Below are 42,864 nucleotides of genomic sequence, written 5' to 3'. Positions count from 1 at the left end.
AGAAGTGAAGAAGTGAAGAAGTGAAGAAGTGAAGAAGTGAAGAAGTGAAGAAGTGAAGATAGATGAATCTGAAAACCAGCATTTTTCCAGAAAGAAGAATTTTCGCCACCCGCGACACCTAAGTTAACGGCAATCGGTGCAGGCCGGGTTCACGGACCGTCGGGCGCAGGGATGCGCCCGTCGAGGCTACATGGATGTATTCACGCCGAGTCCGTGAACCCGGCCTGCACCGATAAGCCAATAGCCTGAATTGAAGCGCCGCCTGCGCGATATCTTAGCGTTCACTGGAAAAGCTCAAAGTGAGCACGGCGAACTCACTGTGCTTTAAAATCCCGCTCAATGCTGTTCAACATATTGCTGGCACTGTAGTAATCCAGACGGAACGTATCCGGCCCCATCGAATACACCCGCTTCGCGCTCACCGGCTCCAGATGTACCAGGAACTGATTCGCCTCCACCTTCTGCACCGTCTCATCATCGGACGAGAACAGAATCATCGTCTTGCCCGTCAGCCCCGCCGCCATATTCTCGCCGGTCAGCTGGATAATGTCGTTGCGCTTGCCCATGCTGGTACCGCCGTGAACATCAGCAGGCGGCATCGCCAGGCTGAAGCCCAGCTCGGTCAGCAGCTTGCCCTGCGCCGATTCCGGCGTCCACAGATTCACGCCGCGCCCGTCTTCATAGTAAACCAGGGCTGACACCGGCTGCGGTGGCAGAGTAATCTCCTGCTTCACCTGCTGCACGCGCTGCTCAAAACGATCAATCACCGCTTTCGCATCGTTCTCGCGCCCGGTGATATCACCCAGCTGAAGCGCCAGCTGCTGCCAGCTTTTATTGCCGTAATCAATCACCAGCGTCGGCGCAATGGTCGACAGCTGATCGTACAGCTTGATCGCCGAATCCCCGCCGGTAGCGGCGATGATAATCAGATCGGGTGCCTCGGCCGCAATTGCTTCCGCATTCGGCTCGGTCACGTACAGCGGTTTCAGCTGGCGTTCTTTCGCGACCGCGCTCCACTGGGTAAAGAAGCCCTGCTCATCCGCCACCGTCGAGTTGCGCCCGGTGGCGCCGGAACCAATCACCGGCGCGTTAATCGCCAGCAGCGTACCGGTCAGGGTGACGCTGGTGGACACAATCCGCTTCGGTGCCTGTTGCAGGGTCAACGCGCCTTTCGGCGTTTGCAGGGTGCGCGGCCAGCTTTGCGGTTCACTTACCGCCGCGTTTTGCCGATCTGAACCAGACGTTTCACCTGGCGCGGAATTTTGCTGCTGTTCACCGTACGCCGCGTCATGATGTTCGGTGCCGTGGTGCTCACCTTCGGCGGCGTTCTGATGGGCAACAGCATCATGCTGCGCCGCTGGCTTAGCATCGTCGGAGGCCTGGTCACAGCCGCTGAGCATCACGCCCAGCGCCAGTGCACCGGCAACCAACATCAGGCGGGTAACGGAAGATTGAGGTTTCATGGTTAGGATTTGGTTGTAAATGAGTATTATTATCATACATGCAATACCCTTGAAGTTAAACGCTTTAGCCGCAGGCGGGCGGCAATCAGCATGGGGTATCATCCGCATAATTTATGGATACAGCGCATGCGAATTGGATTTATCGGGCTGGAATAAAAAAGGCTGCGTGACGATCGCGTCAGCAGCCTGTTTTACTTAGCGAAATCGCTCTGAATTACACTTTCATCCAGCGGCCTTCCGCAGCGGAAACGGCAATCGCTTCCAGCACTTTCGACACCTGCAGACCTTCCGCGAAGTCCGGCCACATGCGGTCATCGGCGGCGATGCCGTTAATCAGGTCGCGCACTTCAACGGTTTTCTGATCGTTAAAGCCGATACCGTGACCGGCAGAGATGCAGAATGCCGCATAGTCTGGGTGTGCAGGCCCGGTCAGGATGGTTTTGAAGCCCTGACGACCGGCCGGTTCGTCATGGATATACAGCTCAAGCTCGGCCATGCGCTCCTGGGTGTAGCGGATGGTACCTTTGGTGCCGGTGACCACGTAGGTCAGGCCCATTTTGCTGCCGCAGGCAATACGCGAGGTCTCAATCACGCCGTGCGCGCCGTTAGCAAAGCGCAGCAGCGCGCTGGCCTGGTCTTCGTTTTCCACATCGCGCAGCGTAGACGGATCTTTCGGGTCCGGACGCTGTTTGATGACCGTCATCATATCGCCGCTGACTTCGCTGATGTTGCCCACCAGGAAGTGCGCCATATTGACGATATGCGCAGCCAGATCGCCCAGCGCGCCCAGTCCGGCCAGCGCTTTCTGGCAGTGCCAGTCCAGCGGGGTGTTCGGGTTAGCCAGATAGTCTTCGTTGTGGGTGCCGTAGAAATGCACGACTTCACCGATTTCACCGCGAGCGATAATCTCTTTCGCCAGCTGGCTGGTCGGGTTTTTCATGTAGTTGAAGCCCACCAGGGTTTTTACCCCGGCTTTTTCCGCTGCGCGAACCATTTCTTCCGCATCTGCCACATCCAGCGCCAGCGGTTTTTCGGAATAAACGTGCTTTCCGTGGCGAATCGCTTCCAGCGCCATTTCCTTATGCAGGAAGTTTGGCGCGCAGATATCCACCACGTCAATATTCTCGTCCGCCACCAGCTCACGCCAGTCTCCGGTCGATCGGTTAAAGCCCAGCGCGGCGGCCTGAGCGCGCGCTACGTCCGGGTTAACCTCGGCAACCATCTCACGTACCAGTTCGCCTTTCAGCTTAAAGACTGTAGAAGCCTGAGAGTAAGCGATAGCGTGGCAGCGTCCGATGTAGCCGGTGCCGATCAGTCCGATTCTGACTTTTTGCATGACAAATCCTTGGGTGTAGGGGTGGCAAAATGGAACGAAATGAAAAACTAACTGGAATATATATTTCAAAAATACACAACTCAATATGAAAATGAAATAAACGTGATCGCGATTGCATAAAGAGATGTAACCGCCAGTGCAACGCAGATCCAACCTGCAAAGCGGTACGCAAAAGATAAAAAAATGCGGGTTACAGCACAAAATACGCATCAACTGCCGATTTAATCAGCAGTTAAACCAGAAACATCAAATCAGCCTTTGACATCCCCTCCCCCACTCGATACTATGCGCCCCGTTCAAACGATTCCTCTGTAGTTCAGTCGGTAGAACGGCGGACTGTTAATCCGTATGTCACTGGTTCGAGTCCAGTCAGAGGAGCCATATTTAGAGAAGCCCGCTTAAGGAAACTTAAGCGGGCTTTTTGCTTTTGCGTTAAACGGTCAGGCGATCGGCATTATGGCCCGCGCGAAATGCCCCTTTATGCGGCCGACAATCATCGATGAACGAGTGAGCTATCTGCCTCAGCGGCCGACTAGCCATCAGTTGAACAGGTTAGTTTCTCCCATTCGTCTATTTCCTGACCTAATGCCGCGAGCTTTTGCCGCACTAAACCCAGTGCATCACTGCCTAACAATAAATGCGTGGGTGGGTTCCGGCTCTCCATGATTGCCAGCATAGCGCGTGCGGCTTTAACGGGATCGCCGAGCTGCTTACCGCTTTTTTCCTCACGAGACTGACGGATGGGATCGAACAAAGCATCATAGTCCGGGATGCTACGCGCGCTGCGTACCATTGAGCGCCCGGCCCAGTCGGTGCGAAACGAACCGGGTGCCACGGCGGTCACGCAGATGTTGAACGGGTTAAGTTCTTTGCTTAACGTTTCTGATATCCCTTCCAGGGCAAATTTGCTGCCGCAGTAATAGCTGATGCCGGGCAAGGTAATGAAACTGCCCATCGAGGTGATATTGATAATATGGCCGCGACGGCGCTGACGCATGCCCGGCAGCACGGCTTTGATCATCGCCACGGCACCAAACACATTCACGTCAAACTGGCGGCGCATCTCAGCGAGTGAAGATTCTTCCATGATGCCTTCATGGCCGTAACCGGCATTGTTCACCAGCACATCAATCGGACCGAGGGTGGACTCAATTTCCGCAACGACTTCATCAATGCGCTCAAAGTCCGTTACATCAAGAAGGCGTCCAAAAGCCCGCTGCGCATCGAGCGCCTCGAAAGCGTTGAGTGCTTCGTGGTTACGCACCGTACCAAGGACACGATGGCCTGCGGCGAGGGCTTCCTGCGCCAGCGCGCGGCCAAAGCCGCTGCTGACGCCGGTGATTAAAATCGTTTTTGCCGATGTCATAACATAACTCCCATAAACAGTGAAGATTGCATGGTATTCTCCACACTGGCGCATTTTTAGGCCTTATTCTCTCTTTTTATTGCCTGATTTTATGAGGCTGATATGTCTGAATTGATTGCTCAGGTAAAAGCACTCGCGGCGCAGGAGGGGTACAACCTCACTGCGTTGCCCGATGTGCGAATTTTGCGTGCCGATCGCCCACTTGCCAGAACGCCTGTGCTTTATGACCCGGGTATGGTGATCGTCTGCCAGGGTAGCAAACGGGGCTATTTCGGTCAGCAGACCTATTTATATAATGAACAGCACTACCTGGCGGTTTCGGTGCCTGTGCCGTTTGTGATGGAAACCGACGCCTCGGCTGAACATCCGTTGCTGGCGATTTATATGCATCTGGATTTCCAGCTGGCCACTGAACTGATGTTGCAGATTGAACAGCACGGCACCCCGCATCCTCCCGCCGCGCCGCAAAGCATGATGTCGAGCCCGATGGACGACGCGGTAAAAACGTCCGTGCTGAATTTGCTTGAAGCCCTGAATAATCCGCTTGAGGCGCCCATCCTCGGTCCCGGGCGGGTACGTGAACTTTATTACCGCGTGTTGACGGGTGCACAGGGCAATGCAATGCGCGCCGCGCTGGCTTTGCAGGGGCAGTTCGGCAAAATCGGTAAAGTGCTGGAACGCATCCATGCCACCTATGCGGAGCCGTTAACGCTGCCGCAGCTGGCGCTGGAAGCCGGAATGAGCGTGCCGACGTTTCATCACCATTTCAAAGCGATAACCCGGATGCCGCCGATGCAGTATGTCAAATCGGTACGCCTGCACCAGGCGCGGATGTTGATGGTGCGGCAGCAGCTCACCGCCGCTGCCGCGAGCTACGCCGTCGGCTATGAAAGCCCATCGCAGTTTAATCGCGAGTTCAAGCGCCTGTTTGGTCTGCCACCGGCAGAGGAGATAAAACGCATGCAGCAGCACTTCGCCGTTCCGCCTGCGCAGCCCGCGTCAGTATTCGTTTCATCACATTAAGGTGGCATGGCCGAATCTGGTGGCATATTAAGTGAAAGGCCATCATGTCAGCTATGAGTGAAAAGAAGAAAACAACTTAGAAGAGTGAAGATTTTCGCGACTATAAAACTTGCGAAATACAGTCACCCTAATTAATATCCATCCGGATGGTTAAATATGAGGTGAGCATGGGACGTAAAAAAGAAATTAGTACTGACAGTATTCTGGATGCGGCTGAGCAAGTGATCGGGCAGATTGGAGTGGCAAAGCTAACAATCGATGCGGTCGCTGCACAGGCAAAAATCAGCAAAGCAAGTGTTCTGTATGTTCACAAAACTAAACAGGTACTGCTTGAAGCAGTAGTCACTCGCGCTATGGAACGTGACGATTTGATGCATCATGAGATGGAACTTACGTTAGACACAAATGACAGTGTTGCTTTGAGAGGCCGTATTGAAGTAGCCAAAACGCCACCGCCCGAAGAGTTTCGCCCTATTGCTCTTAGCCTCAGTTCCGCGCTCATTCTGAATGAAGATCTTCGTAAAACAATGCAACAACATCAGACTGAAGTGATTGAACGGATCACGACGACATCTTCAAACCCTCGTGGCGCCATGCTGGCATATCTGGCCTTAGAAGGATTCAAATTCCTGGACCATCTGGATTTTCACAAATGGACAGCTGACGAACGAGCGCAAATACTCGCTGAACTTAACTGGCTGGCAGATCAGGACGTTCCCGCAATGAAGGTTAAAGGTGATTAAAATGTCTAAAAGCCAGGAAGACCTGCAGAAATTAATGGCTAATCGTCGTGTTTTCATCACTGGTGGAAGTGGCTTTGTTGGGCGAAATCTGATCCGCTATTATCGTCGTTCCGGTGCGGAAGTGCGGGTTCTGACCAGAAGTGATATCGCAGACCGAAAGGTGTCAGAAGCGGGAGGCATTCCTGTTCGTGGTGATATGTTTGCTGCAGACTTGCATCTTTCTATGCTGGATTGTGATCTGTTGATACATGCAGCTGCGGATACGGCACATGCCTATCACTCTGCAGAACAATGGCATGTCAATGTGAATGGCACCGATCAGGTATTTGCAGCAGCACAGAGAGCAGGATTAAAAAAGGCAGTGTATATCAGTACTGAGTCAGTATTGCTCACCGGTGCTCCGCTCATCATGGCTGATGAGACATCACATATACCGGAAAAATCTGTCGGCGCTTATTCACGTTCAAAAGCGGCAGGTGAACATAGAGCTCTCGCATATCAAAACGAGGCTATGAGTGTCACTATTGTACGGCCCAGGTTTGTCTGGGGTAATGGGGATACCACTGCCTTGCCACAGCTTACTGAAGCAGTAAATAAGGGAAAATTCGCCTGGATTAGCAACGGAAACTATTTAACCTCAACAACTCATATTGAAAATCTATGCCAGGGAATAAGCCGTGCCGCTGAGTATGGACGTAATGGTGAGATTTATTTTATTACCGACGATACACCTAATGATTTCAGAGAGTTTGTCAGTGCGTTACTGGCGACTCAAGGAATAAATGCGCCCTCCAAAAGTGTTCCCCGTACGCTGATCCGTATACTTGCGCAGTTAGGTGACGGATTGAATCGATTAACCGCGGGAAGAATAAAAAGCCCATTAAATATGCAGGTTTTTGCCACATCGGCAGTGGAAGTATCACTGGATATCACCAAAGCCAGGAATGAGCTCGGCTATCAACCGCTGATATCTCTGGAGCGTGGCCTGGAATTGATGACAAGGTAAATCTTTTATCATAAAACCTGCGGTATTCGGCAGTGTCACCGTTTACAGCAGGTCCAGTTGAGTTGACGATCCTGGTGGGTAGACACCCTTGCACCCTGAGTATTCGTCAACAGATGTAGAGCACTGACTGATTCGAAAAGAAAAGCGGTGATCGTCCTGTGATTCTCGCTCAATATTTGTAACCAGTAAGTGCCTTGCCTGAATCACTGCAAAGTCTCATTCTGAGGGTGAACCCCGTTGGTAATACGCGTCTTCATACCTTTCCGGAAAAGGGTCTCTTACCCGGCTGCAGAATACAAACTAAATTGCGCTACCCTGAATCTGTTCCGCCAGTTCGTTTAGTTCTGCCATTTCATTAATTGACAAGGTCATTGACGCAGCAGCCAGATTTTCTGCCAACCGTTGTCTATTTCTTGTCCCTGGGATGGGGATCGCTGATATCTGCATCTCTCTGGCTTTGGTATAGAGCCACGCCAGAGCGACCTGTGCCGTGCTCATATTTTTCGCTTCCGCAATAGCGCTTACCTTTGCGACAATTAAAGCATTGGCGGCCAGATTCTCACGTGTAAAGCGTGGAAAATGGTGGCGAGCGTCATTTTCCGCAAGCACTGTGTTAATAGTGCTATTCGTCAACAGCCCACGGCCCAGGGGAGCATAGGGAACCAGCGTAATACCCAGCTCTGCAGCAACGGGAATAACATCCTGCTCAATGTCTCGGCTGAAGAGTGACCATTCTGACTGCAGTGCCGATATGGGATGAATCGCACTGGCTTCACGTAACTCATCGCCATTGACAGCAGAAAGACCTACTGCGCCGATTTTTCCTTCCGCGACTAAATCAGCAAGGGTTCCGACTGAGTCGCTCAGAGGCACTGCGGGATCGCGCCGGTGCATATAATAAAGATCAATACAGTCAATCTGCATCCTCTGCAAAGAGCGGTCTACCGCTGTCCGGATATATTCCGGGCGATTATCTATACTCCAGTCGTCCGGATTTTCAGGCGTACGCGTATAGCCGAATTTGGTGCAGATAAACATTTTATCTCTGTAGCGGCGCACCCAGGGGGAAAGAAATCGCTCATTTTCGCCCAAACCGTACATATCTGCGGTATCAAACATATTGACCCCCTGTTCAATAGCCGTTTCAATTACCGCCTCCACATTTTGTATGTCGGTGGGTCCATAAAATTCACTGATCCCCATACAGCCGAGCCCCTGGATACCTATTTCACGGCCATGGTTGCCCAATCTGAGGGTGGGAATTTTGTTTACAGGGCTGGTCATATTTATTACTCCGGTGGTTGGTATGGCTGTGTTATAACTATGGAGTTAACCCCATAGTCAAGGAGAAATCAGTGCTGATTTCAGAATTTGCCAAAGCAACCGGAATGACTGTCGATACAATACGTTTTTATATCGCGAAAGGTCTTCTCACTCCGCACGTCGGGCGCAAAGGAGGCTCACGACCCTATCAGATATTTTCACAGGGGGATGTCACAACGGCACTGATGATTAAACTACAAAAGTCGCTGGGCTATTCAATTCGCGAAATTGTTGATATCAATGCCGGTTATCACGTGCAGCCGGTTTCTCCACAAGCGACCATTAGGGCGTTAAAGCAACAGATAGATAAACTGGAAGAAAAGCAAAAAAACCTTCAGTCTGCATTGTTATTTCTGCGTGATAAATTGCAGTGGGTTGAGAGTGGCATGTCCGAGGATGCCCCGCATGCAGAAAAGTATCTTTGTCAGCAACGGTGATACCCGGCAGCGGTAAGAGATGACAGAGGACTCTTTTCTCTTATCACCTCACTGTTCTTTTTTTCGGGATTAACGGCTCCCAGCTTAATGTAAACTGACCACTACCGACATACCTGGCCTGAGGTTCTCAGCTGCAGAATGATCGGGAGTGATTGCCACTGCAAATTTTTGTGATATTTTGATGAAATTCCCCGCAGCATTACTGGCGTTCAGGGCGCGTGTTTCACCTAATGAAATGGGGGAAATTTGCTGTATCGTACCCGTAAATTTTTTACCAGGAAGTGCATCAACTTCATAAAATACTTTCTCACCAACTCTGAGCAGATCCAGTTTACTTTCTTTAAAGTTAGCGATTATCCAGGGGGTTCCGGTTGACAAAACGGTGAGTGAGTCGCCAATAGTAACTTTATCGCCGGGATTTACATAAACCTCCCCTACATTGCCATCGTCGAACGCCCTGATTTTAGTATAATTTAAATCCAACTGTGCACGCGCAATGCTGTTATCTGCAATTTCCAATTGTGCTCTCAGGGATTCTTTACTTTTTATGGTATAATCGAGGTTTGCTTCAGCACGGAATATCGCAGTAGTTGCGCTCTGAACTTTAATATTACTTACATTATATTCGCTTTTAATCGTGTCGAAATCGGCACGGCTAACAATCCCTTTTTCTGCCAAGGGTGAATAGCGTTGGTATTTGTTTTTTTCATTAACAAATTCAAATTCCGCTGACTTTTTATCGCCCTCTGCTTTTTTGATATCTGCTGTTGCGATGGCAATAGCGTTATCGCTGTTTTTTAACTCAGATAAAATACGTTTACGTTCAGCTACCGCTTTTGCCAGCACGATTTGATATTCACTATCATCAATATTAAATAATAAGTCCCCTTTCTTCACACGCTGAAAATCTTTGATATAAACTTCCCGTATCTGACCTTGTACCTGAGGTACGACATAAGTAATATTTCCGCGCACACTGGCATTGTCCGTGGTCGCCCTGTCACCTAAAAAAGATAACCAACCACCAGAATAGCAAATCAATAGTATTGCACTAACCAGTAGCAATAGTGACACCCTAAAAATTGCGCTGGGTTTTAGTCCCAATGTTTTCATATTAGCCTCGAGAAGTGACACATAGACGACGTACAAGAAAAAGTGTAACCAATGAAAAAAGTGACAACATCATCAACACTATCATGTTGTCATGCCAGGCTAAGCTATCTGCTAATTGTGTTAGTTTCTTTATGCCTTCATCAGCAGAGAACTGAGGCGAAAAATCTTCTGAACGCCTGACGGTACCGGGTGTTATTTTATCGCCTAATAATGCAAGATATTCCGCTGAAAATATTTTATGCATGGCGGTGATTACTGCATTTGATATCAGGGTTCCTATTGACTGTGCTCCCAGAAAAATAAGCAGGAAGCTCATAAACTGCGACTTTCCCAGTTTTAGCGCTCTTGTGTATCCGTAGTATATTGCCCCCGGAATATATAAGGCCGAAGCAACCCCCATAACAAACTGCCCCATAATGAATTCTTCCGGTGCCGGGGTATCACCTGACAGATAGTCAGAAATCAGGGCAAAAAGACATAACCACAAGGTTATATACTGAAACGCCACCACGTTCTTTTTATTTATAAAACGCAAAACAATTATTGTGCCAAAAACTAACCCTGCGCTAAAAGCCAGATAAATAGAGGGGAAATCTGCTTTACCTGCCGTGCCATTATTCATCAGTAGTGGAACAACAATGCTGTTTGTTTCACTCATGATGATCCTGAAGACAAAGAGCGAACAAAAAAACAAAAACATTTCCGGATTTGTGATCCATGAAAAAACAACAATTGGATTTTTACGATGTCGCTCATTGACAAAAAGAAGAGCAAAACTTAACCCACTGATAACAAGTAGAAACGAGAGCGAATCACCATCATCACCGAAATAAACCACAATCCTGATAAGGTATAATGACAGTGACGATGTAAAAATAAATAAACTGATATAACTCACTATATCTCTGTACTCAAACATATTCTCTTTTGCCGTCTGAGTTAGTGGTATAAAGATAATAACCACCAAACTTAATAGCGCCATAAAAATATCAATAACAAAAACACCGGTCCAATAGCGCTCATCGATAATCCAATTAGTCACTATGCTGGAGAATGAAACAGCCAGTTGACTTCCAAACATACCTAGCGTTAATCCAATGAGAATCTTCCTGTGAGATTTTATTTTTTCATTGACATAAAATACAGCAAGCGTGTTGAGAGGAGCACTGGATATCCCCATCAAAAAACGGGTAATAAAGGCCATTATCGAGTTATGACTATACAACTGCAGTACGGAGCAGATTAAAAACATCACCAGGCCCAGCTCAGCAAACAGCTTTAGGCCAACAAATGCACGAAATTTATATAAAAGCATTATCGCAGTCAGGTTAGACATATAAAATACTGAGTTAAGCAATAACATGTCATCCTGGGTAAGGCCGACATACCCCTGGATAGATGCAATATTAGATGCGAAAAGATTAATCGAAAATCCCTGGCTAAGGCCAAGAATCAGAGCCGCTGTGATATATAGAAAAACTTCACATTTCGGATGCTGTGACAAAAAATGGCCAAACTGTATGGCTAAAGATTCTTTATTATGAATTATTTTAAGTTTGGTTATCATGTTTTCACTGAATGCTCTTTTATTATTTTTCTGAACTCAGACCACATTTATGCGGTGAGTTCAGGCCGAACCCAGCTGACAGGCAACTAATACCGGACTGATCGTAATGTTGACCAAGTTTCGGGATAATTAATTAAGTACTAATGTTTTTAGGCGGTTTTATTTGCCTACAGATAGTGCCCTTTCAGCAACAGGGGAAAATTTACATCACGTGTTGAAACCGCTTTTGACCTGCCAACGATGATAAATGTATCGCTTACAGTCGATCATAGAGTTCGCCCAATTGGGTAAATATTGTCACGACCGCTGTCAGTTCCTTCTCTGAATAGCTGGCAAGCGAAGTCTGTAACCACTCGTGTATCATCGCTTCCCGTTGCCTGCTGCGCTGCTGGCCGATGCTGGTTAGCGTCACCTCAACTCGGCGACGGTCGTCATCGGCAACATGTTTTTCAACATATCCGGCAGTAACCAAGCCTTTCAAAAGCTGCGTTACTGCTCCGCTGGAGGTTTCCGTACCCTCAGCTAATTCCGTGACAGACAATGAACCACGTTCATCCAGCAGTTTCAGAATGCGCGCGTGGGTCATCGATAATGCGCCCAGTTCCCGGGTCGCACGGCCACGCAGACGCGCATCCGCAGCACTTAACTGATACGCAGCCCTGACGAGCATCGTGAACGTTGGTGTTTCCTGAGTCATAAGGGCTCTACCCGGTCTAAGTTTTGATTAAGATAGCGAAAGTCTAAACGTGCGTCAATTTAATTTAGTACTTAACTAAATGAATTACACATGCGGAAAATTTATGAAGACAAAGCATTTTGTTACTCTGTAAGACATTTCCATAATGGCATGATGTTTACTAAAACCATTCTCTCTAATGAAAATATGGAGGGGTATTCAATGCCCACATTTGGCACATAGCAAACTGAAGCCCGCTCTGAGCAAGTATCAGCTTTCTCCCCCCAAAACATCACCCAAGAATCGCCTCCAGCCGTGCCAGCACCTCATTGACAATAACCTCGGGTACACGCTCCAGGCGTTTACCGTTACGCACTTCCATATCAAGGGTTCTGGGCTGGTCGCAGCGGATCACGCCGGTGGTTTTCGTTCCCGCACCATCCAGAGAAACGGCGAAGCCTGCCGTGCGGGCGAAGTTGCCGCCGCTGGTGATTGGCACAACAACGGGGAGCCGGGTGAAAGCGTTAAACGAAGCGGGTGAAACAATCAGTACCGGCCGCGTTCCGCGTTGTTCATGCCCCGCAGTGGGATCGAGAGAGACGAGCCAGATTTCTCCCCTGTCCATTTACAGGACCTCCTTACCCAGGGCAGAGGCATTAGCCCATTCCCGATCCTCGTCACTGATTTCTGCGTGCGGATCGCACTGCGCCAGCAGCTCATCAAGGGAATAATGCGGTCGTTTCTGGGGTTCAATAATCAGGCGGCCATTATCAATGGTCATGCCGACTTCACTATCGGTAGTCAGCCCCAGCGTTTTAAGCACGGCAGGAGGAACCGCCAGCATGACGGAGCCTCCAACCTTTTTCAGGCGAGCAATATGCATAGAACACCTCCAAAAATTATATTTAAATATAACATTGTCGGCGATGCGTGCGCAATTATTAATCAATTCCATTGTGGTAATTTCCTTAGTTTAGCCTGTTATCAAGCAGGAGCTGAGTCCATGGCAAATAAAGCCGATGATAGAAAACTTCTCCACCGGCTCAAAGAGTTATGACGTTTCAGGAAGGGAAAATGCGGCGCGGCTTCCAAAGCTTTGCGCCGCCGAAGGCAAGGGGATTACACGAAAGACTAACTCAGTAAGCACAAAGGCCCGCCCTCCATGGCAGCCCTTCACTATCATGCAACGCTATTCTTCGCCGTTGCCGGCAGCAGCGTTTTACTGCCTTTAAGGGTGAAGACAGAAATCACCGTAAAACTCAGCGTAATACAGCCCAGGGTCAGATACGCCTGGTGGAAGCCGACGGTATCGTACATCCGCCCTACCCACGCCGAGAGCACCACGCCCGATAGCTGTTTCGATAAGTTAAAGCCGATCAGGAACAGAGTGGCGGAAAGCTTCGGGTTAAACGCCGAGGAGATGTACTTAAAGGTGCCGACCAGTAGAAACGGCAGCTCAAACATATGCAGCATCTTGAGGATCACCACTTCCACCGCCGAGCTGGCAAAGGACGATCCCAGAATACGCATGGACATAATCAGTCCGGCAATTAACAGGGCATTTTTGGCACCGATGCGGTTAATAATAAACGGCGCGCAGAACATGATCATCGCATTGAGCAGCTCCCCGCCGGTGGTGACAAAGCCAAACACTTCGGTGCCGCGCTGCGGGCTGGAGAAAAAGCCTTTAAAGAAGTTGGCGAACTGCTGGTCGAACACGTCATACACGCTGGCCACGCCCACCACGTAAACAATAAAACCCCAGAAGCGCGGCATCCGCAGCAGTTCGGCGGCGGTGCGCATTGAGAACGCCCGGCGGTTGGCGCCCAGCGCGTCGATGACTTCGGCGCTGTTGCTGCTCTCGGGTTTGGATACCCACAGCAGCACGCCGAGGATCAGCGCAAATCCGGAGGCGATCCAGAAGGTGATATTCGGGTCGATGCTGAACAGAATGCCGGTGATTGAGGCACACAGCGCCCAGCCGATGCAGCCGGAAACGCGGACCTTGCCGTATTCAAAGCGGTTAGCGCGGCTGACGCGTTCAATATACGCCTCCACCGCGCCGGAACCGCTGGAGAACACCATCCCCAGGTAGATCCCGCCCACCAGCGCACCGGCGATGATGTTCATCTGCAGCAGCGGTGAGAACACGAAGATAAAGAACGGCGCAAAGAGGATTAACAGCCCCGTAATGGTCCACAGCAGATGCTTGCGCAGCCCGAGCTTATCGGAAATCAGGCCGAACACCGGCTGGAAGACAATGGAAAACAGGGAAATCGAGGAGAAAACAATCCCGGTTTCGGTTTTGGTCAGGTGGTTAACTTCCGCCAGCCACACGGGGAAAAACGGGAAGTAGGCCGACATAATGAAGTAGTAGAAGAAAAAGAACAGCATGAAATAGATAAAGTTGTGCCGTTCACGTGGGGCAAGTTCAGAAAGTTTCATGGTGATGTCCCGTATTATTTCTGTAGGGTTGGGGGCTTCTGCCACCGATTATTATTGGAAGTACATCGTTAACCGTTATTGTCATCCCGTCTCAGTCAGCAGCCGCTTCTAAACTAAAATGTCGCCCGTCAGACATGAATGATTTCGTTATCAGATATTTTCGTTGATGCCGCAATAACGGCGAAAATGAAACCCGCCCGCCGTCACGAAACGCCGGGAAAACGGCTGCTTTTTGTCGTTCGTTAAACATAAAATGTTAGCGCACGACATTCACCTTTACCGCAATAAGGAGCGCCGCATGCAGCGCCATTTGGCAACGTTAGAAGATGTCGCCCGCGAGGCCGGCGTTTCCCAGCAGACGGTTTCCCGGGTACTGAATAATCCAGCGGTGGTGGCCGAACGCACGCGTGAGAAAGTGATCCGCGCGATGCAGGCGCTGCACTATGTCCCGAACCGCTCCGCACAGCTGCTGGCGGGGAAATCCGCGCCGTCGATTGGGTTGATTACCGCCTCGCTGACGCTGCACGCACCGTCGCAAATTGCCGCCGCGGTGAAAAGCTACGCCGGATCGCACCAGCTGGAAGTGTCGATTGCGATGCCGGTTCAGGCCGATTTTTCGTCGCTGCAGGACCGACTAAATGAGTTCCGCGCTCAGCATATTCGCGGGGCGATTATCAGCCTGCCGCTGGAAAGCAGCGTGGCGGAGCGGCTGGCGGCGGAAAACAGCGATATTGCCTGCCTGTTTCTGGATGTCTCGCCGGAGAGCGACGTCTGCTGCGTGCGTTTCGATCACCGCGACGGCTGCGGGGCCTGCGTGCAGCACCTGTGGGATGCCGGGCATCGGGAGTTCGGCCTGCTGGCCGGGCCGGAAAGTTCCGTCTCCGCCCGTATGCGCCTGAGCAGCTGGCGAGAAGCGCTGCACCGGCTGGGGATCGCCAACGCGGTGACGGTATTTGGCGACTGGAGCGCCGCCAGCGGCTGGCAGAAAACCTTTGAACTGCTGCACCAGCATCCGCGGATCAGCGCGATGGTGGTGGCCAACGATCAGATGGCGCTCGGCGTGCTTAGCGCACTGGCGCAGCTCAATCGCACCGGCAGCCGGGCCGTGTCGGTCACCGGCTATGACGATACGGCGGACAGCCTCTACTTCCAGCCGCCGTTAACCACCGTGGCTCAGGATTTCAATGTGTTGGGGAAACGCGCGGTGGAAAGGCTGATCCAGCTAATGGCCGCACCGCAGATCAAGATCCGCGAGCTGCTGCCGACGCGGTTGATCATCCGCCAGTCAACCCGCCCTTACAGCGGGGAAACTGACGATGAGAAAGAGAAGGTGATTACGCAGTTAAAAACGCTGGTGGAGAAGCTGTGAACATCGCAAACGGATCATCGCGCGATGTCGATCCCACAGAGGAACCGCTCCTCACACCAGCGACATCAGTTAAAAGCGGAACGCGCCGCCCACGGTGTACTGGGTCTGCGCACCGTCAGAATTGGCGAACCGGCTGCTGACGTCGGTATACAGCGACAGGTTATCGCCCATCAGCCACTGCACGCCCACGCCGCCCCGGCCAAAGCTCTTGTCCGGCGCTCCGATGCTCACGCTGCGCACGGCCCCTTCCGCCCGGTCGCGAACGTTGAACTGGTCATTCACGCCGTCGCTGAGTTCACGCACCCAGGACAGATGCGCGTACGGCAGTAAGGTCTGATGCTGCGCAACGCTGAATGATGAGGAAATTTTCCAGCCCAGCGAGGCTTCCAGCGAGTTGAAATCCTGCTTCTGGTAGTCCACGGCGGTGCGCAGATCTTCACGGTCGCTGAAACCGTCAACCGAATAGTGCGTGTAGTCCAGTCCGGCAAACGGCCCGGTGCGCAGCTGAGCGAAGGTAAAGTCATAGCCGCCGTTCACCCGGCCACCGTAGAAGTTGGCGTTGGTATGGCCGTTAAGCGTATGGTCCAGCAGCGCCAGGCCATCGCCTGATTCGATATACACCGAGCGGCGGGTATCGAGGCTGGCCCGCCCGGCAGACAGGTCACCGGTCAGCCAAAGCGGGTTATCGAAGGTCAGCTGGCCATAAACCCCCAGTTGCCAGGTGTCCCCTTTCACCGATCCGTCACGCTCCAGCTTATCTTTATTACGCTGATAGCTCAGGCTCGATCCCAGCACGGCGCGATCGTTGAACTGGTAGTCAACCAGGGCATAAGCCATGGTATTTTGCGCGCGCCCCTGCGGCACGGTATCAAAACCATCCGCCGGGGTAGACTGGCCTTCAATACCGACGGCACCTCCCCACGTGCCCGCTTCACGAGGCTGCAGGCTGAGCAGCTGACGGCGGCCGTCGTGCAGATCGTTCAGGCTCTGATGCTGACGGCGCAGGCTCTCTTCCACCACGCGCTGAAGCTGCCCTGCGGAAGATGCGGAGTACAGCAGGTCGGTATTGGACCACTCAAGCAGCAGCCGGGTGAGGATTAACGACACGTCGTGCAGGCGCTGGGTAATTCTTTCCTGACCAAACACGCTGGTCAGGAATTCTTCGTTATCCGTGGCCGGACTGTGCCAGGTTGCCCCGCCCGGTACTGCCGGATTGGTGGTCTGGGTATAGCCGTCTTTATCACCGATATCCCAGTTGGTCGCTTCCAGATACAGCACCGGAATGTCGAGAATGTTAAAGCTGTCGCCGTCGCTACAGCAGCCGGTCCCGGCAGGATACTGCGGATCGAGCCCCGGGTTGGTATACAGCTTCACGCCCAGTTCTTCGGAAATGCGGAACAGCTGGTCGCGCAGGCTGGTCAGCGCCGGGTTGCTGACGCTGTTATCCCCGGCGTGGGCATAGAGCATATCCCCGGTGATCATACTGTCCATGTTGATCATCCCTTTCAGGTTACCGGTCAGGTTGTTGGCCTCCAGCTCTTTAACCATCGCTGCCGATCCGCGCAGCCCCTCCTCTTCCGCACCGAATGCCGCAAAGACCAGCGTGCGCTCGGTCTGAATGCCGCTCAGATTATGCGCAATTTCGGTCAGCAGTGACGCGCCCGAGGCGTTATCGTCCAGCGCTTCCAGCGTCGGTCTGCCGTAGTAGGAATCGAAGTGCGCGCCGGTAACAATATAGTCATCCTGCAAACCTTTATTGTAAGCAATCACGTTCTGCGAGGCGCGAGTCTGGCCCCGCACGGTCCAGGTAAAATCCTGGCGGAGAACGTTATAACCCGGAGACATGCGGTCCTCCATCCACTGCGCCGCGCCGACAAAGTTATCGGTGTCGCGATATCGACCGGGATAATCGTGGATTAGTGTATCGAGGGTTTCTTTGGCGTAGTCGCCATATTCAACGGCAGCACCGGCCTGTTGAGCCGAGAGGAGAGCTAAAGCCACGGCGAGTTTCTTAAACATTCCTTTACCCTATGAGTTATTGTCATTAATAAAAGCAAGTATTTCAGCCAGCGAGATAAAGCACCGATCGTGCCAGGGAGTGCATAAAGGGAATGGACCGAGGTTTTTTTGCGAGAAATCAACAGATTGAAATGAATAACTATGCAATCCCTATGCAAACCGCGTCCAGCACAGCCACGTTGTAACGTTAGTGTAAAAAAAACCGGTGGGTGAATATTCATTTACTATTTTTACAATATTCTTACGAAAAGTGTGCTCAAACCTGCAATTTATCCTCTCCGATCCGCCGGATGCACCACTGACGAACAGCGTTGCACGGTGATGAATCAGTGAGATGCCGGGGTGATTAAGGAAGTCAGGAAGTCAGGAAGTCAGGAAGTCAGGAAGTCAGGAAGTCAGGAAGTGAAAACGTAGTCGGAGCGCAGTGCAAACAGGTAAGCCTGTCTTCAATAAAATTGCGCTAAATATAAGAAATACCCCCCGCGAATTTCGCGAGAGGCATCGTTTTTTGCTCTACGGCCTGAACACTGACGGCCCGAAGATCAGAACACCACTTCAGCCTGCACGCCGAAGCTAATCTGATAATCTTTACCGTCGTTAAAGGTGGTGCTGTCGATCTCGTTTTCCAGCGCCTTCAGGTAGGTGGTGTACAGGCGGATTTCCGGGCGCGAGTTCAGAATGCTGGTATCCACCTTAAAGACCTGCGCCAGCGTCACCTTATAGCCGGACTCATCAAAGCTGAGGTTGTTGGCGCGGTTCTGCTGGTTAAAGTAACCCAGCTCCAGCGCGGTCTGCATGGTGCGGCTCCAGATCCACGACGGGCGGATCACCGCGCGCGCGGTTTCGAAGTCGGTGTGTGCGCCGGTGTAAGTGGAGTAGAGATCGTGGCCGCGACCGTAGACCAGCGCGTGCGCCATGATGATCTTGTCGCTCAGGTAAAACTCGCCCTGGCTGACCAGACGCCAGCCGATGCCGTCACTGTGAATGCCGTAGTAGGAGCTGTTGTAGTCAAAATCCGGATTGGCGCTGGAGATATTCATAAACTGGCTGGCCAGCGAGTTATCGGCCACCTGTAGCGTCAGTTCGTTGGTGCCGTTGAGCAGCGGGTTGCGCAGAATCGCCTGGCCAAGCCAGGAGGATTTGACCTTATAGTAGTCGTTATCCGCCTGCGCCTCTTTCTGTTCATCGGTCTGATTGGCGAAGGCGTATTTAGCCCCCAGCTCCAGCGTCACGCTGTCGGTTATCGGCAGGTTTTTATAGCGAACTTCGGCGATATTGACGTTAACCTGGGTGGTATCGCTACAGGTTGAGGAACCCGCCGCACACACCGTGCTGTAGTTATCGATGTCGTTGCGGGTCAGCGCCATGCTCAGCGATCCCACCGGCATCGCCCAGTTCTCAATCCCGATGCCCGCGCCGGAAAGCGTGCGGTTGCTTTTCCAGTCCAGCAGTTGAATTTCATACTGCGGCAGCGTGTGTTTACCGATCCACACCGAGGCTTCCGGCGCGAACGGCAGCAGGCCGTTACCCTCTACGTACAGCTTGCTGAGCTTGCCCATACCGCCGCCGGACATGCCCTTTTCGAAGGATTCATTGCTCTGGGTTAAGCCTAAATCGCCCTCAAACTGCACGTTAGCCCAGATGGATTTATCGCCCTCGCGCCAGGCGCGTTTTTTCAGCGACAGGTTATACCAGCCGTCGTATTCGTTACCGAAGCGCCCCAGCGACCCCACGCCCCAGGACTTCGGCCCGCCGTTGGTGGTGCTGGCCCAGCCGGAGCGGAAATAGCCGGAGTATTTAAAGCCGGTGTCGTCCTGCACATATTTACTGATCTGCTTCAGCGTGTCCGGCGACAGCTCCAGCGGTGCGGCGGGTGCAGCGGAGGCGGTCCGGGCGACCGATGGCGCAGCGGTTGCCGGAACGCCAGCAGCCGATCTCCCTGATGAAGATGCCGCCGGAACGCCAGAAGCAACGCTGCCCGCAGACGAAGCCGAGGCAGCATAAGCAGCAGAACCCGCCGGAGAACCGGATGCCGCCGAATCAGCACGAGCCGAAGCCGTCGCCTGCTCCTTATCCTCGTAGGCCTGCAGTTTCTGCTGGGTAGCCAGCAACTGCGCCTCCAGCATTTCCATGCGCTGTTCCAGCGTCAGTTTTTGCGCCACGGCTTCACCGCTGACGGCGTAGCAAGAGAATAACGCCGCCGCGATCATCGTTTTTTTATAATTCAGTTGTTTCGCTTTCATTATTACCCCAGGGTATTGCATCCCCGCAAAAAAAAAGACCCGCCGCCAGCGGAGTGTATTTCCGCCGGTTGCAGGTCTCGCCTGAATTAAATCAGTCACGTCCTGAAGGGATAGTTTGAATTAACCATCAATGTTGTTTTATTAACGACGGCGACAGCCCAACGCCGCTACTGACTTTATTTCTACTGCGCGTTAATTCATTACAGCGACAGCGCCATCACCGGTTCGCCAGAGCGAGAATGCGGTTTATCGCTAATCTGCATTTCACGCCACGCTTCACTGTTTGTGACAATTACCGGCGTCACCGTGTCATAGCCCGCTTTCTTAATTTCATCGAGATCGAAGGTCAGCAGCAGCTGGCCTTTTTTCACCTCATCACCCTCTTTCACCTGCATCTGGAAATGCTGGCCTTCCAGCTGCACGGTATTGATACCCACGTGGATCAGGATCTCCGCGCCGCCGGTGGAGTTAATGCCGATGGCGTGGCCGCTGGCGAAGGTGCTGGCGATATGGCCATCCACCGGGGAGTACACCCGTCCTTCATCCGGCACAATGGCGAAGCCCTGGCCGACAATGCCGGAGGAGAAAACCTTGTCATCAACCGCAGTCAGCGGGATCACCGTGCCGGAGATCGGGGCGGCGATCTGCTCGTTGACCACCTGCGCCGCCGTTGCTGCCGTTGCTGCCGTTGCTGCCGCAGAAGTTTCCGTGCTCACGGTGCGTTTTTCCACTGCTGCGGGCGCAGAAGGTGCGGTTTGAGCCGTGGTCTTCAGCGCCGGGTCATCGAATCCGACCAGCAGCGTCAGCACCAGGCTGGCGGCAAAGGCCACCACGCAGCCGATAATAAAGCCGATAAAGCCTTCGCCGTAGAAGATAGGCAGGGTCAGCAGGCCCGGCATGCCCATGGAAATGGCTGAGCTTTTGGCATAGCCCGCAATGGCTCCGCCGAATCCGGCGGCGATCACCGCGCAGACAAACGGCTTTTTCAGCTTGAGGGTCACACCGTAAACACCCGGCTCGGTAATGCCGAACAGCGAGGCGATAAAGCTGCTTCCCGCCAGCGCCTTAAGCTTTTTATCTTTGGTACGCAGCATCACCGCCAGCAGCGCGCCGGACTGGGCAAACACCGACGGGCTGGAAGCCGCCTTCAGATAGCTGTGGCCCATCACCGAAATATCGTTGATAAAGACCGTTACAAAGCCCCAGTGCACGCCGAAGATCACCAAAATCTGCCACGATGCGGCCATCAGCGCGCTGGCAATAATTGGATTGATGCCGTAGATGCTGACAAACAGTGACGCCACCGCTTCGCTCGCCGAAACGCCCACCGGCCCGATGGTCATTAACGTCAGCGGCACCATCAGCGTCAGCAGGAAGAACGGCGTCAGGATATTACGCACGCTTTCGTGAATATGGCGGTTCAGGAAGCGTTCCAGAATCGACATCAGCCAGACGCTGAAAATAATCGGGATCACCGTGCCGGTATATTTCATCATCATCACCGGCAGGCCGAAGAAGGTCACCGGATTACCGGCGGTAAACAGCTGCTGGATGCTGGGATAAATCAGCGCACCGGCAATCGACACCGCAACAAATACGTTGGTTTCAAATTTACGCGCGGAGGTAATCGCCAGCAGCATCGGCAGGAAATAGAACAGGCTGTCCGAGGCCGCATGCAAAATAATGTAGGTGGTTTCTTTGCTGGTCATCCAGCCCGCCGCCAGCACAATCGCCAGCGCGCCTTTTAATACCCCGGCGGCGGCCATCGCGCCCAGCAGCGGAGTGAAAATTCCCGACACCAGATCGATCAGACGGCCGAGTACCGAGGCGCTGTTTTGCTGCTCCGGTGCCGCCTTTTTACTTTTGCTGTCGTCCAGCAGCCCGGAGATGGCACCGATTGCGCGGAACACATCCGGCACGCGGTTACCGATCACCACCTGCAGCTGACCGGAGCCTCTCACCACGGTGATCACGCCGTCCAGCGCTTCCAGCTCCGGCTGATTGACCTTGCTATTGTCGATAATTTTAAAGCGCAGCCGCGTGGCGCAATGCACCAGCGAGGCAACGTTGTTCTCCCCACCCACCAGCTTGAGTATATTTCCTGCCAGCACTTCAGTATTCATGATAATAATTCCCGTTTTATCGACGACAGTCATTGCAGTGCGTTTACGATCGTTGCCTGTATCCGCTGGCCAGCAGGAAAAAAAGCAAAAAAAAACCTGGATAAAATAGTGTGAAAAAACACACTGCTTTATCCAGGTTTCGCCCAGAGAATTCTGGTCACGTCCTGACGAACGCCCTTCTTTTAACAATACCGCTGAAGAAATTCCACTGATATATTCGGTTTTGTGAAAGTCATCACTAAATTTTCATTCCGCCCGCGGTGGAAAAGAATTAAATACGGCGGCTGCATCACATTTATCAGGAATAGTGATTGCCCCGGCCGTACCCTGTTCTTATAACTACGCCCTCAGGACGTTACTGATCATTCGGCGAAACCTGCTTTCTGTTGCTTACCCGGCAACGGAAAGCAGGTTTTTTTGTTTTTGGCGATCCCCAACGGAGAAAGATGATGGCCCGGTTAAACCCACTACTCGGCGCGATGCTCGCCTGTACCCTCACCAGCACCACCGCCCTCGCCGCAGCGGAACAGGCAGCGACGCAGCAACAGGAACAAACGCAGGCGCAGGCAGGACAGCAGAAAACGCGCATTCTGATTTTGTCCGATATCGGCAATGAGCCGGACGACTCGCAGTCGCTGGTGCGCTTCCTGGTGTACAGCAACGAATTTAACGTGGAGGGGCTGATAGCCACCACCTCAACCTGGCTGCGTGACCGGGTGAACCCGGAGATGATGCACAAGCGCATCGACGCCTATGCGCAGGCGCTACCGAATCTGCGCAGGCACGCGGAAGGCTACCCGAGCGCCGAAGAACTGCGTTCGGTCGTGCGGGCCGGTCGCGCTGGCTACGGTATGGATTACGTCGGCGCGGGGAAATCTACCGAGGCGTCGGCGCTGATTATCAAGTCGGTGGATAAATCTGACCCGCGCCCGCTGTGGATCGACGTCTGGGGCGGCGCGGTGGATCTGGCGCAGGCGCTGTACGACGTGCGCGCCACCCGCAGCGCGGAAGAGGTTGAGGCGTTCGTCAGTAAAATCCGCGTTTATGCGATATCCGATCAGGACAATACCGGCGAATGGATACGGGCGCAGTTCCCTGCACTGCGCTATATCACCAGCATTCACGCCTGGAATGACTACTTCATCGCCACCTGGAGCGGCATGTCGTCGCGCTTTGCCGAAGGCGGCGATATGAGCCAGGTCAACAACGACTGGCTGGCCCGCAACATCCGCAATCAGGGACCGTTGGGCGCGGCCTATCCGGCCATTGAATACACTATGGAAGGCGATACGCCCTCGTTCCTCTACCTGCTGCAAAACGGACTGAACGCGCCGGAACATCCGGAGTACGGCGGCTGGGGCGGGCGCTATGCGGCGGTCACGCCCGACAGCCGTAGCGGGCTGCGTACCAGCACCTCCGATACGGTCACCGGCGTCGATGGCAAAAGCCACCGCACCGCCAGTGCCACCATCTGGCGCTGGCGCGAGGCGTATCAAAATGATTTTGCCGCACGTATGCAGTGGAGCGTGACCCCGGACGTGAAAAAGGCCAACCACAATCCGCAGCTGGTGCTGAACGGGCAGCCGGGACAGGGGATCGTCGAGCTGAAAGTGAAATCGGGCGAAGTGGTAGAGCTGTCGGCGAAGGGGTCGCACGATGTGGATAATAACCGCCTCAGCTACCGCTGGTGGCAGTACAAAGAACCGACCGCCACCACGATGAATATCCACTTTGGCCCGGACCTCAAGCTGGAGGATACCGAGCGCGAGGCACTCCGCTTTACCGCGCCAGCGGTGAAAACAGCGACGCCGTTCCATATCATTCTGCAGGTGCAGGATGACGGTACGCCGTCACTGTTCGCCTACCGCCGCGCTATCGTCACCGTAACGCCATAACGGCAGCACGCCCGGGCACACAGGGTGCCCGGGCAACGCGATCTCTCACGGTCAGACGGGATCGTTCAGGCTGGCACCGTTGCTGCCGATCACATCGCGATACCAGTAAAAGCTTTTCTTACGGCGGCGCTCCAGCGTGCCGTTGCCTTCATCATCGCGGTCAACGTAGATAAAGCCATAGCGTTTAGACATCTGTGCAGTACCGGCGCTGACCAGATCGATCGGCCCCCAGCTGGTGTAGCCCATCAGCTCAACGCCGTCTTCAATCGCTTCCCTCACCTGCACCAGATGGGCTTGCAGATACTGGATGCGGTAATCGTCCTGGATCGAGCCGTCCGCAGCCGGAACGTCTTTCGCCCCCAGACCATTTTCCACAATAAACAGCGGCTTCAGGTAGCGATCGTGCAGTTCGTTGAGCAGGAAGCGCAGCCCCTGCGGGTCGATCTGCCAGCCCCATTCGGAGCTTTGCAGGTGCGGGTTGGGGATCATCTTCATGATATTGGTGCGCGAGCTTTGATACAGCTCCGGCTGCGCCGCCGCACAGCCGCTCATGTAGTAGCTGAAGGAGATAAAATCGACCGTCTCTTTCAGGTCGGCAGCGTCCTGCGCGGTGATATTCAGCGCAATGTCGTTTTCGCGGAAGAAGCGCTGTATCCACGCCGGATAAGCACCGCGCGCCTGCACGTCGCCAAAGAACAGCCAGTCGCGGTTCACGCTCTGCGCCTTCAGCACATCTTCCGGCTTACAGGTGATCGGGTAGCGGATCCCGCCCAGCAGCATGCTGCCGATTTTGGCATCCGGGATAATCTCGTGGCAGGCCTTCACCGCACGGGCGCTGGCTACCAGCTGATGATGGATTGCCTGATAGATTTCCTGCTTGCTTCTTTCCCCCGCCAGTCCGACGCCGGTAAACGGTGCGTGCAGCGCCATATTGATTTCGTTGAAGGTCAGCCAGTACTTCACCTTATCGCGGTAGCGGGTGAAAACCGTGCGCGCATAGCGTTCAAACATCGCAATCACTTCGCGGCCGCCCCAGCCGTCGTACTTTTTCACCAGCCCGTAAGGCATCTCATAGTGCGACAGCGTGATCAGCGGCTGGATACCGTAGCGCGCCATTTCATCAAACAGGCGGTCGTAAAACGCCAGCCCCTCTTCATTTGGCTGGGTTTCATCACCCTCGGGATAGATACGCGTCCAGGCGATGGAGGTGCGCAGCACTTTAAAGCCCATCTCGGCAAACAGCTTCACGTCTTCCGGGTAGCGGTGATAGAAATCGATGGCCTGATCTTTCACGCCGCGGCTGTCCGCGTCACGCTCAACGACCTTGCCGTGGATGCCCTGCGGTTGCAGATCGGAGGTGGAAACGCCCTTCCCACCCTCGTTCCATGCGCCTTCAACCTGGTTGGCTGCTACCGAACCGCCCCACAAAAATCCTTCCGGGAATGCCATATTCATCGTTACCTTCTCCTTTATGACTCATTTAACTGCGTGCCTGCTGTGCAGGCCTGAAAACAAAAAAACCTGCTCAGCACCGGCATCGTAAGATGTCGTTGCTGAAGCAGGTTTCGCCTGATTGGTTCAGTTACGCCCTGAAGTAAGACCTGTAAATCAGTTTAACCGCCGCTGAGGCGATTGATATGGATGGTCAGAAACATCACCTCATCGGTGGTGAGCTGGCAGCCATAGTTTTTATCCACGTAGTGACAGATTTTCTTTGCACAGGCCCAGGCCTTCGGCATCATTTCGGTAATGCCCTGATAGATACTGTCGTCGCCGTGCGCCACGGTTTTACGATTCAACAGCCGCAGAGCGAAGAATTTCAGATGGGTAACAAAGCGCTGGTAGTCCAGCGAGTTTTCATCCCAGGTCAGCTTGAAATCGTACTGCAAAATGCTCAGTACATCCCTGATAATGGTCGCACTGTCCATGGTGCTCTGCATATCGCTGTTATTTTTGGCATTGGCCAGATGCAGGGCGATAAATCCCGCCTCATCCTGCGGCAGCGTAATACCGAGCGCCTGCTCGATCAGCCCCAGCGCTTCAAGCCCGACGGCAAACTCTTCGGCGTAAAAACGTTTGATATCCCACAGCAGGAAGTTCTTAATCGCCAGGCCGTTGCTGTGGCGCTGAATGGCGAAATTAATATGGTCGCTGAGCGCCAGGAACAGCGTGTCCTGCACGGTGATCGCCAGCCGCTGCTGCGCCAGGTTGATAATCCGCTGGGTCACGGCCAGGTTCGCAGGCGGGATCTCCGCCAGCAGCTGCGCGAACACATCCGCCAGCCCCTCGGACTTTTTCACAAACTGGCTTTCAATCTCGCTGGCGTCCACCGCATCCCCGGGCTTTTTACCAAAACCAATACCGCGCCCGATCGCCACCACCTCTTCATGCCGGGCGTTGATCAGCAGGACCGCGTTATTGCTCAGAATCTTATCGACTATCATTGCAGCCATCTTTCACGTGACCTTTTTCATAAAAAAGACAAAAAAAAACCTGATTGCATTGAAGCCATTACGGTTTCAATGCGATCAGGTTTCGCTCAGAGTTATCTGATAACGTCCAGGGGGCTGTTATAACGAATCATCCCGCCAGTCTCAAGCACCCTCGCCAGGAACTGTGACGATAATCATGAACTGATGCCCGGACGGGTTCTGCTGATACGGATATCGCGAGGCCCTTCCCCGCCGGGATGCTGCCGAGGGGGAAGGCACAGCTCAATCACGGTTCACCGATTGCTACAGGCTCAGAATAAGCATAATCGCTTATCTTCCGTTATCCTTCACAGCTGACATTTCAACAAAGCCAGCCACGGTAAAAGATTATTACCATCCACTCTGTCTACTAGAAACCCTTTTTCATCGATAAGTATTTTCTTCTGTTTTACGGAATTACCGACATTTCCACCGATGGTAATAAGGTATCCTTGTTCCCGATTAACATAAATAACCACGTCACCGTGTGAAGGGTAGAAACTGTCCGTTTTATACGCCAGTTCGGCATTTTCAAAACTGTATTCGCTCGCATATTCGCGGCCCGAGCAAATAATATCACCCGGTGCGGGAATATCCGAATCAGGTGAAACAGCATAGTAAGCGCTTTTAGTGCCGTTTACCTTCGCCTTTCTTGCAGACTCGATATAATGACAGTGCGCCGAAGAATAGTTAAACAGATCGCCTGCGCCGGCATTTTTAACAACGAAAGAAACAAAGGCTGATGACCATGCCGGATTATAAAACTTCCCGTGTTTATCTTTTGACAGCGTTTTGCCATCTATATTATCTATATTGATGGCTTTCCAGTAGTCGCCAACGCGTTTATAAACAGCAGCATCATATTCTTTCAGCGTTCCCGACCGGAATTTGGAATATTCGCGATCGCATGCCGACAAAAGTTCTTTGATAAAAACAGTCATACATCCCCCACAGACTAGTGAAAAATGAAACCTCATCTGTTAAAAATTTAATTACTTTTTTAGTTTTTAATAACCAAAAATGAAACGCGTAAACTTTTCGCTTTCCAGAGACAGGCGTTATGAAAGGCGTTGGTATCGGTTTGCCGAAAGCGATAATAACCTGACCGGCCCCCCTTTTCCAACACGTTGCTTTCATTGAAGAAAAACATTAACCCAATGAAATTTATTATGTTTTTCATTGAGCGCAATATTTTAACCCGGCAAAAAAATTTTTACGGTAGATCGCCGATTCAATCAGGGGATATCGCGAATAACAGCCTGAGCCGGGAGCAGGCGTTGCAGGGTATCGCCCACTTCGCCTTTACGCCAACGGGCCAAAACCCTGTCTGCCCTGTTCGTCGCTGCGGTTTATTCGATCGGCTGCAGCGATGTTCTACGTCGCTGCAGCCGTTGAAGCGCGGAAGTCAGTTGCAGCGAGCTGAACGATTATCCGATCAGCTCCCGCGATAGGTGGACCAGCCGCCGGGAGCAATCAGAAACGGCAGATGATAGTGATCGTCCGCCGCAGCCGGAATAATGAAATCAATCTGCGCGCAGGGGAAAGGCGTCTCCAGCCCCTTTGCTGCAAACCAGTCGCCGGTTTCCGCCACCAGCCGATAGCGCCCGGGCGGCAGCGGCGCGGGGGCGAAATCGCCCAGCCGTCCGTTGGCGTTGGTCAGCCCGCTGGCGATAACCTGCTCGCCCTGCTCAAGCCGCAGCGCCACGCCCCCGGCGGGTTTACCGGTGGAAATATCCAGAATATGAGTGCTGAGGGTGGTCATTCGCTTATTGCTCCTTCCAGTCGTAACAGGGTAATTTCGCGCAGCGCTTCCAGCGCCGCCTGCACTTCTTCTGCGTGGCTGTTGTTCAAACGCTGTGCCAGCGCGGCCAGGATCTCCTCGCCGCTGCGGCCTTTGGCGCGGATCAGGAACACCCGGCCAAAGCGTGCCTCATAGCGGGCATTACCCGCCTTCAGTGCCAGCGCCAGCTGCGAGTCCTGGTCGTTAACGGCTCCCTGCTCCTGCCGCGACAGCGCGGCGTGCGCCTGGCTGCCGGTGGGCTTTTCGCCGATGCGCGGATGGGCGCTCAGCGCCTGATTCAGCTCCGCTTCCCCCCAGCCCTGCGACGCCTGCTGTGCAGCGCCGAGCAGCGATTCACGGCTGGCATACGGGCGTGCCGCTACCACGGCTTCGCTCCACGCCGGGATTGCCACGCAAGGCGCAATCAGGGCCAGCGCCTGCGGCGGTGAAAGATGATTAAAGTGACTCAGCGCTGTCATTACTGCTCCTTGCTGCCGCGACCGGCGCGGTGGTTTTCTCTTCGGGGATAATCAGGTTAAGGACAATCGCCACCAGCCCGCCGCTGGTCGCCGCCGAGCCAAACAGGTTGCCGATAATCGGCGGGAAGTGGGCGAGAAACGCCGGAACCGCCTCCACGCCCAGGCCAAAGCCAAATGCCAGGCCGACGATCAGCATATCGCGGCGGTTTAACGGCACCTGAGTAATAATGCGGATACCTGCCGCCACCACGCAGCCAAACATCACCATCGTCGCGCCGCCCAGCACCGGTGTAGGGATCTGCCGCAGGATCTCACCAAACGGCGGGAACAGCCCCAGCAGGATCAGAATCACCCCAATATAGCGGCCAACGTAGCGGCTGGCGACGCCGGTCATCTGGATCACACCGTTGTTCTGCGCAAAGGTGGTGTTGGGAAACGCACACAGCATAGCGGCAATCATGCAGCTGATGCCGTCGGCCAGAATGCCGCCCTTCAGGCGAGAGCAGAATGCGCCGTCTTCAATCGACTGTTTCGAGATCAGGCAGTTAGCCGTCAGATCGCCCACCGCTTCAAGAATACACACCAGCGACACTAAGGCGATCGGCAGGAAAATGGCGCTGTTAAACTGAAAGCCAAACGGGAACAGCGACGGCAGACGGAACCAGGTGTCGCCGATGCCGGTCAGGTGAAAATTCCCGCTCAGCGCGGCGGCAACGCAGCCGACGGCAATGCCCACCACCACCGAAGAGAGGCGCAGCCAGCGGTTCTTCGCGCAGCTCAGCAGCACGATCGCGCCCAGCGTAACGGCCCCGAGGGCGATATTGCTCATGCTGCCGAACGCCTGCGACTGCTCGCCGCCGCACCAGTTGATCACGCTGACTTTAATCAGGCTGATGCCGATCAGCGCAATCACGCTGCCGGTAATAATCGGGGTGAAGATTTTTTTCAGCGGTTCGATAAAGCGGCTGACGATCACCGGCACCAGCGCGGCAACGAAGTTCACGCCAAACAGCATGGCCATAATATCCTGCGGGCCGCCGCCCTGGCCTTTGACCCAGATGCCACCGGCAATCGCCACGCCGAGAAAGGCAAAGCTGGTGCCCTGCATGCAGATCATCCCCGCCCCGATGCCCCAGACGCGGTTGGACTGGAGAAACGTACCAATGCCGGAGGCCAGCAGCGACATGCTGATCAGATACGGCATCCAGTCGCCCAGCCCGAGCGTAGCACCAATAATCAGCGGCGGAGTGATAATCCCCACCAGCCCGGCCAGCACGTGCTGTAGCGCGCTGAAAAACGCCGGAAGCGGTGGGATCTTCTGCTCAAGTCCGTAAATCAGCGTGTCGTTCTTTTCATCAGCCATGGTTGTTGCATCCCGTTGCGAATAAGCGATATCTGCACATTGCATAAACCAGACCAGAGTCGCCAAAACGGCGCGGATAATTTGTTTTACGGCCGATTACCAACGCAATTTCAATAAGATAAATTCACCAATAACGTCGTTTTGTCCGCCTGTAAATCACCGCATCTGAATGAAACGTTAGATTCCTGATGACCAGGTAAGAAATTATTGATTCACGATAAAGCAGAGACTGCGATGTATCGCACTAAAAAGAGGCACAACACCGCCTGCTTACGATAGAAACGCCGCCGCCAGCGCCTTTGCCGACCTGGTACGCAAATTGCTGAACCCCATAACGAAGCCTGAACAGGAGAGAAAAATGAAAGCATTAGTTATCGGTGGCGGCATTGGCGGCCTGAGCGCAGCGGTTGCGCTGGAGAACGCAGGGATCGACTGCGAAGTATACGAAGCGGTAAAAGAGATCAAACCGGTGGGTGCGGCGATTTCCATCTGGCCTAACGGCGTAAAGTGCATGCACCACCTCGGCATGGGCGAGATTATTGAAACCTTTGGCGGACCGCTGCGTTCCATGGCCTATCAGGATCATCTGCGCGGTGAGGTGCTCACCCAGTTCAGCCTGGCCCCGCTGATCTCACGTACCGGCGGCCGCCCCTGCCCGGTTTCCCGTGCTGAACTTCAGCGCGAGATGCTGGATTTCTGGGGGCGCGATCGGGTGCAGTTCGGCAAGCGGGTGACCCACACCGAGGAAAACAGCGACGGAGTGACCGTCTGGTTTACCGACGGCACCTCGGCCCACGGCGATTTCCTGATTGCCGCCGACGGCAGCCACTCGGCGCTGCGGCCTTATGTCCTGGGCTACACGCCGGAGCGCCGCTACGCAGGCTACGTCAACTGGAACGGCCTGGTGCAGATCGATGAAGCCATTGCCCCTGCCGAACAATGGACCACCTTCGTGGGCGAAGGCAAGCGCGTGTCCCTGATGCCGGTATCCGACGGGCGCTTCTACTTCTTCTTTGACGTGCCGCTCCCGGCAGGGCTGCCCGAGGATCGTACGACGCTGCGCGCCGATCTGAGCCGCTATTTCAGCGGCTGGGCCGCACCGGTACAGACGCTTATCGCGGCGCTGAACCCGGAAACCACCAACCGCATTGAGATCCACGATATCGAGCCGTTTGACCGGCTGGTGCGCGGGAAAGTGGCGCTGCTGGGCGACGCCGGGCACAGCACCACGCCGGATATCGGCCAGGGCGGCTGCGCGGCGATGGAGGATGCGGTGGTACTCGGTGCCGTTTTCCGCGAGCACCGCGATATCGAATCGGCGCTACGCGAGTACGAGATACAGCGCTGCGACCGCGTGCGTGACCTGGTACTCAAGGCGCGCAAGCGCTGCGACGTGACCCACGGCAAGGATATGGCGCTCACCCAGGCCTGGTATCAGGAACTGAAGGAGGAAACCGGGGAACGCATCATCAACGGCATGTGCGAAACCATTCAGGGCGGACCGCTGGGCTAACGCATTCAGGTTTCGACTGTGGGCTGCATCGCCTCCAGCACCGCCGTCAGCTTCTGAATCGCCATCTGCGCCGGGCGCGAAAGCTGGCGCGAAGGGGCGGTACAGAGCGCCAGCGTCAGCGGCCGCAGCAGCGTGCCGCGCAAAGGAACAAACGCCAGCTGGCCGCGCTTCACTTCATCGTGAACGTCCAGCAGGCTCAGCACCGTTACGCCGCTGCCCTTCAGCAGCAGCGATTTGATCAGCCGAATATCATTACAGCTGACGGTGTTTGCCGGTGAAAAATCGTGGTGGCGGTAGAGCATCGCCACCCGCTCGTGAACGATCAGCGGCGCGCCGGGAAGGATATGGCGCTCGCCGCTCAGCTCGCCCAGCGAAATGCGCCCGGAGGATGCCAGCGGATGATCCGCGCGCATCACCATCCCCATCTCCAGCTCGACAAACGCCAGCACGCTCAGCCCCGCCTGCCCTTCAGGATCGAGGATCAGCCCGAAATCGAGATCGGCCTGGCGTATTCGCTGGCTGACCGTATGGCTGTCGGCCACCTGTAACACCAGCTCCAGCCACGGGCAGTCGGCGATGATGTCGGACAGCGCGGTGGCAAAACTGCCCTCGGCCAGCGCCTGTACCAGCCCGACGTTGACCGTGCCGCGCCGCAGCCCCTGTAGCTCATCAAACTTCTGCCGGGTCAGGCGAAACTCCTTTTGCCAGCGCAGAATATTGTCATACAGCAGCTCCCCCGCCGTGGTCATCCGCAGCCCTTCCGGCAGGCGTTCAAACAGCGGCGTACCAAATTCTTCTTCAGCCTGCAGGATCTGGCGATTAATCGCCGAGGCGGAAATATGCAGCTTTTCCGCAGCCCGGCGCAGGCTGCCGCAGCGGGCCACTTCGGCAAAGTAGAGCGCAAAACGTGAAAACGGACTCATGCGGCACCTGTACTCATTTTTGCAACACCCTGGTGAATTAATGCTGATGGATGCGTACACCCTAATATGACAACAATAAACCCACAACAATTAAACAACTACTTTTTGTGAGCAGGAAGGCCAACGATGAACACGCACAAACCCACTCCCCCCGCGCATTGCACCTTCGAGCCGGATGACTGGCTGAAGCTGGCGAAATGCTGGCACCCGGTAGCCCGCGCCTGCGACATCGACGCCGCGCCGGTGAAGGCCACGCTGCTGGACGAACAGCTGGTGATCTATCGCATCAAGGGTAAAGTCGTCGTTGCACGCGACGTCTGCCCGCATCGCGGCGTACCGCTTACGCTGGGTTTTCACGATGAGGAAGGGATTATCTGCCCGTACCACGGCCTGCGCTTCGGCGAAGACGGCCGCTGTAACCGCATTCCGTCCAGCCCGGACCAGCCGGTGCCGGCCAAGCTCAACCTGATGAGCTATACGGTGGAAGAGCGCTACGGACTGATCTGGACCTGCCTGGACTTTGATGCTGAAAACCCACCGCCGCTGCCGACCATGCCGCTCTGGGATGCAGAGGGCTACCAGCAGATCAACTGCCCGGGCTTTGAGGTCAACGGCTTCGCCGGTCGCCAGGTAGAAGGTTTCCTGGACGTTGCCCACTTTGCCTGGGTACACACCGATACCTTTGCCGACGCCGACAACCAGCTGGTGCCGGACTACAAACCGCAGGACACGCCGTTCGGCTTCGTTGCCGACTACTGGAGTTCGGTCAGCAACTACGCGCCGCACTCGGAATACCGCGCGCCGGAGGGCTTCCAGTGGCTGCGGCATTTTGAAATGCACCTGCCGTTTACCGCCACGTTGACCATTCATTTTCCGGGCGATGAGCGAATGGTGATTATGAACGCCGCGTCACCGGTGTCGGCCAGGGTCACCCGTATGTTTGCGCCGATCGCCCGCAATGTCGATCTGCACGTGCCGGTGGAGGACGTGCACGCCTTCAACCTGCGGGTGTTTGAGGAAGACCGGCTGATGGTGGAAACTCAGCGCCCGGAAAGACTGCCGCTGGATCTAACCCTGGAGGCGCATATTCCCGCCGATCGCAGTTCGATTGCCTACCGTCGCGGCCTGAAAAAAATGGGCTTCGGCGAATTTTTCCTCGTCTGACCGGAGGCTGCGATGAATGAGATGCTGGAAGCAAGAGTCGATGGCCTGTGGTGCCAGGGCGACAAAAGTCTGGCCGTCAGCCTGGTCGGCACCGGTGCTGCGCCGCTGCCGGCGTGGCAGCCCGGTGCGCATATCGACCTCCACCTGCCCTGCGGACTGATCCGTCAGTATTCGCTGACCGGCCCCGGTGAGACGAACCGCTATCTGATCTGCGTGGCGCGTGAAGCCGCATCACGCGGGGGATCGCGCTATATTCACGACACGCTGCGCCCCGGCCAGCGGCTGATGATCTCCGCCCCGCGCAACCTGTTTCCCCTGCATCCTGCCGGGCGGGTGCTGCTGCTGGCGGCGGGGATCGGCATCACCCCGCTGTATGCCATGGCGCTGCGGCTGAAGGCGGCTGGCACGCCTTTTGAACTGCACTACTTTGTCAAAAGCCGCCGCAGCGCCGCGTTTATCGCTGAGCTTCTGGAAAGCGGCAGTGAGGCGCTGTGTACCGTTCACTGCTCTGACGAAGGCGGCAGCCCGCGCCACCGGCTGGCGCAGGCCATTGCTGCACCGCAGGGCAATCAACACCTGTACGCCTGTGGCCCGCAGGGGTTTATGACTGCGGTGGCGGAAACCGCACGGGCGAAAGGCTGGGCGGCAGAGCAGATCCACAGCGAAGCCTTCCAGCCCGTTGCCCCGGCTGCGGCGGGAATGCAGGACGGCACGTTTACCGTCACGCTGGGGTCGACCGGGGAACGCTGGCCGGTACCGGGAAACAAGAGCATCGCCCAGGTGCTGCTGGAAAACGGCGTGGCCGTGCCGCTCTCCTGCGAGATGGGCCTGTGCGGTGCCTGCCTGACGCCGGTGATCGATGGCGTTATCGATCACCGCGATACCGTGCAGTCCGAACAGGAAAAAACCGCTCCGGCGCAGCATATTGCGCTGTGCTGTTCGCGCAGCCACTCCGGGGAGATTGTTATCGATCTTTGAAAGGCAGAGCCCCCCGCTACTGCGGGTCCCCTTTCGGGATCTCGGCAAAGAACCCGGCAAACAGCGGCTGACGCAGCTGGTGCAGCACTTCCTGCAGAGTATCCAGCGGTGCGGCGGACCAGTCGGCGCGGGCGTCAACGTCGGGGTATTCACGGTCATACCAGATTTTCAATGCTGCCGAATGCATCCCGCGCCTGTCGCCGCCCGCCATCGCTCCGGCACGCATCGCCGCCAGCAAACGATCGGCAAACGGCAGCTCGCTGCGCAGCTGGTATTCCCGGCGCATCTCCGCCAGCGTTTCCGCATTAAGCAGTAAATTCCCTCCGACCGCGCCGTCGTTCACCGACAGGCTGTCGGCATATACGCCGCACAGCGGGCCGCTCCAGTGCGCCACGCTGCCGCTGCGATCGACGATCATCACCTGCCTGCGCGCCGCTTCCGGGTCTTCCCGCAGCAGCATCGCCAGCGTTTCGGTGGCAGAAAATCCTTCACGCAAACGCGCAATGCCCTGAATGCCATACAGCGGATTGGTCATCGCCTGGGTGGCAATCGCTCCTACACGCGCGGCACCGTGGATCACCAGCGCGCCGACCGCCGGGCCTGCGGTGGCCGTGGCCGCACCGAATGCGCCGGTGCGCGGATCGCGCGCGACGATTGAGAAAGTCATGTCAGCTCCAGTCGCAGGGTCAGACTAAATTTATATGGATAAATTATTGCAATAAACTCTATTTATACGCATAAATAATAATCAGGACAACCGGAATTCACTCCCCGAAGCAGAAGAGGCCACCATGCTGAGTACGCGACGAATCAAGGTTTTAATCAGAAGTGCCCTGCTGCTGTGCCCGCTGCTCGGCTTACCGCAGGCCCAGGCCGCCACGCCCGCCGATGCGCTGCTGATAGGTCAGGTGGCCGAACCGCAGTCGCTCGATCCACAGGTCGCAACCGCCGCTAACGACTCGCGTATTCTGGTCAATATGTATGACGGACTGGTGCGCAACGGCGAAGGAAAACTGGATATCGAACCGGCGCTGGCCACCCGCTGGGAGATCAGCCCGGACGGACTGACTTACCGTTTTCACCTGCGCGACAACGTGCGCTTCCACGACGGCACGCCGTTTAACGCCGGGGCCGCGAAGTTCACCTTCGATCGTATGATCGATGAGAAGAACCCGTGGCACGATACCGGACCGTTCCCGCTGTCGTTTTTCTTCTCCAGCATCCAGTCCATTGACACCCCGGATGAGCAGACGCTGGTGTTTCACCTGAAAGAGCCCTTCGCGCCGTTTCTCTCCAATCTGGCGACCCCGACCGGGCTGATCGTGTCTCCCAGCGCGGTGAAAAAATACGGTAAGGATTTTGGTCGCCATCCGGTGGGAACCGGGGCGTTTCAGTTTGGCGAATGGCGGGCTAATCAGCGCGTGGTGGTGACCGCCAATGCGTCTTACTGGGACGGTAAACCGGCGGTCAGCACCGTGGTATTCCGGCCGATTACCGACGGCAATACCCGCGTAGCGGAGATGCTTTCGGGCGGGATCGACGCAATGGTCGAAGTGCCGCCGGATACGGTGAAACTGTTCGCGGAGCAGCGCAAACGCTTCCGTCTGTATGAAACCACCGGGCCGCACGTCTGGTACGTGATGCTGAATGCCCAGGTGCCACCGTTTAACGACGTCCGCGTGCGCCAGGCGGTGAACTACGCGGTGAACAAACAGTCGCTGGTCGACAATATTCTCCAGGGTTCGGCGGACGTGGCCGACGGCCCGATCCCGGCGGCGTTCAGCTGGGCGGCGAATCCCGACGTGAAGGCGTATCCCTACGATCCGCAGAAGGCGCGCGAGCTGCTGAAAGCGGCGGGAGCGGAAGGTGCAACCCTCACCTTCTACGTCACGGAGGGAGGATCGGGGATGCTCGACCCGGTGCCGATGGCCACCGCCATTCAGGCCGATCTGAAAGCGGTCGGGCTGAACGTGAAAATTGAAACTTATGAATGGAACACCTACCTGTCGAAGGTCAACGCCGGACTGACGCCGCAGACCCATATGGCGGAAATGGCGTGGATGACCAACGACCCGGATACCCTGCCATTTTTGACCCTGCGCACGGAAGCCTGGCCAAAAAAAGGCGGCTTTAACTCGGGCTACTACAGCAATCCGCAGGTGGATGCGCTGCTGGAGAAAGCCCGTCTGACCACCGATAACGCCGAGCGCGGGCGGCTTTACCGCCAGGTGCAGCAGATCGTGCATAACGATGCGCCGTGGCTGTTTGTCGCCAACTGGAAGCAGAATGCCGTGACCTCCACGCGCATTAACCATTTTTCCCTGCAACCGAACTTTAACCTGTTACTCAACCGGGTGACCAAACAGTAACGCCGACGCAGGAGCCTGACTATGTGGCACTACACGCTAAAACGCGTCCTGGCGATCGTTCCCATCTTTATCGGGCTTTCGCTGATCGTCTTTCTGATTATGGCGATGATCCCCGGCAATCCGGCCCAGGCGCTGCTGGGTGCCTGGGCCACGCCGGAAAACGTGGAACGCATCACCCGCGATCTCGGTCTGGATAAGCCGCTGTGGCAGCAGTATCTGATCTGGATCGGCAACATCCTGCACGGCGACTTTGGCCGCTCTTACGTGCTGAACCGCCCGGTGATTGACGAGGTCTTACAAAGGCTGTCGGCCACGCTGATCCTCGGCGGCAGCGCGCTGCTGCTGAGTACCGTGCTCGGACTGCTGGCGGGGATTGCCTCCGCGCTGCGCCAGTTCGGCTGGGGCGACCGGCTGATCACCTTGTGCGTGCTGGTCGGGATTTCCATGCCCTCGTTCTGGATAGGCCTGCTGATGATTATGCTGTTCGCCGTACAGCTACAGTGGTTCCCGGCCTCGGGGATGTTCGCCATCTGGGGCGGCGGTGACTGGCTGGATCTGCTGCATCATCTGGCGCTGCCCGCCATTACTCTGGCGATTGTTGCCACCGGGGTGATCGCCCGCCTGACCCGCACCGCAATGCTGGAAGTGCTGCGCCAGGACTTTATCCGCACCGCCCGCGCCAACGGCCTGAGCGAGTCGAAGGTGATTTACCGCCACGCCTTCCGCATGGCGCTGGTGTCGGTAATCCCGGTCATCGGCATTCAGGCCGGTTTCGTGCTGGGCGGCGCGGTGTACATTGAAACCGTCTTCCAGTGGCCGGGGCTGGGCGCGATGCTGGTGAAAGCCGTTGCCACCCGCGATCTGCTGCTGGTGCAGGGCGGCGTACTGGTGGCCGCCGCGGTCTATGTGCTGATCAACCTGTGCGCCGACATCCTGCAGGCGCTTCTCGACCCGAGGTTAAAATCATGAGCCAGATTCTGACTGCGCCCTCTGCGCGCCACCGCCCGTCGCTCTGGTCGCTGCTGCTGGCGAATCGCCTGGCAACGCTGGGGCTGATTATTCTGCTGCTGACGGCGATCGTTGCCCTCTGCGCACCGCTGCTGCCGCTGGCCGATCCGGATGCCACCAACCTGCTGCAGCGCCTGCTGCCGCCGCTGTCGCCGGGGCACCTGCTGGGCACCGATCCGCTGGGGCGCGATGTGCTCTCGCGCCTGATCTGGGGAACGCGGGTGTCGCTGGCGGTGGGCATCAGCGCCACGCTGCTGGCCGCGCTGTTCGGCACGCTGATCGGCCTGCTGGCGGGCTACGCGGGCGGCCGCACCGACAGCCTGCTGATGCGGCTGATCGATATGCTGATGGCCTTCCCCTATATCCTGCTGGCGCTGGCGATTGTTGCAGTGCTGGGGCCGGGGCTGCTGAACGCGCTGTACGCCATCGCCGTGGTCAATATTCCCTTCTTCGCCCGTAATATTCGCGGCCTGGCCGTCGGCCTGCGCCAGCGCGACTTCGTGCAGGCGGCGCGTCTCTCCGGCAAAAGCCACGCTTCGGTGCTGTTTACCGAAGTGCTGCCCAACGTGATGCCGGTGATCGTGGTGACCATGTCTACCACCATCGGCTGGATGATTCTGGAAACCGCCGGGCTGTCGTTCCTCGGCCTCGGCACCCAGCCGCCGGATGCCGACCTCGGCTCCATGCTCGGCCAGGGTCGCGCGCAGATGTTCAGCGCCCCGCACGTATCGCTGGTGCCGGGAATTATGATTTTCCTGCTGGTGATGAGCTTTAACCTGCTGGGCGACGGCATCCGCGACCTGCTCGATCCGCGCCTGCGCTCCGGCGTGCTGCAACGTGCGCAGGCGGTCACCACCGTCACCCGCCCTGCCGTACCGACGGCAAAAACCGAAGACGCCCTGCTGGAGGTGGTGGATCTGAAGGTCAGCTTCCGCGCAGGAAAACAGACTCAGCAGGCGGTAAAGGGCATCAGCTTCCATCTGCAACGCGGGGAATGCCTGGGGCTGATTGGCGAAAGCGGCTCGGGCAAAAGCGTTACCGCACTGTCAATCATGGGCCTGCTGGCCTCGCCGCCGGGGGAAATCAGCGGCGGCGCGGTGTACGTCGGCGGTGAAGAGATGCTGTCGCTTTCCCCTGATGCCCTGCGCCAGCGGCGCGGCGCGCGCGTGGCCTATATTTTCCAGGACCCGCTGAGCACGCTGCACCCTCAGCTGCGTATCGGTGACCAGATCGTTGAGGCGATTCAGGCGCACAGACCGCTGTCGCGCAGCGAGGCTCGGCAAAAAGCCGTGGCCCTGCTGGAGGACGTCGGTATTCCCGATGCGGCCGCGCGCTTTAACGCCTGGCCGCATCAGCTTTCCGGCGGTCAGCGCCAGCGCGTGGGCATCGCGATGGCGCTGGCGAACGACCCGGAGATTATCATCGCCGATGAACCGACCACCGCGCTGGACGTTACCGTGCAGGCGCGCATTCTTGAGCTGCTGCAAAACCTGCGCCGCCAGCGCGGGCTGACGCTGCTGTTTATCACCCACGACTTCGGCGTGATTGCGCAAATCTGCGACCGTGTGGCGGTGATGCGCCACGGCGAGATCGTAGAAAGCGGCGATACCGCCACCGTCCTGGCAAATCCGCAGCATGATTACACCCGGCGGCTGATCGCCAGCGTGCCGAAAGCAGGCCAGGGCCGTGATTTCCTGCGCCAGGTCGCAGCACTGTACCCCGGCAGCCAGCCCCAACAGGAGCGCGTATGAGCAACGTGATTGAGGTGGAAAACCTGACCAAAACCTTCGGCCACGCCGCGCGCTGGTTCAGCCCGGCGGCTCATCAGGTGCAGGCGGTGAAAGGAATCTCACTGCATCTTGCCGCCGGGGAAACGCTGGCGGTAGTGGGCGAAAGCGGCTCGGGAAAAAGTACCCTGGCGCGCATGCTGGTCGGGCTGGAGACGCCGACATCCGGCACCATTCGCCTGATGGGTAACGAGGCAGGCCCGGGGCGCAGCGCTAAAGAGAACGGACGGCTGATCCAGTATGTCTTTCAGGACCCGGTCGCTTCTCTGAACCCGCGAAAAACCATCGCTGAGACGCTGGACGTGCCGCTGAAAGCGCTGTGCGGCTACGGCAGCGCCAAAAGAAAAGCGCGGATGCTGGAGCTGATGGAGGCGGTGAAAATGCCCGCCGATGCGCTGATTGGCTATCCGCACGAGTTTTCCGGCGGGCAGGCCCAGCGGCTGGCGCTGGCGCGGGCCCTGGCCGCCGAAGCACGTATTCTGGTGCTGGATGAACCGGTCAGCGCGCTGGATGTGTCGGTACAGGCGCAGGTTCTGCTGCTGCTGGAGCAGTTAAAAGAACAGTTTGGCCTCTCCTACCTGTTTATCAGCCACGATCTGGCGGTGGTCGAATCGATTGCCGATCGGGTAGCGGTGATGTATCACGGAGATTTGGTAGAATGTGCCGATAACGCCACGCTGTTCCGTTCACCTCAGCACCGCTACACGCAGAGTCTGCTGGCCAGCGCCCCCCGTCTGTGAAGGAATAATTGATGACCCAGGACACCCCGGACGCTCCGCGCCGCAAGCGCACCGACGAAATTGTCGATGCGATTAAAGAAACCATTATTCGCGATAACCTGGTGCCGGGCGACCGGCTGCCGCAGGAAAAAGATCTGGCTCAGCACTACGCAGCAGGTAAAGGCACGGTGCGTGAAGCGCTGAAATCGCTGGAGGTGCAGGGCCTGATCCGCACCAAAACCGGGCCGGGCGGCGGCGCGTTTATCGAGTCCATGACCGAAACCCGCGCCATGAGCCTGCTGTCCAACTATCTGTTCACCCGCGAGCTGTCCATCGGCAATATCTATGCCCTGCGCAAAGCGCTGGAGCCGATTGCCGCCGTCAGCGCGATCCATGCTATCGACGAGGCCGGTTTTGCCCGGTTGAACCAGCTGATTGCGGTCTACGATCATCCCCCCGCCGACGACGATGAGCGCTGGGCCCAGCGGATGGCGGAGCTGGATTTTCACGGCGTGGTCGCCAGCTATGCCGATAACGTACTGCTGGCGTTTCTCTGCCACTTCTTGCAGCGGCTGCTGAAAGACCTGGCGGTATGCAAAGATATTTATCAGCGCCCGGAACCGGTGGAGCGCCGGGTCGGGATTGATTTCCAGCGCCGCCTGATCGATGCGATGCGCCGCAAGGACGCCGGAGAAGTGGAAGCAATTATGTATGCACATATGCAGCACGCCGAGGCGTCAATGCTGGCGCTGGAGGCAACGCTGGAGGAACGCTTTCTGAGCGACAGCGTTTAGCCGCCTCCCGTAACCGACGAGTCAGATAAACCGGTGGCTGACGATATACCCACCGAGGCTACCGAGCCGCTTCTCCACCCGCAGCGCGCGGGCCGCGGGTGGAATGTCACTGTCGCTGGCGCAGAATTCGATATGACGCCGCAGGTCTACATCATAGTAACGAATCCCCGCCGGGCAGCGGCTGAACCGTGAACTGGCGGGGCCGGGATGCTCCACCGTAAACGCCACCTCGCTCTGCACCGGGCGGCTGGCGGTCAGATATACCCACATATCCGGCACATTAAACAGGGTAATGAAGGCAAATACGGTCACACTGGCAAAGGTTTTCAGCAGCGCCACATTGCCTTCGTCCACCTCCGGGCCACGGAGGAAATGCCGCCAGGCAGCAAAAAGCCCGATAATGCAGGCCACGGAGACGGTTATCAGCCCGTTATACTCCCCTTCGCGCAGCCAGACCCGGCGCGTCAGCCACAGGCATGCCATCATCCAGACCAGCCAGAGGCACATTCCCGCGATAAAGAGATGATAGATCCTGTTCCGTTTTTCGAAGTACACGTTGCGGTCCTGTTCGTGTCTGCCGGTCCTGTCGGACTGAAAAAGAAGAAGTTCTGAGTATCGCGCATCGGCAAAACATCGTAAACCGGCCGTGCGGTTGAATCATGTCAGTCGTCGGCCAGCTCCCCTGCCGGTGGCACCACCCGCACCAGATGGATCATCAGGTACAGCAGTTCGTCGCTGGTCAGAGTCACCTGCAGCAGATTCAGCACATATTCGGCGATCAGCTGACTGGCGCGATAGTGGTCGGGGTACTCGCCGCGAACCTGTTCAAAGATAAAATCGTCTTTCGTCGCGATCTGCCGCCGCTCGATCATCCGCTGGATGAAAAACTGCAGGTGGGTGAGAAAGCGCTGATAGTTCAGCGAATCGCGATCGATCTCCACGCGGAAGTGATATTTGATGATGTTGAAGATATCTTTCAGCATCTTGACCGACAGCAGCGTGGATTCCATATTCAGCACGTCGGTTTGCCCGTTCACCAGATGGAAGGCGATATTGCCCGCCTCCTCTTCCGGCAGAGTGATGGACAGCCGCTGATTCAGTGTGTTGACCGCCTGCTGTGCCAGCGCGAATTCACGCGGATAAAAGCGTTTAACCTCAAACAGCAGGCGATTCTGGATGGCGATGCCCTTATGAAAACGCTCAATGGCAAAGCTGAGGTGATCCATCAGGGTAAAGAACAGCTGCTCGCTGAGGCGACCGTTCAGCCCGACGTTAGCCTGGTCGATCAGCGACTGCACCAGCGGCGGCAGGTATTCCGGCGAGTTCTCAATCACCCGCAGATAATCGCGCGCGGCCTGGCTGTTCTGTA

Annotated in this window: 37 protein-coding genes and 1 tRNA gene (1 of these 38 only partly in view); 15 read left to right on the top strand and 23 right to left on the bottom strand. The window is 55.8% G+C overall.

What is annotated here, in order from left to right; all coding sequences use genetic code 11:
• Positions 1-314: 314 nt before the first annotated feature.
• Complete coding sequence (gene fepB, locus IBT47_RS15185) at positions 315-1,463, bottom strand: Fe2+-enterobactin ABC transporter substrate-binding protein (protein ID WP_234471914.1); 1,149 nt, start codon at positions 1,461-1,463, stop codon at positions 315-317.
• 214 nt (positions 1,464-1,677) lie between these two features.
• Positions 1,678-2,799: a Gfo/Idh/MocA family protein gene (locus IBT47_RS15180; RefSeq protein WP_105591523.1), complete on the bottom strand. Its 1,122-nt coding sequence runs from the start codon at positions 2,797-2,799 to the stop codon at positions 1,678-1,680.
• 305 nt (positions 2,800-3,104) lie between these two features.
• Here IBT47_RS15180 and IBT47_RS15175 point away from each other — a divergent pair.
• Positions 3,105-3,180, top strand: a tRNA-Asn gene (locus IBT47_RS15175).
• A gap of 151 nt (positions 3,181-3,331) precedes the next feature.
• On the opposite strand, the gene IBT47_RS15170 is transcribed toward IBT47_RS15175, so the two are convergent.
• A complete protein-coding gene (locus tag IBT47_RS15170) occupies positions 3,332-4,165 on the bottom strand; it encodes an oxidoreductase (protein WP_200561169.1) in 834 nt (277 codons plus the stop codon).
• A gap of 102 nt (positions 4,166-4,267) precedes the next feature.
• Between IBT47_RS15170 and IBT47_RS15165 the strand changes: the two genes are divergently transcribed.
• From IBT47_RS15165 to IBT47_RS15155, 3 genes are all read left to right on the top strand, one after another.
• Positions 4,268-5,188 (top strand): AraC family transcriptional regulator, encoded by a 921-nt coding sequence (locus IBT47_RS15165; RefSeq protein ID WP_200561167.1) that lies wholly within the window; start codon positions 4,268-4,270, stop codon positions 5,186-5,188.
• A gap of 167 nt (positions 5,189-5,355) precedes the next feature.
• Positions 5,356-5,931 carry a TetR/AcrR family transcriptional regulator gene (locus IBT47_RS15160; protein ID WP_200561165.1) on the top strand — a complete coding sequence of 192 codons (576 nt, stop codon included), beginning with the start codon at positions 5,356-5,358 and terminating at the stop codon, positions 5,929-5,931.
• A 1-nt stretch (position 5,932) separates the two neighbouring features.
• A complete protein-coding gene (locus IBT47_RS15155; protein WP_200561163.1) occupies positions 5,933-6,937 on the top strand; it encodes an NAD(P)-dependent oxidoreductase in 1,005 nt (334 codons plus the stop codon).
• Positions 6,938-7,237: 300 nt separating this feature from the next.
• Here IBT47_RS15155 and IBT47_RS15150 read toward each other — a convergent pair whose 3' ends face one another.
• The gene (locus tag IBT47_RS15150) at positions 7,238-8,221 is read right to left on the bottom strand and encodes an aldo/keto reductase (RefSeq protein WP_200561161.1); all 984 of its coding nucleotides are present in this window, start codon (positions 8,219-8,221) and stop codon (positions 7,238-7,240) included.
• Positions 8,222-8,292: 71 nt separating this feature from the next.
• On the opposite strand from IBT47_RS15150, the gene IBT47_RS15145 reads away from it, so the two are divergent.
• On the top strand, positions 8,293-8,697 hold the full coding sequence (locus tag IBT47_RS15145; protein ID WP_200561159.1) for a MerR family transcriptional regulator: 405 nt from the start codon (positions 8,293-8,295) through the stop codon (positions 8,695-8,697).
• A gap of 84 nt (positions 8,698-8,781) precedes the next feature.
• Here the strand turns inward: IBT47_RS15145 and IBT47_RS15140 are convergent, their stop codons facing one another.
• The 6 genes from IBT47_RS15140 to IBT47_RS15115 form a co-directional block, all read right to left on the bottom strand.
• A complete protein-coding gene (locus IBT47_RS15140; RefSeq protein ID WP_200561157.1) occupies positions 8,782-9,810 on the bottom strand; it encodes an HlyD family secretion protein in 1,029 nt (342 codons plus the stop codon).
• 1 nt (position 9,811) lies between these two features.
• Positions 9,812-11,377: an MFS transporter gene (locus tag IBT47_RS15135; protein WP_200561155.1), complete on the bottom strand. Its 1,566-nt coding sequence runs from the start codon at positions 11,375-11,377 to the stop codon at positions 9,812-9,814.
• A gap of 256 nt (positions 11,378-11,633) precedes the next feature.
• Positions 11,634-12,074 (bottom strand): MarR family winged helix-turn-helix transcriptional regulator, encoded by a 441-nt coding sequence (locus tag IBT47_RS15130; RefSeq protein WP_200561153.1) that lies wholly within the window; start codon positions 12,072-12,074, stop codon positions 11,634-11,636.
• A gap of 271 nt (positions 12,075-12,345) precedes the next feature.
• Positions 12,346-12,678, bottom strand: coding sequence for a type II toxin-antitoxin system PemK/MazF family toxin (locus IBT47_RS15125; protein ID WP_200561151.1), 333 nt, complete (start codon positions 12,676-12,678; stop codon positions 12,346-12,348).
• Positions 12,679-12,936 (bottom strand): AbrB/MazE/SpoVT family DNA-binding domain-containing protein, encoded by a 258-nt coding sequence (locus tag IBT47_RS15120; protein ID WP_123334758.1) that lies wholly within the window; start codon positions 12,934-12,936, stop codon positions 12,679-12,681. It abuts the gene before it with no gap.
• Positions 12,937-13,232: 296 nt separating this feature from the next.
• Positions 13,233-14,498: an MFS transporter gene (locus tag IBT47_RS15115; RefSeq protein WP_200561149.1), complete on the bottom strand. Its 1,266-nt coding sequence runs from the start codon at positions 14,496-14,498 to the stop codon at positions 13,233-13,235.
• Between the two features lie 298 nt (positions 14,499-14,796).
• Here IBT47_RS15115 and IBT47_RS15110 point away from each other — a divergent pair, with 298 nt between their 5' ends.
• Positions 14,797-15,867: a LacI family DNA-binding transcriptional regulator gene (locus tag IBT47_RS15110; RefSeq protein WP_200561146.1), complete on the top strand. Its 1,071-nt coding sequence runs from the start codon at positions 14,797-14,799 to the stop codon at positions 15,865-15,867.
• Positions 15,868-15,936: 69 nt separating this feature from the next.
• On the opposite strand, the gene IBT47_RS15105 is transcribed toward IBT47_RS15110, so the two are convergent.
• The 3 genes from IBT47_RS15105 to IBT47_RS15095 all read right to left on the bottom strand — a co-directional run bounded on the left by IBT47_RS15105 (position 15,937) and on the right by IBT47_RS15095 (position 22,252).
• Positions 15,937-17,886 (bottom strand): autotransporter outer membrane beta-barrel domain-containing protein, encoded by a 1,950-nt coding sequence (locus IBT47_RS15105; protein ID WP_200561144.1) that lies wholly within the window; start codon positions 17,884-17,886, stop codon positions 15,937-15,939.
• A gap of 542 nt (positions 17,887-18,428) precedes the next feature.
• Positions 18,429-20,129 (bottom strand): carbohydrate porin, encoded by a 1,701-nt coding sequence (locus IBT47_RS15100; RefSeq protein WP_200561142.1) that lies wholly within the window; start codon positions 20,127-20,129, stop codon positions 18,429-18,431.
• Between the two features lie 200 nt (positions 20,130-20,329).
• Positions 20,330-22,252: a beta-glucoside-specific PTS transporter subunit IIABC gene (locus IBT47_RS15095; RefSeq protein WP_200561140.1), complete on the bottom strand. Its 1,923-nt coding sequence runs from the start codon at positions 22,250-22,252 to the stop codon at positions 20,330-20,332.
• Positions 22,253-22,698: 446 nt separating this feature from the next.
• Here IBT47_RS15095 and IBT47_RS15090 point away from each other — a divergent pair, with 446 nt between their 5' ends.
• Entirely contained in the window at positions 22,699-24,147 is a 1,449-nt protein-coding gene (locus IBT47_RS15090; RefSeq protein ID WP_234471913.1) for a DUF1593 domain-containing protein, read from the top strand.
• Between the two features lie 51 nt (positions 24,148-24,198).
• Here IBT47_RS15090 and IBT47_RS15085 read toward each other — a convergent pair whose 3' ends face one another.
• The 6 genes from IBT47_RS15085 to IBT47_RS15060 form a co-directional block, all read right to left on the bottom strand.
• The gene (locus IBT47_RS15085; protein ID WP_200561138.1) at positions 24,199-25,602 is read right to left on the bottom strand and encodes a glycoside hydrolase family 1 protein; all 1,404 of its coding nucleotides are present in this window, start codon (positions 25,600-25,602) and stop codon (positions 24,199-24,201) included.
• A gap of 158 nt (positions 25,603-25,760) precedes the next feature.
• The gene (licT, locus tag IBT47_RS15080; RefSeq protein WP_200561193.1) at positions 25,761-26,591 is read right to left on the bottom strand and encodes a BglG family transcription antiterminator LicT; all 831 of its coding nucleotides are present in this window, start codon (positions 26,589-26,591) and stop codon (positions 25,761-25,763) included.
• A 335-nt stretch (positions 26,592-26,926) separates the two neighbouring features.
• Positions 26,927-27,559 carry a DUF2272 domain-containing protein gene (locus IBT47_RS15075; protein WP_200561136.1) on the bottom strand — a complete coding sequence of 211 codons (633 nt, stop codon included), beginning with the start codon at positions 27,557-27,559 and terminating at the stop codon, positions 26,927-26,929.
• A gap of 494 nt (positions 27,560-28,053) precedes the next feature.
• Positions 28,054-28,380: a hydroxyisourate hydrolase gene (gene uraH / locus IBT47_RS15070; RefSeq protein WP_200561134.1), complete on the bottom strand. Its 327-nt coding sequence runs from the start codon at positions 28,378-28,380 to the stop codon at positions 28,054-28,056.
• Positions 28,377-28,877, bottom strand: coding sequence for a 2-oxo-4-hydroxy-4-carboxy-5-ureidoimidazoline decarboxylase (gene uraD, locus IBT47_RS15065; RefSeq protein WP_200561132.1), 501 nt, complete (start codon positions 28,875-28,877; stop codon positions 28,377-28,379). The genes uraH and uraD overlap by 4 nt, the downstream gene beginning before the upstream one ends.
• Positions 28,855-30,240, bottom strand: a complete 1,386-nt coding sequence (locus tag IBT47_RS15060) for a nucleobase:cation symporter-2 family protein (RefSeq protein WP_200561130.1) — start codon at positions 30,238-30,240, stop codon at positions 28,855-28,857. Before IBT47_RS15060 ends, uraD begins: the two co-directional genes overlap by 23 nt.
• 358 nt (positions 30,241-30,598) lie before the next feature.
• Here IBT47_RS15060 and hpxO point away from each other — a divergent pair, with 358 nt between their 5' ends.
• Positions 30,599-31,753 (top strand): FAD-dependent urate hydroxylase HpxO, encoded by a 1,155-nt coding sequence (gene hpxO / locus IBT47_RS15055; RefSeq protein ID WP_200561127.1) that lies wholly within the window; start codon positions 30,599-30,601, stop codon positions 31,751-31,753.
• A gap of 5 nt (positions 31,754-31,758) precedes the next feature.
• Here hpxO and hpxR read toward each other — a convergent pair whose 3' ends face one another.
• Positions 31,759-32,676, bottom strand: a complete 918-nt coding sequence (gene hpxR / locus IBT47_RS15050) for a LysR family hpxDE operon transcriptional regulator HpxR (RefSeq protein WP_200561125.1) — start codon at positions 32,674-32,676, stop codon at positions 31,759-31,761.
• Between the two features lie 126 nt (positions 32,677-32,802).
• Between hpxR and hpxD the strand changes: the two genes are divergently transcribed.
• Together hpxD and IBT47_RS15040 are read left to right on the top strand one after the other, a co-directional pair.
• Positions 32,803-33,840 (top strand): molybdenum cofactor-independent xanthine hydroxylase subunit HpxD, encoded by a 1,038-nt coding sequence (hpxD, locus tag IBT47_RS15045; RefSeq protein ID WP_200561123.1) that lies wholly within the window; start codon positions 32,803-32,805, stop codon positions 33,838-33,840.
• A 12-nt stretch (positions 33,841-33,852) separates the two neighbouring features.
• Positions 33,853-34,818, top strand: coding sequence for a PDR/VanB family oxidoreductase (locus IBT47_RS15040; RefSeq protein WP_200561121.1), 966 nt, complete (start codon positions 33,853-33,855; stop codon positions 34,816-34,818).
• Between the two features lie 16 nt (positions 34,819-34,834).
• Here the strand turns inward: IBT47_RS15040 and IBT47_RS15035 are convergent, their stop codons facing one another.
• Complete coding sequence (locus tag IBT47_RS15035) at positions 34,835-35,485, bottom strand: DUF1028 domain-containing protein (protein WP_200561119.1); 651 nt, start codon at positions 35,483-35,485, stop codon at positions 34,835-34,837.
• A 124-nt stretch (positions 35,486-35,609) separates the two neighbouring features.
• Here IBT47_RS15035 and IBT47_RS15030 point away from each other — a divergent pair, with 124 nt between their 5' ends.
• From IBT47_RS15030 to IBT47_RS15010, 5 genes are read left to right on the top strand one after another with little or no spacing between them, the layout of a single operon-like run.
• A complete protein-coding gene (locus tag IBT47_RS15030) occupies positions 35,610-37,187 on the top strand; it encodes an ABC transporter substrate-binding protein (RefSeq protein ID WP_200561117.1) in 1,578 nt (525 codons plus the stop codon).
• Between the two features lie 21 nt (positions 37,188-37,208).
• Positions 37,209-38,156 carry an ABC transporter permease gene (locus IBT47_RS15025; protein WP_105591484.1) on the top strand — a complete coding sequence of 316 codons (948 nt, stop codon included), beginning with the start codon at positions 37,209-37,211 and terminating at the stop codon, positions 38,154-38,156.
• A complete protein-coding gene (locus IBT47_RS15020; protein ID WP_200561115.1) occupies positions 38,153-39,946 on the top strand; it encodes a dipeptide/oligopeptide/nickel ABC transporter permease/ATP-binding protein in 1,794 nt (597 codons plus the stop codon). The genes IBT47_RS15025 and IBT47_RS15020 overlap by 4 nt, the downstream gene beginning before the upstream one ends.
• Positions 39,943-40,722 carry an ATP-binding cassette domain-containing protein gene (locus tag IBT47_RS15015; protein ID WP_200561112.1) on the top strand — a complete coding sequence of 260 codons (780 nt, stop codon included), beginning with the start codon at positions 39,943-39,945 and terminating at the stop codon, positions 40,720-40,722. The genes IBT47_RS15020 and IBT47_RS15015 overlap by 4 nt, the downstream gene beginning before the upstream one ends.
• 11 nt (positions 40,723-40,733) lie before the next feature.
• Positions 40,734-41,495 carry a FadR/GntR family transcriptional regulator gene (locus tag IBT47_RS15010; protein WP_200561110.1) on the top strand — a complete coding sequence of 254 codons (762 nt, stop codon included), beginning with the start codon at positions 40,734-40,736 and terminating at the stop codon, positions 41,493-41,495.
• Positions 41,496-41,516: 21 nt separating this feature from the next.
• Here IBT47_RS15010 and IBT47_RS15005 read toward each other — a convergent pair whose 3' ends face one another.
• Together IBT47_RS15005 and licT (IBT47_RS15000) are read right to left on the bottom strand one after the other, a co-directional pair.
• On the bottom strand, positions 41,517-42,050 hold the full coding sequence (locus IBT47_RS15005) for a hypothetical protein (RefSeq protein WP_200561108.1): 534 nt from the start codon (positions 42,048-42,050) through the stop codon (positions 41,517-41,519).
• A gap of 107 nt (positions 42,051-42,157) precedes the next feature.
• A protein-coding gene (gene licT / locus IBT47_RS15000) for a BglG family transcription antiterminator LicT (RefSeq protein ID WP_200546089.1) crosses the window boundary here: on the bottom strand, positions 42,158-42,864 show its 3' portion. Its footprint extends 148 nt past the window's final position; 707 of the gene's 855 nt are visible here — the last part of the coding sequence; the start codon falls outside the window, past its right edge; its stop codon occupies positions 42,158-42,160.

It is taken from the genome of Erwinia sp. S43 (genome assembly GCF_016624745.1).
GTDB lineage: Bacteria > Pseudomonadota > Gammaproteobacteria > Enterobacterales > Enterobacteriaceae > Erwinia > Erwinia coffeiphila.
Note: the sequence above shows the minus strand (reverse complement) of the source record. Positions and strands in the feature narration are given on the sequence as shown.

Excerpts from the sequence above, each read along its gene's own strand:
- fepB (WP_234471914.1), bottom strand. The coding sequence starts at position 1,463 with ATGAAACCTCAATCTTCCGTTACCCGCCTGATGTTGGTTGCCGGTGCA.
- IBT47_RS15180 (WP_105591523.1), bottom strand. The coding sequence starts at position 2,799 with ATGCAAAAAGTCAGAATCGGACTGATCGGCACCGGCTACATCGGACGC.
- IBT47_RS15170 (WP_200561169.1), bottom strand. The coding sequence starts at position 4,165 with ATGACATCGGCAAAAACGATTTTAATCACCGGCGTCAGCAGCGGCTTT.
- IBT47_RS15165 (WP_200561167.1), top strand. The coding sequence starts at position 4,268 with ATGTCTGAATTGATTGCTCAGGTAAAAGCACTCGCGGCGCAGGAGGGG.
- IBT47_RS15160 (WP_200561165.1), top strand. The coding sequence starts at position 5,356 with ATGGGACGTAAAAAAGAAATTAGTACTGACAGTATTCTGGATGCGGCT.
- IBT47_RS15155 (WP_200561163.1), top strand. The coding sequence starts at position 5,933 with ATGTCTAAAAGCCAGGAAGACCTGCAGAAATTAATGGCTAATCGTCGT.
- IBT47_RS15150 (WP_200561161.1), bottom strand. The coding sequence starts at position 8,221 with ATGACCAGCCCTGTAAACAAAATTCCCACCCTCAGATTGGGCAACCAT.
- IBT47_RS15140 (WP_200561157.1), bottom strand. The coding sequence starts at position 9,810 with ATGAAAACATTGGGACTAAAACCCAGCGCAATTTTTAGGGTGTCACTA.
- IBT47_RS15135 (WP_200561155.1), bottom strand. The coding sequence starts at position 11,377 with ATGATAACCAAACTTAAAATAATTCATAATAAAGAATCTTTAGCCATA.
- IBT47_RS15130 (WP_200561153.1), bottom strand. The coding sequence starts at position 12,074 with ATGACTCAGGAAACACCAACGTTCACGATGCTCGTCAGGGCTGCGTAT.
- IBT47_RS15125 (WP_200561151.1), bottom strand. The coding sequence starts at position 12,678 with ATGGACAGGGGAGAAATCTGGCTCGTCTCTCTCGATCCCACTGCGGGG.
- IBT47_RS15120 (WP_123334758.1), bottom strand. The coding sequence starts at position 12,936 with ATGCATATTGCTCGCCTGAAAAAGGTTGGAGGCTCCGTCATGCTGGCG.
- IBT47_RS15115 (WP_200561149.1), bottom strand. The coding sequence starts at position 14,498 with ATGAAACTTTCTGAACTTGCCCCACGTGAACGGCACAACTTTATCTAT.
- IBT47_RS15110 (WP_200561146.1), top strand. The coding sequence starts at position 14,797 with ATGCAGCGCCATTTGGCAACGTTAGAAGATGTCGCCCGCGAGGCCGGC.
- IBT47_RS15105 (WP_200561144.1), bottom strand. The coding sequence starts at position 17,886 with ATGTTTAAGAAACTCGCCGTGGCTTTAGCTCTCCTCTCGGCTCAACAG.
- IBT47_RS15100 (WP_200561142.1), bottom strand. The coding sequence starts at position 20,129 with ATGAAAGCGAAACAACTGAATTATAAAAAAACGATGATCGCGGCGGCG.
- IBT47_RS15095 (WP_200561140.1), bottom strand. The coding sequence starts at position 22,252 with ATGAATACTGAAGTGCTGGCAGGAAATATACTCAAGCTGGTGGGTGGG.
- IBT47_RS15090 (WP_234471913.1), top strand. The coding sequence starts at position 22,699 with ATGATGGCCCGGTTAAACCCACTACTCGGCGCGATGCTCGCCTGTACC.
- IBT47_RS15085 (WP_200561138.1), bottom strand. The coding sequence starts at position 25,602 with ATGAATATGGCATTCCCGGAAGGATTTTTGTGGGGCGGTTCGGTAGCA.
- licT (WP_200561193.1), bottom strand. The coding sequence starts at position 26,591 with ATGATAGTCGATAAGATTCTGAGCAATAACGCGGTCCTGCTGATCAAC.
- IBT47_RS15075 (WP_200561136.1), bottom strand. The coding sequence starts at position 27,559 with ATGACTGTTTTTATCAAAGAACTTTTGTCGGCATGCGATCGCGAATAT.
- uraH (WP_200561134.1), bottom strand. The coding sequence starts at position 28,380 with ATGACCACCCTCAGCACTCATATTCTGGATATTTCCACCGGTAAACCC.
- uraD (WP_200561132.1), bottom strand. The coding sequence starts at position 28,877 with ATGACAGCGCTGAGTCACTTTAATCATCTTTCACCGCCGCAGGCGCTG.
- IBT47_RS15060 (WP_200561130.1), bottom strand. The coding sequence starts at position 30,240 with ATGGCTGATGAAAAGAACGACACGCTGATTTACGGACTTGAGCAGAAG.
- hpxO (WP_200561127.1), top strand. The coding sequence starts at position 30,599 with ATGAAAGCATTAGTTATCGGTGGCGGCATTGGCGGCCTGAGCGCAGCG.
- hpxR (WP_200561125.1), bottom strand. The coding sequence starts at position 32,676 with ATGAGTCCGTTTTCACGTTTTGCGCTCTACTTTGCCGAAGTGGCCCGC.
- hpxD (WP_200561123.1), top strand. The coding sequence starts at position 32,803 with ATGAACACGCACAAACCCACTCCCCCCGCGCATTGCACCTTCGAGCCG.
- IBT47_RS15040 (WP_200561121.1), top strand. The coding sequence starts at position 33,853 with ATGAATGAGATGCTGGAAGCAAGAGTCGATGGCCTGTGGTGCCAGGGC.
- IBT47_RS15035 (WP_200561119.1), bottom strand. The coding sequence starts at position 35,485 with ATGACTTTCTCAATCGTCGCGCGCGATCCGCGCACCGGCGCATTCGGT.
- IBT47_RS15030 (WP_200561117.1), top strand. The coding sequence starts at position 35,610 with ATGCTGAGTACGCGACGAATCAAGGTTTTAATCAGAAGTGCCCTGCTG.
- IBT47_RS15025 (WP_105591484.1), top strand. The coding sequence starts at position 37,209 with ATGTGGCACTACACGCTAAAACGCGTCCTGGCGATCGTTCCCATCTTT.
- IBT47_RS15020 (WP_200561115.1), top strand. The coding sequence starts at position 38,153 with ATGAGCCAGATTCTGACTGCGCCCTCTGCGCGCCACCGCCCGTCGCTC.
- IBT47_RS15015 (WP_200561112.1), top strand. The coding sequence starts at position 39,943 with ATGAGCAACGTGATTGAGGTGGAAAACCTGACCAAAACCTTCGGCCAC.
- IBT47_RS15010 (WP_200561110.1), top strand. The coding sequence starts at position 40,734 with ATGACCCAGGACACCCCGGACGCTCCGCGCCGCAAGCGCACCGACGAA.